The organism is Mycolicibacterium obuense (assembly GCF_055397605.1).
Genome location: NZ_AP043663.1, coordinates 224,034 through 281,704, shown reverse-complemented (window position 1 = coordinate 281,704; position 57,671 = coordinate 224,034). Strand labels below are relative to the sequence as shown.

36 protein-coding genes and 1 pseudogene (2 of these 37 cut by a window edge) are annotated in these 57,671 nt (G+C 69.3%); 16 read left to right on the top strand and 21 right to left on the bottom strand.

Going from position 1 to position 57,671, the window contains the following annotated elements; genetic code table 11:
* Positions 1-1,142, top strand: partial view of an acyl-CoA dehydrogenase family protein gene (locus ACZ50N_RS01315; RefSeq protein ID WP_046361591.1) — the 3' portion only. 595 nt of this gene lie to the left of the window's left edge; only the last 1,142 of its 1,737 coding nucleotides appear in the window; the start codon falls outside the window, past its left edge; its stop codon occupies positions 1,140-1,142.
* A 74-nt stretch (positions 1,143-1,216) separates the two neighbouring features.
* Entirely contained in the window at positions 1,217-1,378 is a 162-nt protein-coding gene (locus tag ACZ50N_RS01310; protein WP_164481766.1) for a hypothetical protein, read from the top strand.
* 2 nt (positions 1,379-1,380) lie between these two features.
* Here the strand turns inward: ACZ50N_RS01310 and ACZ50N_RS01305 are convergent, their stop codons facing one another.
* Complete coding sequence (locus tag ACZ50N_RS01305) at positions 1,381-1,878, bottom strand: flavin reductase family protein (RefSeq protein WP_046361603.1); 498 nt, start codon at positions 1,876-1,878, stop codon at positions 1,381-1,383.
* 85 nt (positions 1,879-1,963) lie between these two features.
* Here ACZ50N_RS01305 and ACZ50N_RS01300 point away from each other — a divergent pair, with 85 nt between their 5' ends.
* Positions 1,964-2,611 (top strand): GAP family protein, encoded by a 648-nt coding sequence (locus ACZ50N_RS01300; protein ID WP_046361592.1) that lies wholly within the window; start codon positions 1,964-1,966, stop codon positions 2,609-2,611.
* Here the strand turns inward: ACZ50N_RS01300 and pe are convergent.
* The 4 genes from pe to ACZ50N_RS01280 all read right to left on the bottom strand — a co-directional run bounded on the left by pe (position 2,608) and on the right by ACZ50N_RS01280 (position 10,029).
* Positions 2,608-3,726 carry an acyltransferase PE gene (gene pe / locus ACZ50N_RS01295; RefSeq protein ID WP_046361604.1) on the bottom strand — a complete coding sequence of 373 codons (1,119 nt, stop codon included), beginning with the start codon at positions 3,724-3,726 and terminating at the stop codon, positions 2,608-2,610. The genes ACZ50N_RS01300 and pe overlap by 4 nt on opposite strands.
* A 54-nt stretch (positions 3,727-3,780) precedes the next feature.
* On the bottom strand, positions 3,781-5,493 hold the full coding sequence (locus ACZ50N_RS01290) for an AMP-binding protein (protein WP_464474409.1): 1,713 nt from the start codon (positions 5,491-5,493) through the stop codon (positions 3,781-3,783).
* 78 nt (positions 5,494-5,571) lie between these two features.
* A complete protein-coding gene (locus ACZ50N_RS01285; RefSeq protein WP_464474408.1) occupies positions 5,572-8,571 on the bottom strand; it encodes an MMPL/RND family transporter in 3,000 nt (999 codons plus the stop codon).
* Between the two features lie 36 nt (positions 8,572-8,607).
* Positions 8,608-10,029 carry a condensation domain-containing protein gene (locus tag ACZ50N_RS01280; protein ID WP_464474407.1) on the bottom strand — a complete coding sequence of 474 codons (1,422 nt, stop codon included), beginning with the start codon at positions 10,027-10,029 and terminating at the stop codon, positions 8,608-8,610.
* Positions 10,030-10,300: 271 nt separating this feature from the next.
* Between ACZ50N_RS01280 and ACZ50N_RS01275 the strand changes: the two are divergent.
* The 3 genes and pseudogenes from ACZ50N_RS01275 to ACZ50N_RS01265 all read left to right on the top strand — a co-directional run bounded on the left by ACZ50N_RS01275 (position 10,301) and on the right by ACZ50N_RS01265 (position 22,569).
* Positions 10,301-21,200 (top strand): annotated as a pseudogene (locus tag ACZ50N_RS01275) (SDR family NAD(P)-dependent oxidoreductase).
* A gap of 70 nt (positions 21,201-21,270) precedes the next feature.
* Positions 21,271-21,765 carry a TspO/MBR family protein gene (locus tag ACZ50N_RS01270; RefSeq protein WP_048421717.1) on the top strand — a complete coding sequence of 165 codons (495 nt, stop codon included), beginning with the start codon at positions 21,271-21,273 and terminating at the stop codon, positions 21,763-21,765.
* Positions 21,766-21,777: 12 nt separating this feature from the next.
* On the top strand, positions 21,778-22,569 hold the full coding sequence (locus tag ACZ50N_RS01265) for an SDR family oxidoreductase (protein WP_048421718.1): 792 nt from the start codon (positions 21,778-21,780) through the stop codon (positions 22,567-22,569).
* A gap of 8 nt (positions 22,570-22,577) precedes the next feature.
* On the opposite strand, the gene ACZ50N_RS01260 is transcribed toward ACZ50N_RS01265, so the two are convergent.
* Entirely contained in the window at positions 22,578-23,666 is a 1,089-nt protein-coding gene (locus tag ACZ50N_RS01260; RefSeq protein ID WP_464474406.1) for an NAD(P)H-dependent amine dehydrogenase family protein, read from the bottom strand.
* 238 nt (positions 23,667-23,904) lie between these two features.
* Here ACZ50N_RS01260 and ACZ50N_RS01255 point away from each other — a divergent pair, with 238 nt between their 5' ends.
* The gene (locus ACZ50N_RS01255) at positions 23,905-25,740 is read left to right on the top strand and encodes an acyl-CoA dehydrogenase (protein ID WP_464469452.1); all 1,836 of its coding nucleotides are present in this window, start codon (positions 23,905-23,907) and stop codon (positions 25,738-25,740) included.
* 86 nt (positions 25,741-25,826) lie between these two features.
* Here ACZ50N_RS01255 and ACZ50N_RS01250 read toward each other — a convergent pair whose 3' ends face one another.
* A complete protein-coding gene (locus tag ACZ50N_RS01250; protein WP_464474405.1) occupies positions 25,827-26,750 on the bottom strand; it encodes a TIGR03564 family F420-dependent LLM class oxidoreductase in 924 nt (307 codons plus the stop codon).
* A gap of 137 nt (positions 26,751-26,887) precedes the next feature.
* Between ACZ50N_RS01250 and ACZ50N_RS01245 the strand changes: the two genes are divergently transcribed.
* The gene (locus tag ACZ50N_RS01245) at positions 26,888-27,859 is read left to right on the top strand and encodes a D-2-hydroxyacid dehydrogenase family protein (protein WP_464474404.1); all 972 of its coding nucleotides are present in this window, start codon (positions 26,888-26,890) and stop codon (positions 27,857-27,859) included.
* Here the strand turns inward: ACZ50N_RS01245 and ACZ50N_RS01240 are convergent.
* Positions 27,856-29,157, bottom strand: coding sequence for an acetyl-CoA C-acetyltransferase (locus ACZ50N_RS01240; RefSeq protein ID WP_133412833.1), 1,302 nt, complete (start codon positions 29,155-29,157; stop codon positions 27,856-27,858). The genes ACZ50N_RS01245 and ACZ50N_RS01240 overlap by 4 nt on opposite strands.
* Before the next feature lie 149 nt (positions 29,158-29,306).
* On the opposite strand from ACZ50N_RS01240, the gene ACZ50N_RS01235 reads away from it, so the two are divergent.
* A complete protein-coding gene (locus ACZ50N_RS01235; RefSeq protein ID WP_046365456.1) occupies positions 29,307-30,659 on the top strand; it encodes a 3-oxoacyl-ACP reductase in 1,353 nt (450 codons plus the stop codon).
* A complete protein-coding gene (locus ACZ50N_RS01230) occupies positions 30,656-31,507 on the top strand; it encodes a MaoC/PaaZ C-terminal domain-containing protein (RefSeq protein ID WP_046365457.1) in 852 nt (283 codons plus the stop codon). Before ACZ50N_RS01235 ends, ACZ50N_RS01230 begins: the two co-directional genes overlap by 4 nt.
* 5 nt (positions 31,508-31,512) lie before the next feature.
* Here ACZ50N_RS01230 and ACZ50N_RS01225 read toward each other — a convergent pair whose 3' ends face one another.
* A complete protein-coding gene (locus tag ACZ50N_RS01225) occupies positions 31,513-32,148 on the bottom strand; it encodes a TetR/AcrR family transcriptional regulator (protein WP_046365458.1) in 636 nt (211 codons plus the stop codon).
* Positions 32,149-32,213: 65 nt separating this feature from the next.
* Positions 32,214-33,416 carry a glycoside hydrolase family 3 N-terminal domain-containing protein gene (locus ACZ50N_RS01220; RefSeq protein ID WP_073683465.1) on the bottom strand — a complete coding sequence of 401 codons (1,203 nt, stop codon included), beginning with the start codon at positions 33,414-33,416 and terminating at the stop codon, positions 32,214-32,216.
* A gap of 127 nt (positions 33,417-33,543) precedes the next feature.
* Between ACZ50N_RS01220 and ACZ50N_RS01215 the strand changes: the two genes are divergently transcribed.
* From ACZ50N_RS01215 to ACZ50N_RS01205, 3 genes are read left to right on the top strand one after another with little or no spacing between them, the layout of a single operon-like run.
* Complete coding sequence (locus tag ACZ50N_RS01215; protein WP_073683466.1) at positions 33,544-33,717, top strand: DUF2613 domain-containing protein; 174 nt, start codon at positions 33,544-33,546, stop codon at positions 33,715-33,717.
* A gap of 16 nt (positions 33,718-33,733) precedes the next feature.
* Positions 33,734-37,909, top strand: a complete 4,176-nt coding sequence (locus ACZ50N_RS01210) for an alpha-(1->3)-arabinofuranosyltransferase (protein ID WP_464475744.1) — start codon at positions 33,734-33,736, stop codon at positions 37,907-37,909.
* 1 nt (position 37,910) lies between these two features.
* Positions 37,911-39,365: an AMP-binding protein gene (locus tag ACZ50N_RS01205; protein ID WP_464474403.1), complete on the top strand. Its 1,455-nt coding sequence runs from the start codon at positions 37,911-37,913 to the stop codon at positions 39,363-39,365.
* Here the strand turns inward: ACZ50N_RS01205 and ACZ50N_RS01200 are convergent.
* From ACZ50N_RS01200 to ACZ50N_RS01175, 6 genes are all read right to left on the bottom strand, one after another.
* The gene (locus ACZ50N_RS01200; RefSeq protein WP_073683469.1) at positions 39,340-40,512 is read right to left on the bottom strand and encodes an acyltransferase family protein; all 1,173 of its coding nucleotides are present in this window, start codon (positions 40,510-40,512) and stop codon (positions 39,340-39,342) included. The genes ACZ50N_RS01205 and ACZ50N_RS01200 overlap by 26 nt on opposite strands.
* A 150-nt stretch (positions 40,513-40,662) precedes the next feature.
* Positions 40,663-41,853 (bottom strand): cytochrome P450, encoded by a 1,191-nt coding sequence (locus ACZ50N_RS01195; RefSeq protein WP_464474402.1) that lies wholly within the window; start codon positions 41,851-41,853, stop codon positions 40,663-40,665.
* A 4-nt stretch (positions 41,854-41,857) separates the two neighbouring features.
* A complete protein-coding gene (gene mhpA / locus ACZ50N_RS01190; protein ID WP_464474401.1) occupies positions 41,858-43,414 on the bottom strand; it encodes a bifunctional 3-(3-hydroxy-phenyl)propionate/3-hydroxycinnamic acid hydroxylase MhpA in 1,557 nt (518 codons plus the stop codon).
* Positions 43,411-45,297: an acyl-CoA synthetase gene (locus ACZ50N_RS01185; RefSeq protein WP_464474400.1), complete on the bottom strand. Its 1,887-nt coding sequence runs from the start codon at positions 45,295-45,297 to the stop codon at positions 43,411-43,413. The genes mhpA and ACZ50N_RS01185 overlap by 4 nt, the downstream gene beginning before the upstream one ends.
* Positions 45,294-46,232, bottom strand: coding sequence for a fumarylacetoacetate hydrolase family protein (locus ACZ50N_RS01180; RefSeq protein WP_464474399.1), 939 nt, complete (start codon positions 46,230-46,232; stop codon positions 45,294-45,296). Before ACZ50N_RS01180 ends, ACZ50N_RS01185 begins: the two co-directional genes overlap by 4 nt.
* Positions 46,229-47,371: a VOC family protein gene (locus ACZ50N_RS01175; protein WP_464474398.1), complete on the bottom strand. Its 1,143-nt coding sequence runs from the start codon at positions 47,369-47,371 to the stop codon at positions 46,229-46,231. Before ACZ50N_RS01175 ends, ACZ50N_RS01180 begins: the two co-directional genes overlap by 4 nt.
* 239 nt (positions 47,372-47,610) lie before the next feature.
* Between ACZ50N_RS01175 and pgfA the strand changes: the two genes are divergently transcribed.
* Together pgfA and ACZ50N_RS01165 are read left to right on the top strand one after the other, a co-directional pair.
* A complete protein-coding gene (gene pgfA, locus ACZ50N_RS01170) occupies positions 47,611-48,816 on the top strand; it encodes a cell envelope lipid trafficking protein PgfA (RefSeq protein ID WP_046366128.1) in 1,206 nt (401 codons plus the stop codon).
* Positions 48,813-50,504 (top strand): MmpA family trehalose lipid delivery protein, encoded by a 1,692-nt coding sequence (locus tag ACZ50N_RS01165; protein WP_464475743.1) that lies wholly within the window; start codon positions 48,813-48,815, stop codon positions 50,502-50,504. Before pgfA ends, ACZ50N_RS01165 begins: the two co-directional genes overlap by 4 nt.
* On the opposite strand, the gene ACZ50N_RS01160 is transcribed toward ACZ50N_RS01165, so the two are convergent.
* The 4 genes from ACZ50N_RS01160 to ACZ50N_RS01145 form a co-directional block, all read right to left on the bottom strand.
* A complete protein-coding gene (locus tag ACZ50N_RS01160; protein WP_464474397.1) occupies positions 50,499-50,888 on the bottom strand; it encodes a TIGR03618 family F420-dependent PPOX class oxidoreductase in 390 nt (129 codons plus the stop codon). The two genes, ACZ50N_RS01165 and ACZ50N_RS01160, sit on opposite strands and share 6 nt — an antisense overlap.
* Positions 50,885-51,862 (bottom strand): pirin family protein, encoded by a 978-nt coding sequence (locus ACZ50N_RS01155; protein WP_464474396.1) that lies wholly within the window; start codon positions 51,860-51,862, stop codon positions 50,885-50,887. Before ACZ50N_RS01155 ends, ACZ50N_RS01160 begins: the two co-directional genes overlap by 4 nt.
* Positions 51,863-51,897: 35 nt before the next feature.
* Positions 51,898-52,611, bottom strand: coding sequence for a cutinase family protein (locus ACZ50N_RS01150; protein ID WP_464474395.1), 714 nt, complete (start codon positions 52,609-52,611; stop codon positions 51,898-51,900).
* A 137-nt stretch (positions 52,612-52,748) separates the two neighbouring features.
* Positions 52,749-53,312, bottom strand: a complete 564-nt coding sequence (locus ACZ50N_RS01145; RefSeq protein WP_464474394.1) for a TetR/AcrR family transcriptional regulator — start codon at positions 53,310-53,312, stop codon at positions 52,749-52,751.
* A gap of 214 nt (positions 53,313-53,526) precedes the next feature.
* Here ACZ50N_RS01145 and ACZ50N_RS01140 point away from each other — a divergent pair, with 214 nt between their 5' ends.
* Positions 53,527-56,316: an AAA family ATPase gene (locus ACZ50N_RS01140; protein WP_464474393.1), complete on the top strand. Its 2,790-nt coding sequence runs from the start codon at positions 53,527-53,529 to the stop codon at positions 56,314-56,316.
* 25 nt (positions 56,317-56,341) lie between these two features.
* On the opposite strand, the gene ACZ50N_RS01135 is transcribed toward ACZ50N_RS01140, so the two are convergent.
* On the bottom strand, positions 56,342-57,671 hold the 3' portion of the coding sequence (locus tag ACZ50N_RS01135; protein ID WP_464474392.1) for a thiamine pyrophosphate-dependent enzyme. 653 nt of this gene lie beyond the right edge of the window; the window shows 1,330 of its 1,983 coding nt (coding positions 654-1,983); its start codon lies beyond the right edge, outside the window — the gene reads right to left on this strand; its stop codon occupies positions 56,342-56,344.

Below are 57,671 nucleotides of genomic sequence, written 5' to 3'. Positions count from 1 at the left end.
CCGACGGCTACGTCTGGTTCGTCGCGGACAGCTCGCACGAGAACTACGAGCTGATCGGCAACGTCGTGCACGGTCAGATGTTCGTCAGCACCTTTGCGCTGCACGATTATCCGGTGTACGAGGAGGACATCCTGGTCACTGGGCCCGACGCGTTCTCCGCGGCCCTGAACACCGTCAACGTCGGCAAGTTCAATCTGTGCAGCGGGTCGATCGGCATGTGCGAGCACGCGTTCTACGAGGCGATCAATCACGCCAACAACCGCATCCTCTACGGCAATCCGGTCACGATCTTCCCGCACGTGCGGGCCAGCTTCGTCGACGCCTACGCCCGCATTCTCGCGATGAAGCTGTTCAGCGACCGCGCCATCGACTACTTCCGCAGCGCAGGCCCCGAGGACCGTCGCTATCTGTTGTTCAACCCGGTGACGAAGTCGAAGGTGACCTCCGAAGGCGAAAAGGTGGTCACGCTGTTGTGGGACATCCTGGCCGCCAAGGGTTTCGAGAAGAACACCTACTTCAGCCAGGTGGTCCGGTTGATCGGTGCGCTGCCGCGACTCGAGGGCACCGTGCACGTCAACGTCGCGCAGATCCTCAAGTTCATGCCGAACTACATGTTCAACCCGGCCTCCTACCCGCAGATCGGCACCCGCGACGACCCGGCCGACGATGTGTTCTTCTGGTCGCAGGGTCCGGCCCGCGGCGCCTCGAAGGTGCAGTTCGCCGACTGGGCGCCGGTCTACGAACGCCACCTCGGAATCGCGAACGTGGGCCGCTTCTACGAGCAGGTCGGCGCGTTCAAGGAGTTCCTGACCACCGCGGCGCCGGACGCGGCACAGCAGAGCGATCTGGATTTCGTGCTCGTCGTCGGCCACCTCTTCTCGCTGGTGGTCTACGGCCAGCTGATCCTCGAGCAGGCCGAGATCACCCACCTCGACGCCGACCTGACCGACCAAATCTTCGACGTGATGGTGCGCGACTTCTCCGCCTATGCGGTCGCACTGCACGGCAAGCCCAGCTCGACCGAGGCGCAGCAGGCGTGGGCGCTCTCGGCGATCCGCAAACCCGTCGCCGACTCCGAACGCTTCGACAAGGTGTGGCACGAGGTGGCCGCCTACGACGGCGCCTACCAGATGAACCCGTAAATCAACCGTGGCCGGTATCACACTCCGGGAGTACGCTCGCGGACAGCAGCCAATCTGCGTCGAAAGGCAGCGCCGTGTCTCTACATCAACCGTTGAGTGTCAACGACATTCGAACCGCAATCCGCGAGATCAGCAGCCGGGCGGAGCTCGCGCGCCGGGAGGGCAGGACGGCTGATGCCGCCGAGCTCGACCATCGGGTGCGCCACTACCGCGACGAGCTCGGCACCCGGCCCTAGACTCAGGCGCCCAACCGCCGGAACGTACTGCGGTGGAACACGATGGGCGCCACCTCCGGGTGCACCGTGATGCCGCTGACCCGCAGCACCACGATCGTGTGGTCGCCGGCAGGCACCTGCTGCTCGATGGAGCTCTCCAGCCACACGCTGGTGCCCTCGATGAACACCGCTCCACGGTCGGTCGACGCCGTCTCCAGACCGGCGAACCGGTCCCCCGTCTTGGCAGCAAGCGTCCGGGCCGCCGCGTCGTGAGCCTCACCGAGCACGCTGATGCCCAGGTAAGGGGCGTCGACGAGACGCGGCCACGTGGTCGAGGTGTTCTGAACGCAGAACGACACCAGCGGCGGGTCCAGGGAGACGGGGACAAACGTGCTGGCCGCCAGCCCCACCCGGGTGCCGTCGATTTCCGCTGCGATCGCGATGACGCCGGTCGGGAAATGCCCGAACGCCTCGCGTAGCGAGGTCGGGCTCAGGTCGACCTGCGCGTGTCTTCCGCTCATCACCACCCATCTTCACACGCGGTCGCGGGGCACCGCCACGATGAGAATCCCGCTGAGTACAACCCCCGGTAAGTTGACGCCCATCATGTGGATTCCGCTGCTGCTGATGGCTCTCGCGGTGAGCCTCGAGCCGTTCCGGATCGGCATGACGGTCGTAATGGTGAACCGCCCGCGACCTGCGTTGCAGCTGCTCGCGTTCCTGGCCGGCGGATTCCTGATGGGCACCGCGGTGGGGGTGGTGGTGCTGTTCGTGTTGCGGCCCGCACTGGACTCGGCGCGGTTCACCCTGCCGGTGGTGCAGATCGTCGTGGGCGCCGTTGTGCTCGCGAATGCGGCGCTGATCGCGGCCGGGGTGCTCGGGCGGATGCCGGCGACCGACGGGCCGATGCTGACGCGAATACGGCGCCTGCTCGGCGGTCGCTCGCTGTGGATCGCCGGCGGTGCCGGGCTGGGGATCGCGTTGCCGTCGGTCGACTATCTGGCCGCGCTGGCGCTGATCGTGGCGTCCGGCGCGGAAGCGTCCGTCCAAGTCGGCGCACTGATCCTGTTCAACGTGGTGGCGTTCGCCCTCGTCGAGGTCCCGCTGCTGGCCTACCTGATCGCCCCGGACCGCACGCGCGCCACGGTGATGTCGGTGCACGACCGCATCCGCGCCGGCGGCCGGCGGGCCGTCGCCACGCTGGTGGCCGCAGTCGGCGGCGTCCTCGTCGTGGTGGGACTGGCCGGCCTCTAGCCCTGGTGGTTCACCACGTACTGCAACCCGGCGAGGAGCTGGGACACCGGATCCGAACCGCCTCCGAACGCCGCCTGGGTCGCCGGAGCGGTCACCGCGGCCGGGTCGTATCCGTTCACCGGGTCCACGGTGATCGGCGCGGTCGCCGGATCGTCGTTGCGTGAGTACCCGGCGTCGACGTAGGGCTGCAGCACCTTGTCCAGTTCGATCAGCGTGTTCTTGTCCACGCCGAGGTACTTGAACGGCAGCACCAGCGGCAGGTGCTCCTCAGGGATCATGAACGTCGTCGTCTTCGCGCCCCGAGAGTTCACGGTCGTCCGGATGTTCTGCGGTGGCACGTTGCTCGGCGTGGTGAACGCGACCGCGGTGTGGCCGGTGGCCAGCCCGACGATCGCGTTGGCCACCGACATCCAGTTGTCCGGCCGGTCCGGCCAGTCCGCGATGCTGTCGTAGGCCGAGACGAATTGATAGGTGTCGTACTGGCTTTCCACCGGCGCCGGGATGCGGTAATCGAGCGACGGCACCACGCTGCCGACGGGGAAGTTCTGCGTCAGGAAGCTCTCGCCGAACGCGTGCTTGCCCACCGGATCGCCGTACATCGCGAAGCTCAGCTGATCCGGCGGCGGGGCGGCGGGATCGTAGGCGAGTTTGGCTTGGACGTCGTTGAGCACCATCGCACCCTCGGACAGCCCGATCGCTGTGCCGCGCCCGCCCTGGCGCACCGCGTTGACGACGTTGGGCGTGCCGATGTCGACCGACTCGCCGATGCTCGGGCCGTCGAGCCCGAGTCCCGGGACGAAGCGTTCCCCGAACGCGCCGATGCCGGGGAACAACCGCTCCAACGTGTGCCCCTGCACCTGACCGGCCGGGTAGTCGACGATCTGACGGTCCAGCCCGGGGAACCAGTCGGCGCCGGTGCGCATGATGTATTCGTCGTACGGGATGCCGAGCACGTGGGCGCCGCCGAGGGCATACGCCCGGCCCGGCGTCCCGAGCACGGGAGAGCCGGGAGGGGGCGGCGGTGGCGGCTCGTCCGCGTTCGCGATGCCCGGGCCCACGCCACCCACCACTGCGACCGTGATGAGTGCCGTCATCGACGCCAGCGCCCGGCGCATGATCATGCCCGGCGTCACTCCCGGACCCGCCCCGTCGTTGTCTCGTTGCGACACTCAGGCATCCAATCGTTCGAACTGGTCGGTTCGGTAGTGCTCCACGCAGGCCGCGCGGCGCACCTTGCCGCTCGTCGTCGTCGGTATCGAGCCGGGTGGCACCAACACGAGGTCTTCGACGCTGAGCCCGTGCACTGTCGAAATCGCGGAGGTCACACTGCTTTTCACGTGGTGCATGTCGGCCGGCTTCTTCAGTTCGATGACGGTGACCAGCTTCTCGGTGCTGTTCACCGGAACCGCGATCGCGGCGACCCGGCCACGGGTGATCTCCTGGACCGTCGCCTCGATGTCCTCCGGATAGTGGTTGCGGCCGCGGATGATCAGCAGATCCTTGATCCGGCCGACGATGAACAGCGCGCCGTCGTGGACGAAGCCGAGATCGCCGGTGCGCAGCCACGGTCCCGCGGGCGTGCCGGGTGAGGGCCCACTGACCACGGCGCCGAAGCACTGCTGCTCCTCGGCGGTGCGGCTCCAGTACCCGGCGGCGACGTTGTCGCCGCAGACCCAGATCTCGCCGACCACCTCGGGTGGGCACTCCACGCCGGTGTCGGTGTCGACGATGCGCAGAACCGGCGATTGGGGCAGCGCGTAGCGGACCAGCGCGGAGCCACCGGTGCGGCACCGCTGCACCCGGCCCGCGGAGAGTTCGTCGGTGTCGAACCGGTCCACCACCGCCGTGTCGTCCCACACTCCCGACGCGACGAACACCGTGGCTTCGGCCAGACCGTAGGAGGGCCGCAGCATGTCGTCACGAAAGTTGAAGTGCGCGAAGCGATCCGAGAAGCGGGCTAGCGTACCCGGGTCGACGCGTTCGGCTCCGTTGATGATTCCGGCGACGCTGCCGAGATCCAGACCGGCGAGCTGGGCGTCGGTGGTCTTGCGGGCGGCCAGCTCGAACGCGAAGTTCGGCGCCGCGGAGAACGCGTTCTTCGCGGTGGCCAATGCCCGAATCCAGCGGGACGGTTGTTCGAGGAAGGCCACGGGGCTGGTGAGATCCGCCGCGAAGCCGCCGAGGATGGGTGCGCAGACCCCCAGCACCAGGCCCATGTCGTGGTAGAACGGCAGCCACGACACGACCGTCAGGTCGGGCAGCTGCCGCCCGCCGAGGAGACTGCGCATCAATTGCTCGAAGTTCGACGACAGGTTGCGGTGCGAGATCATCACGCCGGTGGGCAGCCGCGTCGACCCCGAGCTGTATTGCAGATAGGCGGTTTCCGGCGTCGCGGCGGGCGGGGTGAACGCGGCGCCGTTGGCATTCGGGTCGATCGCGTCGACGTGGAGCACCGTCGGTGCGGTTTCCAGGCGCGACTCATCGATGTAGTCACGGACATCGGCGCTGACGGCCGAGGTCGTCAGCACCACCGCCGGTGTGGTGTCGGCGAACACCGCGCTGACCCGGTCGTGGCTGGAACCGCGATGCGGCAGCGGCAGCGGCACGGCGATGAGCCCGGCCTGCATCGCACCGAGGAACGCGAGGATGTACTCCAGACCCTGCGGCGCGAGGATCACCGCGCGATCGCCGACGGCGCCGTGCGCGGCGATCTCGGCGGCGACACTCATCGTGCGCCGCGACAGCTGCGACCAGGTCAGTGTCTGCGCGCGGCCCGCTGGATCGTCGCTGTAATCGGTGAAGGTGAACGCGGTGCCGTCCGGGCGCATCGCGGCCCGACCGTGCAGCATCGACAACACCGACGACGAACCTGTCTGCGTCATGATCCCAACTCCCGACCGCTGAGCACGCGTTGTCGTAGTGTCACACAGTCTTTCTGCCGGCGCGAAACCTCGGACACGTCAGCTCACCTCCACCACATCGTCGGCGGGCGCCGCCTTCTGAACCCGCGACGGCCACCAGTTGGCCCGCCCTACCAGCGCAGCGATGGCGGGCACCGTGATGGTGCGCACCACGAATGTGTCGAGCAGGATGCCCACGCCGATCACGAAGCCGCCCTGCACCACGATGCCGATCGACGAGAACAGCAACCCGCCCATCGATGCCGCGAAGATCAAGCCGGCCGCGGTGATCACGCCGCCCGTCGACCCCAGCGCCCGGATCACGCCGAAGCGCACGCTGTGCGGCGACTCGTCGCGCAACCTCGACACGAACAGCATGTTGTAGTCCGCGCCGACAGCGACCAACACGACGAAGGCCAACGGCGGAACGGTCCAGTGCAACGGTTGGTCGAGCAGGTACTGGAACGTCAGCACCCCGATCCCGATGGCGGCGAAGAACGAGAGCACCACGGAGGCGACCAGATACAGCGGCGCGACGAGAGAGCGCAGCAGCACCATCAGGGTCAGCAGGACGATCACCAGCGTCACCGCGATGATGAACCGGATGTCCTGCTGGTAGTAGTCGCGCGTGTCGCGAAGGGCGGCGGGGTAGCCGCCCATCGAGATCGTCGCGTCCGCCAGCGTGGTGTTGGGTTGCGCGCCGCGCGCGATGTCGTTGATCGCGTTGACCTGATCCATCGCCTCGGGGCTGAACGGATTGAGCTTGGTCTGAACCAGATAGCGCGCGGAGTGGCCGTCGGGCGAGATGAACGCCGCGGACGCCTTCTGGAACTCCGGTGCGGCCAGCACCTCCGCCGGGATGTTGAAGCCTGCCATCGACGAGGCCGCCGCATCCTTGCGCATCGTCAGCAGGAACGTCGACGCCTGGTCGAGGCCGGCGGCCAGCACCTGGATCTGCTCGACCAGCTGGTCAACGCCGCCCGCGACCTGCCGGCTGCCGTCTGCGAGCCGGTTGGCATTGCGCTGCAACTCGTTCACCCCGGAGCGCGCGCCCGCCGGACTGTCCAGACCGAGCTCGGAGATCGTCTTGGTCAGCTTGGTGAACATGCTGTTGAGCTGGTTCACCGTCGAGGTGAGGTTGCCCTTGTCGTCGACTCCCTGCAGCTGGCCGGCAAGCTGGTTGATCTCATCGACGCGGCCGTCGTTGCGCGCGGCGGCGAGCTTCTCGAACTGCGCGCGGGTGTCGACGCAGGACGGGTTGGCGTCGCACGTCGCGTTGCCCTGCAGCGCGGTCAGCACCGGCCCGATCCAGGCGAACATGTCTTTCACCGCGCGGAAATTCAGGCCCATCGACAGACCGAGCTTGTTCACGCTGTCGACCAGCTTCGCCGCGGTCGCGACGTCACGGACCAGCTTGTCGCCGCCGTACTGGACACGGATCGACGACATCGTGTCGAGCAAACCCTTGAGGCTCGGGGCGATGTCGTTGACCTGGGCCCGCACGTCGCCGAGGCTGTCGGCCAGTGTGTCCGCGCCGCCGGCGAGCCGGTTCAGGTCACCGCGGCGCTCCCCGATCTGCGCCGAGCCGGTGGCCAACCGATCACCGACGATCCCGGCCTGGAACGTGGCCCGGAACTCCGGCGGCACCTCACCGAGCGGGCGGGTGATGCCGCTGACCAGCCCCACGTCGGGAAGCTGCGCGATGCGCGACGCCATCTGCTCGAGGTCGGCGAGCGCAGCCGGCGAGCGCAGGTCGCGCGGCGATTGCACCAGCACGTACTGCGGGATCGACTGACTGATCGGGAAGTGACGCTCCAGCGCGGCGTAGCCGACCGAACTCGGCGCCGACGGCGAGACCGCCTTGCGGTCGTCGTAATTGAACGTTCCGAACGCCGCCGCGCCGGCGAGCAGGGCCAGCACCAGCACGCTGGCGATCAGGTGCGGAACCGGTCGGCGCACGATGCGGATTCCCGAACGCCGCCACATCTGCGCGGTCAGCTCCCGGCGCGGCCCGATCCAGCCGCGCGGCCCGGCGAGCACCATGATCGCCGGCAGCAGCGTGAGGCCGGCCAGGAACGCGACCGCCACGCCGATGGCCGCGGACACCCCGATCGTCTTGAAGACGCCCATGGTCGCGAAGCTCATCGCCAGGAACGTGATGCCGACGGTGGTCGCCGACGCGGTGATCACCTTGCCGATCGAGATCATCGCGCGGGTGACGGCGTCGGCGACGTCCGATCCCTCGCGGATGTAGTCGTGGTAGCGGCTGATCAGGAACACCGCGTAGTCGGTGCCGGCACCGGCCAGGATGGCGCTGAGGAACACGATCGACTGGTTGGACACCCCCGCGCCCGTCAGGTGCGAGTAGCCCGCGACCACTCCCTGGGCGATCAGCACCGACGCCCCGATCGTGATCAGTGGCAGCAGCATGGTGAGCGGGTTGCGGTAGACCACCAGCAGGACGGTCAGGACCAGGATCGCGATCGCGAGTTCGATCGGAAGCCGATCCTGCTGCCCCGCGACCGTCAGGTCGGCGACCGTCGCGGCGGGCCCGGTGACGTGCACGACCAGCGGGCTGCCGCGCGGCGGCGTGGCATGGGAGATGACGTCGGTGACGCGGTTGAACGACTCGTAGGCGCGCGGCGTGCCCAGCTCCCCGACCAGCGTCACGGGCAGCACCCAGGTGGTCTTGTCGTCACTGGTCAGGAACGTGCGCAGCTGCGGCGTGCTGATGAAATCCTGCACCGACACGACGTCGGTGACGTCGTCGCGCAGCGCGTCGACGACCTTGCGGTAGACCGCCTCGTCGTTGCGGGTGAGCCCGGATTCGTTGATGAACGCGACGACGAGCAGGTTGTCCGAACCCGGCTCCTTGAACGCCTCGGCCATCTTCGTCGCGGTGACACTCGACGGCGCATCCGCGGGAAGGATCTGCAGCGGATGCTTCTGAGCCATCTCGTTCAGAGACGGGAAACTCAGCGGCAGGGCGACGGCCAGTGCCACCCAGACGGCGATGACCGCCCACGGAAAGCGCACCACCAGACCGGCTAGCCGCCGCATGTCGACCTCACCCCCGAGCCCTCGCAGTACCTCACGCTAGGCGACGCGTCCCCACTGGCCACTGTCGGCGACACGCATCGTCACCGACTTCATCGCCGCCATGTAGCGGTCGACGGATTTGGCGGCGACAGAGTTGTCCGGGTGCATGATCGCCATGGCCGTGCCCTCGCCGTAGCGGAAGATGTAGATCGTCAGCTGGTAGGAGTACCGGCCGTCGGGGTAGATGCCGATGTTGTCGGCGAGCCCCATCTCACCGGCCGCGAGGATCGCGTTCATCGGGGCCGCGCCCCCGTGCAGGAAGTTCGTCACCGGGAAGTTCGCCTGCGGCCACCGCAGCCACGGTGCCAGTTCGAGCACCCGGTAGTAGGGCACCTTCGCCATGGCCAGCCCGGCGTCGAAGGTCGACTGGGCCGACCACGCCGCGTCGGCGAACGATGCCGCGCCGATCGGCACGACGATCGGGATCAGACCGGTGAACCAGCCCTGGGTCATGAAGTTGTCCGACGCGCTGCGCGAATCGCGGGGAGTCAGGCCGTAATAGGTCAGCGCCCCGCTCAGCTCGTGCTCGACCTGGGCCTGGCAGGCGAACAGCCCGCCGACGAACCGGGCTCCGGCGCCGGCACACGCGGCCTCGAAGCGCTCGGTCTGCGCGCTGTCCATCAACATCAGCGATGTCATCGTGCTGCGCGTCGCCTGCTGCGGGTCGCCGAGCGGCAGCGGAAACTCCGGGAAGCCGTCGGCGTTGTTCTCGGCGAAGTCGAGCCACGCCGTCACGCCGGGCGAGTCGGTGGTGAGTTGATCGGTGTACTCGCGTTCGCGCACGCAGAAGTCATCGAAACTGCCGGCGTCGGGTAGCTGCAGCGCTTCCCCACCCAGGCTCAGCGCCGAGTACATGCCGTTGGCTTCCATCATCGTGGTGCCGATCAACGTCGCGTCGCCGTGTACGTGGTCCATCGACGCGAAGAAGCTGAAGTGGTCCTCGCCCTGGATGACACCGAACGTGAAGCAGCCCCAATCCAGCGGGCTGGGGATGTCGACGACGTGCGCGTGAATTTGCTCGACGGTCATGTGGCCGTGCTCGACGGGGACGAATTCGATGTCGTCGGGGTTCTCCAGCGCGCGCCGCAGAAAATTGCCGTCCTCGGTGGGCTGGAACCAGCTGCGGAACGTGTCGTGGCGCCGCAGGTAGTTGTTCACCGCGTGATCCATCGCCGCGATGTCGCACTGGCCGGCGACGTCGCAGCTGGCGATAATCTGGCGCGAGAAGTTGAGGCCGGCAGCCTTGCGGTCGCAGTAGTTACGAAGATGTTGACCCTGCATGTAGCTGACCGGGACCGGGCTCAGCGGTGCCTGGCTCGCCTTGTCCTTGGCCGCTGCGGTCGGATGCCATGAGGTGACCTTGCCGGGACGCAACGACCACTCGTCAAGTGTGCCAACCGTTATCGTGCCGATGCGCAACGCGTGGTCCTCCCCACCATTGCTGCCGGCCCCGGGCGGAGGGGTTCCGACAGCCCGCACTTTCGCGGGATCAACATACCGAACGCGAACGTCCGTCGGGCCGTGGCGAGCACCGCCTCAGCAACATCACACCCGATTCTCGGCGCGTGCGATCCTGGGCGGCGCCCATGTGCCGGGCGCGACAGAGATGACATTCGAGTGACATTCTGCACGATGCTCGCGCTAATCTGACCGCCGAGTAAGTTTCACCGCGGATGAGGGGGTAAGCGGCATGGTCTCCGCTGCAGATCCGAACGAGCCGGCACCGCGGTTCGCCGTCGTGGGGTACGCAGCGCGGTTACCAGGATCGCCGGACGCCGACGCGTTCTGGGACCTGCTGCGCGAGGGCCGCGACGCCATTTCCGAGGTGCCGGCCGACCGCTGGAACGCCGAGGCCTTCTACGACGCCGAGCCGGGCGCGCCGGGCAAGGTCGCGACCCGGCGGGCCGGGTTCGTCGACGACGTCACCGGATTCGACGCGCCGTTCTTCGGCATGTCCACCCGTGAAGTGCGGCAGATGGACCCGCAGCACCGCCTGCTCCTGGAGACCTCGTGGCATGCGCTCGAGCACGCCGGCATCGCGCCGTCGACGCTGGCGGGCAGCGACACCGGCGTGTTCGTCGGCCTCGCGACCCACGACTACCTGGGCATCATGTCCGATCAACTGGACTATCCCGAGATCGAGGCCTACATGGCCATCGGGACGTCGAATGCCGCTGCGGCAGGGCGGATCAGCTACCGGCTGGGCCTGCAGGGACCGGCCGTGGCCGTCGACACCGCCTGCAGCTCGTCGCTGGTCGCGATCCACCAGGCCTGCCAGGCACTGCAGCTCGGCGAGTGCGACCTGGCGTTGGCCGGCGGTGCGAACGTGCTGCTGACGCCGGCCACGATGATCACGTTCTCCAACGCCCACATGCTGGCGCCCGACGGCCGGTGCAAGACCTTCGACGCGGCCGCCGACGGCTACGTGCGCGGAGAGGGCTGCGGCATCGTCGTCATCAAGCGGCTCGAGGACGCGGTGCGCGACGGCGACCACATCCGCGCGGTGATTCGCGGCAGCGCGATCAACCAGGACGGCGCATCGGGCGGTCTGACCGTGCCCAACGGCGTCGCCCAGCAGCGCGTGATCGGTGCCGCGCTGCGCCGCGCCGGCGTCGCCCCGCGCGACGTCGACTACCTCGAAGCCCACGGCACGGGCACCTCGCTCGGTGATCCGATCGAGGCGCAGGCCGCCGGCGCCGCACTCGGTGAGGGCCGCGAGGCGGACCGTCCCCTGCTGATCGGCTCCGCCAAGACCAACATCGGCCATCTCGAGGCCGCCGCGGGCATCGCGGGCGTCATCAAGGTGATCCTCGCCCTCGAACACGAAACCCTGCCCCGGCACCTCAACTTCGATAACCCGTCGCCGCACATTCCGTGGCATCGGCTCCCCGTGCGGGTGCTCACCGAGGCCCGGCCCTGGCACCGGGCAGACCGGCCGCGCATCGCCGGGGTGAGTTCGTTCGGCTTCGCCGGCACCAACGCCCACGTCATCCTCGAAGAGGCGCCCCTGCCCGCACCCGGCGACATCGGGCAGGCGGCGGAGGGTCCGCAGCTGCTGCCGCTGTCCGCCAAGACGCCCACCGCGCTGAGTGCGCTCGCCGGCGCGTACCGCGAGTGGTGGACCGCACACCCCGAGGCGACGCTGGCCGACGTCTGCTTCACCGCGGGAGTGGCCCGCGCGCACACCGAGCACCGGGCCGCCCTGGTGGCCGACACCCGCGACGGCGCGCTCGACCTGCTGGACGCCGTCGCCGACGACCGGCCCGCACCGGGACTGGTCCGTGGCGAGGCCCACGACGTCCCGAAGACGGCCTGGCTGTTCACCGGCCAGGGCAGTCAGTACCCGGGCATGGCGCGCGGACTGTACGACTCGGAACCGGTGTTCGCCGCGACGGTCGACGCGTGCGCCGACGCCGTCGCCGATCTGCTCGACACCCCACTTCTCGACGTCGTGTTCGAGACCGACAGTGCGGAGGCCCAGGACGCCCTGCGGCGGACGAGCTATGCCCAACCCGCACTGTTCGCAGTGGAAATGGGGCTGGCTCGACTCTGGCAGTCGTGGGGTCTGCAGCCCGATGTCGTGCTCGGCCACAGTGTCGGGCAGTACACCGCCGCCTGCGTGGCCGGCGTGTTCGACCTCGCTGCCGGCGCACGGCTGATGGCGTTGCGCGGCAAGCTCTTCGGCAGTCTGCCCGCCGGCGGTCGGATGGCGGCGATCTTCGCCCCCGCGGAGCGGGTCGAGGCCGTGGTCGACGACATTCCGACGCTCTCGGTGGCCGCCTACAACGGCGCCAACACCGTGCTGTCGGGCCCGGCCGCCGACCTCGAGAAAGCAGTGGCCGCGCTGGCCGCCGACAACATCCGCTGCGACTGGCTCGAGACCAGCCACGCCTTCCACTCCGCGCTGCTCGATCCGATCCTGGACGAATTCGAAGTCGCCGCAAACCAATTCACGTACGGCACACCACAGCGAATCCTCATCGACAACCGCACCGGAGCTGCGCTGGGCCGCAGCACGAGCCTCGACGGTGCCTACTGGCGTCGCCACGCCCGCCAGCCCGTCCAGTTCGCGGCCAGCATCCGCACCCTGGCCGAGATGAACTGCAAGGTGCTGGTGGAGATCGGACCCCGGCCCGTCCTGACCGCGGCCGCCCTGTCCGGCTGGCCGGACCCCGCCACCACGCCGCGGGTGATCGCGTCGCTGCGGCCCACGGTCGACGACCGCAGGCAGATCACCGAAGCGCTGGCCGATGCCTACGTGCTGGGCCACCACCCTGATTTCGGCGCAGTCTCCCCCGCGACCGCGCGCGTGCTGGACCTGCCCACCTACCCGTTCGAACATCGGCGGTACTGGTTCCGCGACGAGAACGAGCAGGCCGAGGCACCGAAGCAGGCAAGCGCGCGCACCGCCGCGGTGGCACTGCTCGAGGACGGCCGCATCGATGAACTCGCCACCCTGCTCGGCTCCTCCGCCGACGATCCGCTCGCCCGCGATCTCCTGAGCAGACTTGCTGCACAACACAATCAGCAGCGTGACGCCCAGTCGATCAGCGACGCCCGCTACGAGATCCGCTGGGATGCGCTCCCGGCCGCACGCCTCGACACCGGCGATCCGCTCTCGTGGCTCCTGGTCGGCGACGACACCGCCGCGATCCGTCCGCTGATCGACCTGCTCACCGGCCGCGGCCACCAGCACCGCGTCGTCGGGCTGCCGACCTCCGACGCCGAGGAAGCTGCGTTCGCCGCCACGATGCGCGCGGCCGCCGACGAGCCGAACCTGCGCATTCTGCATGTCGCCGCTCTCGACGCCGGTGAATCGTCGATGCGTTCCCTGCTGCGCATGCAGCACAGCGTGCTGCCGGGGACCCGGCGGCTGTTCCGCGCGGCCGCCGCGGCCGACGTGCGAGCGCCCGTCTGGGTGCTCACCCGCGGCGCGCAGCGCGTCGCCGACGGCGACGTGGTGGCACCGGATCAGAGCTGCCTGTGGGGCTTCGGCCGCGCCGCCGCGCTCGAAACCCCTGCGCTGTGGGGCGGCATCGCCGATCTGGGGACCGGCACCGCCGAGGAGTGGTCGGCGCTGATCGGTCAGCTCAGCCGGGCAGACATCGGCGTCCGCGAGGACCAACTCGCGATCCGCGCTGATGGCGTGCGCGTGCCCCGGTTGACCCGCCGCACCGGCCAACCGGTCACCGACGCACTCCCCATCCGTTCCGACGCAACGTATCTCGTCACCGGCGGGCTCGGCTCGATCGGCCTGGAGATCGCCACCTACCTTGCCTCCCGCGGTGCATGCCACCTGGTGCTCACCAGCCGGCGGATGCCCAGCGAGGCTGTCAGCGCGCGCATCGCCGCGCTCGCCGGCCAGTACGGTTGCCAGATCGAGGTCGTCACCGCCGACGTCGCCGACGCACACGCCGTCGCGAAACTGCTCGCACCCCATGCCGATCGCCCACCTCTGGCGGGCATCGTGCATGCGGCAGGCGAGATCGGGGCCAGCCCGATGAGCACCCAGGACGACACCGAGCTCGACCGCGTCTTCACCGGGAAGGTGTGGGGCGCCTGGAATCTGAGCGAAGCAGCCCGTGACCTGTCGCTCGACTTCTTCCTCAGCACATCGTCGATCGCCTCGGTATGGGGCAGCTTCGGGCAGACGGCCTACGGGGCGGCCAACGCCTTCCTCGACGGGCTGTCCTGGTCCCTGCGTGAGCGCGGCATCACCGCGACCGCGGTGAACTTCGGACCGTGGGCATCGGCGGGGATGGCCGATGCCCAGGCCCGGGCACGCCTGGAGGAGCGTGGCGTCCTGCCTCTGTCGCCCGCCGACGCGCTGGCCGGCCTCGCCGACGCGTTCGCCGCAAGTCTGGCGCAGGCCGTCGTGGCTCGCGTCGACTGGTCCCGCTTCCTTCCGCTGTACGAGCAGACCGGCCGGCGCGGCTTCCTCGCTGAACTCAATCAGGAGGTACCGCAGCAGGTCTCGTCGGTCTCCACGGGAGGGCCCACCGACCTGGTCAAGCGCCTCACCGACGCGCCGGTGCAGCAGCGCCGCAGGCTGCTGATCGGCTACCTGCGTGACGCGGTGGCCGAGGTGACCCGGGTGGACGTCGACGAGATCCGCGAGGACGCCGGCTTCTTCGACATCGGCATGGACTCCCTGATGGCGGTGGAGCTGCGCCGTCGCATCGAGACCGGGGTGGGTCGTGAGATCCCCGCGACGTTGGCCATGGATCACCCGCGCATCGATGCCGTCGCCGACTACCTGCTCGGCGACGTCCTCGGTCTCACCGACGCACCGGCGGCGCGCCCGGTCACGGTCGCGGCCGCCCGCGCCGACGAGCCGATCGCGATCGTCGCCGTGTCCTGCCGATTCCCCGGGGCTCCCAACCCGGAGGCCTTCTGGGAGGTGCTGGCCGGCGGAGTCGACGCGATCCGCGAGGTGCCCGAGGACCGCTTCGACATCGACGAGTTCTACGACCCCGACCCTGACGCCCCGGGCAAGATCTACACGCGGTTCGGCGGATTCCTCGACGGCATCGACGGATTCGACCCCGAGTTCTTCGGCATCTCCCCCCGCGAGGCCGTCTGGATCGAACCGCAGCAACGGTTGATGCTCGAAACCGTCTGGGAGGGTTTGGAACGCGCGGGGTTATCCCCCGCATCGTTGCGTGGCAGCCGCACCGGTGTGTTCACCGGCGTCGCCGCCAACGAGTACGCCCATCTGCTGTCCGCGGAATCGATCGACAAGATCCAGCCGCACTTCATCACCGGCAATGCGCTGAACGCGATCTCCGGCCGGGTGGCCTTCGCACTCGGCCTCGAAGGGCCCGCCGTCGCGGTCGACACCGCCTGCAGCTCCGCCCTGGTGGCCGTGCACCAGGCGTGCCAGGCCCTGCATTCCGGGGACTGCGACCTGGCCGTCGCCGGCGGCGTCAACGTGCTGCTGAGTCCGGTGACCACGGTGGCGGCCTCACGGGCCCGGATGCTCTCGCCGGTGGGCCGGTGCAAGACGTTCGACGCATCGGCCGACGGCTACGTGCGCAGCGAAGGCTGCGGGGTGCTAATACTCAAGCGGCTCAGTGACGCTCAGCGCGACGGCGATCCGATCGCCGCCGTCATCGCCGGTAGCGGAGTCAACCAGGACGGCGCGTCCAGCGGCCTGACCGTGCCCAATGGTGGTGCGCAGCAACGGTTGATCGGATCGGTGCTCGCACGTGCCGGGCTATCCGGCAGCGACGTCGACTACCTGGAAGCCCACGGCACCGGCACCCCGCTGGGCGACCCGATCGAGGTACAGGCCGCCGCGGCCGCCTACGGCGACTCCCGCACCGAGCCGCTGCTGATGGGCTCTGTGAAGACGAACATCGGCCATACCGAATCCGCCTCGGGCGCAGCAGGTCTGATCAAGGTCGTGTTGTCACTGCAGAACGAGATGCTGCCCAAGAGCCTGCACTTCGACACCCCGTCGCCGCACATCCCGTGGGACACGCTGCCCGTGCGGGTGCTCGGTGACGCGACGCCGTGGCAGACCACCGGCCGGCCGCGCCGGGCCGGGGTCAGTTCGTTCGGCTTCACCGGGACCAACGCCCATGTGCTCGTCGAAGAGGCGCCACAGGCGCCCGAGCCGGCTCCGGCCGCCGAACCCGCCGTGAGTGTGCTGCCGCTGTCCGCACGGTCACCCGAGGCCCTCGAGGCGCTGGCTGCGCGCTACGAGGCATGGGTGACCGCACACCCGGAGGCCGACATCGCCGACGTGTGCCGCACGGCCGGCACCGGGCGCTCCCACTTCGAGCACCGCGCGGCACTGGTGGTGGAGTCGACGGCCGATGCCCGCATCGGACTGGCCGACCTGGCGGCGAACCGGTTGCGGCCCGGCGTCGTTCGCGGTGAGCACACCCATCGCCCGACGACGGCGTGGCTGTTCACCGGCCAGGGCAGCCAGTATCCCGGCATGGCCCGCGAGCTGTACCAGACCCAGCCGGTGTTCGCCACGACCGTGGACGAATGCGCCACGGCGATCGGGGACCTGCTGCCCACCCCCCTGGTGGAGGTGCTGTTCGCCACCGACCGCGAGACCGGTGGCCAGGCCGGAAAACGACTGCGGCACACATCGTTCGCGCAGCCTGCGTTGTTCGCCATCGAGATGGGTCTGGCCCGGCTGTGGCAATCGTGGGGTATCGAGCCCGACGTCGTGCTGGGCCACAGCGTCGGGCAGTACGCGGCAGCGTGCGTGGCCGGGGTGTTCACCCTCGCCGACGGTGCCCGGCTGATGGCGGAGCGGGGCCGGTTGTTCGGCGAACTGCCCGAGGGCGGCCGGATGGTGGCTGTGTTCGCCGACGCCGGCCGGGTCGAACAGGCCGCCGGAGCGTATCCGCGGGTGTCGGTGGCGGCCTACAACGGCCCCAACACCGTACTGTCCGGGCCCGGCGAGGATCTGGAGCAGATCGTCGCCACCTTCACCGAGGACGGCATCCGGTGTACCTGGCTGGAGACCAGCCACGCGTTCCACTCGGAGCTGCTCGACCCGGTCCTCGACGAATTCCAGTCCTATGCGGCGCACCTCGACTTCGCCAGGCCGACCCTTCCGCTGGTGTGCAACCGCACCGGCGCCGTGCTCACCGGGCACGCCACGCTCGACGCCGAATACTGGCGCCGCCATTCCCGCCAGCCGGTGCAGTTCGCCGAGAGCGTGCGCACCGTGGCCGGGCTCGGGTGCTCGGTCCTGATGGAGATCGGCCCCCAGCCGGTCCTGACCGGTGCGGCCGTGCAGGTCTGGCCCGAACACGTTCCGGCGCCGCGCGCGATCGCCTCACTGCGCAAGGGTGTCGGCGACCAGCGGCAGATCGCCGATGCGCTGGCAGGGGCATACATCGCCGGCCACCGACCCGACTTCGCGGCGGTGGCCCGGCGCGAGGGGCGCGTACTGGAACTGCCCACCTACCCGTTCCAGCACCGACGGTTCTGGCCCAAGACCGCCGTCATCGCGATGGACGGCGGGGCCACCGCGGCGGGATCCGGCATTCTGGGCGCCGCCAAGGAATTGGCCTCCGGCGACACGATCTACACGAGCAGGCTGTCGGTCAAGACGCAGCCATGGCTGGCCGACCATGTCATCTACGGCACCGTCGTCGTCCCCGGTGCGACCTACGCGGCGATGGCACTCGCCGCCGTGGGGGCCCCGGCCCACGCCACCGATGTCTTCTTCTACGAGCCGATCATCCTGCCGGAGAAAGCGTCCCGTGAGGTGCAGCTCACACTGCACCCGGCGGCCGACGCCGGTCAGTGGTCGTTCCAGGTGCACAGCCGCGCCTACGGCGAGCAGGGTGCCGAGTGGGCACTCAACGCCGAGGGCACGGTCGTCGCCGAACGGGACGAGACGACATCCGAGAGCGGGCCAGTAGAAGATGCCTTGGAACGCCTCACCCGGATGCGGCCACAGGATCTGTTCGAGACCTTCGCCGATCTCGAGCTGGCGTGGGGGCCGAACTGGTCGGGTTCGTTGAAGTCGTTGTGGCTCGGGGACGGTGAGGCGATCGGCGACATCCTCGTCGGCGAAGAGCTGACCGAACACCTCGGCAGCGAGCCGATGCACCCGGTGCTGATGGACTTGTGCACCGGCGTCGCCTTCCCCGCGTTCCCGGCCGTGCTGGCCGCCGAACAGGGCGTCTCCGATCTCTACCTGCCGCTGCGGTACGGCCAGGTGTCCGTGCAGCAACCGATGCCCCGGCGGTTCTACTGCCGCGCGACGTGGCACCAGAGCGCCCTCGACAGCGAAACCCAGGTGTTCGACCTGGATTTCGTCGATCGGGACGGTAACCGCCTGGGCGGCATCCGGGAGTTCACGGTCAAGCGCGCGCCCCGGGAGGCCCTGCTGCGCGGGTTGGGCGGCGACACCGGCCGGCTGCTCTACATTGTGGGCTGGCACGAGGTTCCGCTCGCCGAGGCCGAGACCGAGGCGGTGCCGTCGAACGGCACCTGGCTGATCGCGAACTTCGCCGAGCTGGCTGCCCTCGTTCCCGGTGCCATCGCCTTCGACCGCGCCACCGACACGACCCCGCTCGGCCAGGTGCTGACCGAGGCGCAGCAGCGCGGTGTCGGCTTCTCCGGGGTCGTCTGGCGGGCGGCCGGGCAGCAGGAGGGCACGCCAGATGTTCGTCTGGAGCAGGAGATCGCCGAACTGCTCAGCGCGGTGCATGCCGTCCAGAGCGGCGAGGTGACGTTGCCCGGCGGACTGTGGATCGCGACCGAGCGGGCCGTGGCCTGCGAGTCCGGAGAACCGGTCGATCCGGTGCAGGCGGCGCTGTGGGGTTTCGGCCGCACCGCAGTCAACGAGGAACCGGCGTTGCGACCCCGGCTGGTCGACTGCGACGGTTCGGCCGAGGCCGTGGCAGTTCTCGCCCGTCTGGTGTCTGCGCCCGTCGACGAGCCGGAAATGGCTGTGCGACAGGGCAAGCTGCTGGCCTCGCGACTGCTCCCGTGGTCGCGCAGCGGACACTTGAGCGTTCCACGAGCGAGTGACTACGTGCTCGCGCCCACCGAACGCGGGGCGATCGACAACCTGCGGCTGACCGAGACCGAGGTCGAACCGCCCGCCGACGGCTATGTGCAGGTGCGGGTGGAGGCCGCGGGTCTGAACTTCCGCGACGTGCTCAACGTGCTCGGCCTCTATCCCGGCGATCCGGGCCCGATCGGCGGTGACTTCGCCGGCACCGTCACCCAGATCGGCGATGGCGTCACGGGGCTGACCGTCGGTCAGCGCGTCTACGGGTCCATGCAGGGAGCCTTCGCGAGCCGGTTTTAACGTGCCCGGCCAGTTCCTCGCGCCGATCCCCGACGGCATCAGCGCGGCGGACGCTGCGACCATCCCCGCGGCCGCGCTGACCGTCCGGCTGTCATTCGACTGGGCCCAGCTCACGCCGGGCGACAAGGTGCTCATCCACGCCGCGAGCGGCGGTGTGGGCCTGGCCGCGGTGCAGATGGCGCAGCGCTGCGGCGCAGAGGTGTTCGCCACCGCGAGCACGTTCAAGCGGGACACCCTGCGCCGCCTCGGCGTCAAATACGTCTACGACTCCCGCACAACGGAATTCGCCGACCAGATCCTGGCCGATACCAGTGGCGCCGGCGTCGACGTGGTGCTCAACAGCCTGACCGGCGAAGGTTTCATCGACGCGACGCTACGCGCCACAGCGCAGGGTGGTCGGTTCGCCGAGATCGCCAAGCGCGACATCTGGAGCACCGAGCAGATGACCGCCGCCCGCCCCGACATCGCCTACGAGATCGTCGCGCTGGACACCGTCATGTTCACCGAACCCGATCGCATCCGCGATCTGCTCACCGAGGTGTCGGCCGCACTGGCACAGGGCGAATGGACACCACTGCCCGCCGAGATCTACCCGCTGACCGAGGCCCGGTCGGCGTTCCGGCGGATGCAGCAGGCCCGCCACATCGGCAAGATCGTCGTGCAGATGCCCGCGCCGCTGCAGCCGCGCTCCGACCGGACCTATCTGATCACCGGCGGCCTCGGGGCGATCGGGCTGCACACCGCGGCACACCTCGCCCAGCTCGGCGCAGGGGACCTGGTGCTCACCAGCCGCCGGGCCCCGTCCACAGAGGCCCAGCAGCTCATCGACGACATCATCGAGAAGCACCGCTGCCGCGTGCACGTCGTCACCGCCGACGTCGGGGACTCCGACGACGTGCATCGACTGCTGGCGCACATCCGGGCCGAGTTGCCGCCGCTCGGTGGGGTCCTGCACCTGGCCGGGGTGCTCGACGACGCGCTGCTGTCCGGTCTGGATCTCGATCGATTCCGGACGACGCTGGCGCCCAAGGCGTTCGGCGCATCCCATTTGGATCGGCTGACCCGAGACGACGATCTCGAGTTCTTCATCGTGTCGTCGTCGGTGTCGAGCATCTTCGGCTCGCCGGGCCAGGCCAACTACGCAACCGCCAACGCGTTCCTGGACGGGCTGGTCGCGCAGCGCCGCGCCGCCGGCCTTCCGGCGACAGGCATCAACTTCGGCCCCTGGGGCCGGGGCGGGATGGCGTCATCGGAGGCCGCGAGTGCCAACATCAGCGCCCAGGGTTTGATCCCGCTGGAACCGTCGGCAGCGCTGGGCGCACTGGCCGAGGTGGTGGCCAACGGGACCGGACAGGCGACGGTGATCAAGGCCAACTGGGCTCGCGCGGCCAAGGTGTTGGGTGCGGCGCGCCCGCCGATCCTGGACCTGGTGCTGCCCCGCGACGGCGGTGAGGTCACCGGAGACAGTGAGCTGCTGCGGCAGCTGCAGGAGATCCCCGTCCCCGCGCGGGCCGGTTTCGTCACCGAGTTCCTGCAGCGCGAGGTGCAGAACTTCCTGCGCCTGGCGCAGCCGCCCGCGGCGTCGGCGCGGTTCCTGGACCTCGGCACGGATTCTCTGATGGCGATCGAGCTGCGGAACCGGCTGCACAGCCAGTTCGGCGGCGCGTTCACGATCAACGCCACCGCGGTGTTCGACTATCCGACGATCGGCGGGCTGGCCGAATACCTGGTGGGCCAGCTGCCCGACGCCGAACCGGCCGCAGCACCAGCCGCCGACGCGGAGCAGTCCGGGTAAATCGAACAGAATGGGGACGTCCTGACCGCGCCGGCCGGCGGCGCACACCCGCCCGGTAGGGTGGAGCGCCATGGTTGACAGTTATCAGCCCACACGCTCGAAAAACGTTATCGCGCTCGCGATCTCGGTTGCGGCCGTCGTCGTGGCGTCGACGCTGGGCGGTCTCGCGTCGGCCACCTCCGCCGAGGACTACGCCCGGCTCCAGCAGCCGGCGTGGGCGCCGCCGTCGTGGGTGTTCGGCCCGGTGTGGACATTGCTGTACACGATGATGGCTGTCGCGGCCTGGCTGGTGTGGCGCAGCGGGCCGTGGTCGCAGACCCGTCCCGCTCTGGTCGCCTACGCGGTTCAGCTGCTGCTCAACGCGGCGTGGACACCGCTGTTCTTCGGTCTGGGCTGGCGTGGCATCGCGTTCGCCGAACTGAGCGTGCTGGTGCTGGTCCTGATCGGCACCGTCGTGTTGTTCTTCCGCCGCAGCGCGCTCGCCGGCTGGCTCCTCGTTCCCTACCTGGCATGGTCGGCGTTCGCGCTGTGCCTCAATTTCGCTGTCTGGCAACTCAATTCCTAGAAGGAGCAACGCATGACCAGATCGGTCTTCATCACCGGCGGGGCGACCGGCATCGGTCGCGCCACCGCACTGCTCCTCGCCCAGCGCGGCTACTTCGTCGGCGCCTACGACATCGACGACGAGCGGCTCGCGATCCTCGACAACGACCTGAAGGCGGTGGGCGGCCGCGGTGTCGTCGGTCACCTCGACGTCACCGACGCCGAGGAGGTGGGTCGCCGGCTGGCCGAGTTCCACGAGACCGCCGGCGGCAGGCTCGACGTCCTGATCAACAATGCGGGGCTGCTCAATGCCGGCCGCTTCGAGGAGATTCCGCTCGAGGTGCACCACCGCGAGGTCGAGGTCAACGTCAAGGGTGTGGTCAACGGGCTGCATGCCGGCTTCCCGTACCTCAAGAGCACCCCCGGTGCCGTGGTGGTCAACCTGGGCTCGGCGTCGGCGATCTACGGGCAGGCCGAACTGGCCAACTACAGCGCCACCAAGTTCTTCGTCCGTGCGATGACCGAAGCGCTGAACCTGGAGTGGGGCCGCCACGACATCCGCGTGATCGACATGTGGCCGCTGTACGTGAACACCGCGATGACCAAAGACGTCAGCACCGGCACCACCACCTCACTCGGTATCCGGCTGACCGCGCAGGACATCGCCGGAGGAATCGCGGCGGCGATCGAGCCGACACTGCCTCGAAAGGTGTTGCGGCAGGTGCACTTCCCGGTCGGCACCCAGGCCAAGGCGTTGGCGGCCGGGGCGCGGTTCTCCCCCGCGTGGCTCACCCGCCTGGTCAACAAGCGTCTGGCCGGCCACTGATCGAAAGCTCAGGCCCAGCGGGTCGCCTCCACCTCCGGCGCGAGAGGCGGATGGAGCGGGACGTCGAGCCCGTCATGAATGCCCGGTTTCTGCGTGACGAGCCACCCGATCGCGCCCAGCAGACGGTTGGCCGCGGTGGTGTTGCCGCCGTCGGCGCGCGTGCCGCCGGGCACGTCAGCCCTCGTCACGATGGTCAGCTGCGGGTCGCCGTCGATGATCACGCGGTGATCGCCGACCCCCTGATCGGGCTGCGGCCACTCCGGCGCACAGGAGGGGTGGATACGAGTGATGTGTTCGACGATCACCCGCTGCTGCCCGCCGGCCCAGCCGATCACCCGCAGGAAGAACGCACCCTGACTGCCCTTCTCGAACCGGCCCATCACCGTGTCCACGGTGTCCTCCAGGGGTAGCCGCTCGACCTCCTCGGTGATCTCGTCGATCTCCAATCCAAGCCCACGGCCGATGAGCCGGATGTTGCCGCCCCAGACCATCGTCGGAATCGACGGCAGCAGCATCATCGGGGTCTCGTCCATCGGGCCGCCGAATCCGCACGACACCCGCACCGCGTACGGCTGGTCATAAGTCGAGTAGTCGAAGATCTCCTGGCAGGTGATCGTGCGGATGCGGGTGCACAGGCCGGCGGCCGTCACGGCCAGCGCATCATTGGCCCAGCCGGGGTCGACGCCGCTGACCAGCAGGGATGCCCCGCCTTCCTCGGCGGCGGCGGTCAGGCGCTGGACCCACTCCGGCGGGGCCGACGCCGGGTCGTAGAGCGAGTACAGCGACGGGGTGACCACATGGGCGCCGGCCCGCAGGCATCGTTCGATGTCGGCGACCGCGTCGTCGGGCCGGATGTCACCGGAGGCCATGTAGGCCACCGCGTCGGCAGCGGCGAGCACCGTCTCGACGTCGGTGGTCGCCTCGATCCCCGTCGGTGCGTCCAGACCGGCGAACGTCGCCGCATCCCGGCCGGCCTTGTCGTCCGACGACGTGAGCACCGCCGTCAACCGCAACCCGGGAAACGCGGTCAGCGAGCGGATCGCCGTCGCTCCCATGTTGCCCGTTCCCCATACCGCGACACCGATGCTGGACGCCATGGTTCACACCCTAGACAACCAAACGTGACAATCATCACAGGGTCGCATATCGCCTGCTCAGAGGCAGATTTCAGGCCGAAAACCGGGCCCGGCCAACTGCTGGGTTGGTCGCTGGGCAGAAATTGCTCACAGTGATCTTGCGTTGAAGTTACCGGACGGTATAGTAGCGCGCAGTTACTGGTGGGTAACTTAGCCGTGAGTACCCAACCGCATGTGGCGTTCTCGACGAGGAGGAAAAGTGGGCCACTACAAGAGCAATGTTCGTGACCAGGTGTTCAACCTGTTCGAGGTACTCGGACTCGACAAGGCGCTGGGCCAGGGCTCATACGCCGACCTCGACGTCGAGACCGCCGTCGACATGCTTGGCGAGATCGCCAAGCTCGCCGAGGGCCCGGTCGCAGCCTCCTTCGAGGAGGGTGACCGCAACCCGCCGGTGTTCGACCCCAAGACCCACACCGTGACGCTGCCCGAGGCCTTCAAGAAGTCGGTTCGCGCCGTCGTCGAGGGTGGCTGGGACAAGCTCTCGGTCAGCGAGGAGCTCGGCGGAACGCCGATGCCCAGCGCGCTGTCCTGGGCCCTGCAGGAGCACATCCTGGGCGCCAACCCCGCCGTCTACATGTACGCGATGGGCGCCGGATTCGCCGACATCTTCTACCACCTCGGCACCGAGGAGCAGAAGAAGTGGGCCATGCTGGCCGCCGAGCGTGGCTGGGGCTCGACCATGGTGCTGACCGAGCCGGATGCCGGTTCCGATGTCGGCGCCGGCCGCACCAAGGCCGTTCAGCAGGCCGATGGCACCTGGCACATCGACGGGGTGAAGCGCTTCATCACCTCGGCCGATTCGGACGACCTGTTCGAGAACATCATGCATCTGGTGCTGGCCCGCCCCGAGGGCGCCGGACCGGGCACCAAGGGTCTGTCGCTGTTCTTCGTGCCGAAGTTCCACTTCGACCCCGAGACCGGTGAGCCCGGCGAGCGCAACGGCGTCTTCGTCACCAACGTCGAGCACAAGATGGGCCTGAAGGTCTCGGCCACCTGTGAGCTCTCGCTCGGCCAGCACGGCACCCCCGCCGTCGGCTGGCTCGTCGGCGAGGTGCACGACGGCATCGCGCAGATGTTCGACGTCATCGAGCAGGCCCGAATGATGGTGGGCACCAAGGCCATCGCCACGCTGTCGACCGGTTACCTGAACGCGCTCGAGTACGCGAAGTCGCGCGTGCAGGGTGCCGACCTGACCCAGATGACGGACAAGACCGCGCCGCGCGTGACCATCACGCACCACCCGGACGTGCGTCGCTCGCTGATGACCCAGAAGGCCTACGCCGAGGGCCTGCGCGCGCTGTACCTGTTCACCGCCACCCACCAGGACGCCGAGGTGGCCAAGACCATCCACGGCATCGAGCCGGAGTTGGCCGTCAAGGTCAACGACCTCATGCTGCCGATCGTCAAGGGTGTCGGCTCGGAGCAGGCCTACGCCAAGCTCACCGAGTCGCTGCAGACCTTCGGTGGTTCGGGCTTCCTGCAGGACTACCCGGTCGAGCAGTACATCCGCGACGCCAAGATCGACTCGCTCTATGAAGGCACCACCGCCATCCAGGCGCAGGACTTCTTCTTCCGCAAGATCGTCCGCGACAAGGGTGTGGCGCTTGCGCACGTCGCCGGCCAGATCGAGCAGTTCGTGAAGTCGGAGACCGGCAACGGCCGCCTCAAGGCTGAGCGTGCGCTGCTGGCGACCGCGCTGGAGGACGTGCAGGGCATGGCCGCGTCGCTGACCGGCTACCTGATGGCCGCCCAGGACGACGCCGCGAGCATCTACAAGGTGGGCCTCGGCTCGGTGCGCTTCCTGATGAGCGTCGGCGACCTGATGATCGGCTGGCTGCTGCAGCGTCAGGCCGCGGTCGCGATCGAGAAGCTCGACGCCGGTGCCTCCGGTGACGAGCGCGCCTTCTACGAGGGCAAGCTCGCGGTGGCGTCGTTCTTCGCGAAGAACATGCTGCCGATGCTGACCAGCACCCGCGCGATCGTCGACAACCTCGACAACGAGATCATGGAGCTGGACGAAGCGGCCTTCTAGACCGCTTCACCCACGAGACGCCCCCGGACTCTTCCCGGGGGCGTCTTGCTTTGCGCGTGGGGCCCCGCGAAGCACGCCGGAAAAACTCAGCCCTCGGAGCGGAGGAAGGCGCGGGTGCGCGCTCGGCCATCCTCGGACGGGTCGAAGGTTGCCGCGACGAACTCGTCGACGCCGGCGGCCTCGAGCTCCGCGAGCCGGTCACGCACCGTCGCCTCGTCGCCGATGATCGCGGCGTCCTGCGGCCCTGCGTAGCCCTCGCGATCGAGCATCGCCCGGTAGGACGGCAACGAGCCGTAGATCGCGAACTGCTCGCCGGCTTGGGCGCGCAGCGCGTCCACGTCGTCGGTGACCGCGATCGGCAACGCCGCGACCACACGCACCGCATCCTCGGGCCGGCCGGCGTCGGCGGCCGCCTGGCGCAGCGTCGGGCTGACGTGCCCGCGCAGCGTCGCCGGTCCCGTCATCCAGGTGCACGTCCCCGACGTCCGCCGGCCCGCCAGCCGCAGCATCTGCGGCCCCAGCGCGGCGATGAACACCTCGGGCCGCGGCGCGCCGGGGATCACCAGATCCCCGCGCGTCGTCACGGTCTCACCCGACGCGGAGGCGTGCTCTCCGGCCAGAAGCGGCAGCAGCCCGTCGAGATACTCGTTCATCCGACGCACCGGCTTGTCCCACGGGATGCCCCACATGCCCTCGGTGACGGCCGCGTGGGTCATGCCGAGGCCGAGCGTGAAGCGGCCGCCGGAGGCGAGGCTCGTGGTCAGCGCGGCCTGCGCCATGTGCATGGGGTGCTGATTCTGGATCGGGATGACGCCGCTGGCCGCCCCGATCGTGTCGACCTCCCGCAGAGCGATGGCCAGGATGGTCAGGAGGTCGGGCTCGTGCGGCAACTGGCTCATCCAGATGCGGCCGAAACCCTCGTCGCGCAGCTGCGCGAGGTGAGCGATGGTGGCGTCGATCGGCGATCCGCTGCCGAGTCCGCTGAGCTGTCCGAACATGCTGATCTGCATGCTCAAAATGTAAGAGCCCCGTGTTGCCGTCGGGTCGGGGGGTCAGACGGCAACACGGAGCTATCAGGTGTATCGACGACTCGCGCCCGGGCGTTACAGCGCCGGGAAAAAACTTTTCGCGGGCTTATCGTCGCAGGATGAGCACCCCGGAGAGCAGCCCGCGGACCCGCATCGCCGTCCTCGACGACTACCAGGGCGTCGCGCTGAGCTCGGCCAACTGGTCACCGGTCACTGCACGCGCCGACGTCACCACCTTCTCCGATCACCTGTCCGACGAGGACGAGCTGGTGGCGCGGCTCGCACCGTTCGACGTGATCTTCGTGATGCGCGAACGCACACCGCTGCCGCGCACGGTCCTCGAGCGACTGCCCCGCCTGACGATGATCGCGTCGACCGGTCCGGCCAATGCGTCGATCGACATGGCGGCAGCCCAGGAGCTGGGCATTCACGTCAGCGATACCGGCGGCAGCGTGGCGTCGACCGTGGAACTGACCTGGGCGCTGATCCTCGCGACGTCGCGGCACCTGGTCGCAGAGAGCCGGTCGATCGCCGACGGCGGGTGGCAGACGACGGTCGGAACCGAGCTCGATCGCCGGGTGCTGGGCGTGCTCGGCCTAGGGCGGATCGGGTCCCGGGTCGCCCGCATCGGGGCGGCCTTCGGCATGGACGTGGTGGCGTGGAGTCAGAACCTCACCGCCGACGCCGCGGCCGCGGCAGGCGTGCGCTACCTGCCGCGCAACCAGTTCTTCGCCGCCGCCGACGTACTGACCGTGCATCTGCGGCTCAGCGAACGCTCCCGCGGGCTGATCGGCGCCGCTGAACTGGCCGCGATGAAGCCGACTGCCCTGCTGATCAACACCTCGCGCGGACCGATCGTCGACGAAGCAGCACTGATCGACGCGCTGGGCTCGGGTGTCATCGCCGGCGCCGGTCTCGACGTCTTCGACACCGAGCCGCTGCCCGCGGGACACCCGCTACGCACGATGCCCACCGTGACGGCCACGCCGCACATCGGCTACGTGGCCGACCGGCCCTACCGCATCTTCTTCCGCGACGCCGTCGCCGCGATCGCCGAGTGGCTCGACGGCCGCGCATCCAGCCCCGGCTAGGCCTCCAGGATCGCCGTCACACCCTGGCCGCCCGCGGCACACACCGAGATCAGGCCACGGACCGGTTCGCCCGTCTCCTTCTTTTTCTCCGCGAGCTGCTTGGCGAGCTGCGCCACGATGCGCCCACCGGTCGCCGCGAACGGATGCCCGGCCGCCAACGAGGAGCCGTTGACGTTGAGCTTCGAGCGGTCGATGGAGCCCAGCGCAGCGTCCAGGCCGAGCCGCTCCTTGCAGTACTCCTCCGACTCCCAGGCCGCCAGCGTGGCCAGCACCACCGACGCGAACGCCTCGTGGATCTCGTAGAAGTCGAAGTCCTGCAGCGTCAGCCCGTTACGGGCCAGCAGCTTCGGCACCGCGTACGTCGGGGCCATCAGCAGGCCGTCGCGGCCGTTGACGTAGTCGACCGCGGCCGTCTGGCCGTCGACGAAGTAGGCCAGCACCGGGATGTTCCGCGCCGCGGCCCAGTCCTCCGACGCCAGCAGCGCCACCGACGCGCCGTCGGTCAGCGGGGTGGAGTTGCCGGCCGTCATCGTCGCGTCGCCGTTGCGAACGCCGAAGACGGGCTTGAGCTTGGCGAGCTTCTCGGGTGACGAGTCGGGCCGCAGGTTGTTGTCTCGGTAGAGCCCGAGGAACGGGCTGACCAGGTCGTCGAAGAAGCCGCGATCGTAGGCGGCCGCCATGTTGCGGTGGCTCGCAGCGGCCAGCTCGTCCTGGTCGACGCGCTTGACGCCCATCTCCTTGGCGGTCACCGCGGCGTGCTCACCCATCGACATGCCGGTGCGCGGCTCACTGTTGACGGGGATCTCGATGCCCACCGCGGCGGGCAGCTTGCCCACCAGCTTGAGGCGGTCGACGTTCGACTTGGCCCGGCGCAGGCTCAGCAGCACCGAGCGCAGGTCGTCGCCGAGGGCGATCGGTGCGTCGGAAGCGGTGTCCACACCGCCCGCGGCAGCCACCTCGTAGCGGCCGGCCGCGACGCCGTCCGCGGCGGCGATCGCGGCCTGCAGGCCGGTGCCGCAGGCCTGCTGCAGGTCGAACGCGGGCGTGTAGGAGGACAGCGAGCTGCCCAGCACGCATTCGCGCATCAGGTTGAAGTCGCGGCTGTGCTTGAGCACCGCGCCGCCGATCACTGCGTCCAGTGCCTGGCCCTTGAGGTCGAACCGCTCGGCCAGGCCGTCGAGGACGGCGGTGAACATGTCCTGGTTGGACGCGTTCGCGTACGCGCCGTCCGAGCGCGCGAACGGGATTCGGTTGCCTCCGAGGATGGCTACCCGTCGGGTTGTCTTGCTGTCGGCCACGTTGCCTCCCGGCGTCGCGAGGATGTTAGGTGTCGAGGGTCATACTACCCACCGTTCTTACTCTGGAGTAAGTTCGTGATGGATACGACAGTGCTGGGTAATCCCCACCCGTCGAACGACATGTACCCGCATTCTCGAAAGGTTGCGCCGTGGCTTCCGATCTTCTTTCCCAAGTCGTCAACTCCGGACCGGGGTCCTTCCTGGCCAAGCAACTGGGCGTGCCGCAGCCCGAACCGCTGCGCCGCTACAAGGCCGGCGAGCCGCCGCTGGCGGGCGCTCTGCTGATCGGCGGGGAGGGCCGCGTGGTCGAGCCGCTGCGCGCCGCGCTGGCCGAGGACTACGACCTCGTGGTGAACAATCTCGGCGGTCGCTGGGCGGACAAATTCGGCGGTCTGGTCTTCGACGCCACCGGCATCACCCAGCCGGAAGGACTCAAGGCCCTCTACGAGTTCTTCACCCCGCTGCTTCGGAACCTGGGTCACTCGGGCCGGGTCGTCGTCATCGGCACGACTCCGGAAGAGATCAGCGACGTGCACGAGCGGACCTGCCAGCGCGCGCTGGAGGGTTTCACCCGTTCGCTGGGCAAGGAGCTGCGCAACGGCGCCACCATCGGCCTGGTCTACCTGCACCCGGACGCCAAGCCCGCGGCCACCGGCCTCGAGTCGACGCTGCGCTTCCTGCTGTCGGGGAAGTCGGCCTACGTGGACGCACAGGTGTTCCGGGTCGGCGCGGCCGACGCCACCCCGCCCGCCGACTGGGACAAGCCGCTCGACGGCAAGGTCGCGGTGGTCACCGGTGCCGCCCGCGGAATCGGCGCGACGATCGCCGAGGTGTTCGCGCGGGACGGGGCGAAGGTCATCGCCGTGGACATCGAGGGGGCTGCCGAGCCACTCGCTGAACTGGCCACCAAGATCGGCGGCACGGCGCTGACGCTCGACGTCACCGCCGCCGACGCCGTGGACCGCATCACCGAGCACGTCAAGGAGCACTACGGCGGCACGCTCGACATCCTGGTCAACAACGCCGGTATCACCCGGGACAAGCTGCTGGCCAACATGGACGAGGGCCGGTGGGACTCGGTGATCGCGGTGAATCTGCTTGCCCCGCTTCGCCTGGCCGAGGGCTTGGTCGGCAACGGCACGATCGGCGAGGGCGGCCGCGTCGTCGGGCTCTCCTCGATGGCCGGCATCGCAGGCAACCGCGGGCAGACGAACTACGCCGCCACCAAGGCCGGCATGATCGGCCTGACCGACGCGCTGGCCCCGCAGTTCGGCGAGAAGAACATCACGATCAACGCGATCGCGCCCGGGTTCATTGAGACCAAGATGACCGACGCGATCCCGCTGGCCACCCGTGAGGTGGGACGCAGGCTCAACTCGCTGTTCCAGGGTGGTCAGCCCGTGGACGTCGCCGAAGCCATCGCCTATTTCGCGAGCCCGGCGTCGAATGCCGTGACGGGCAACACGATCCGCGTGTGCGGCCAAGCACTGCTGGGCGCATGAGCGAGGGCGGGCAGCCTTCGGGGCTGCGCAACCTGGTTCTGGCCGCCGCGGGCGCGCTGCCGTTCGTCCCGCGCGGGAACACTCTGCCCGAGCGTCGGCTGACGGTCGACGAGGTGAGCATCGACCCCGCTCACGTGTCGGCCTACGCGAACGTCACCGGGCTGCGGTTCGCTAACACGGTGCCGCTGACCTATCCGTTCGCGCTGACGTTCCCGACGGTGATGGCACTGATCACCGGATTCGACTTCCCGTTCGCCGCCATGGGTTCGGTGCACGTGGAGAACCACATCACGCAGTACCGCCCGATCGCGGTGACCGACACCGTGTCGGCGGCGGTGCACGCCGAGAACATGCGGGAGCATCGGCGCGGGCTGCTGGTCGACGTGATCACCGACGTCAAGGTCGGCAACGAGACGGCCTGGCATCAAGTGACCACGTTCCTGCACCAGCAGCGCACCAGCCTGTCCGACGAGCCGAAGCCGCCGCCGGCCAAGCAGCCGAAGTTGGGTCCCCCCAACGCGGTGCTGTCGATGACGCCCGGTCAGATCCGGCACTACGCGTCGGTGGGCGGGGATCACAATCCGATCCACACCAACGCCGTCGCGGCCAAACTGTTCGGCTTCCCGACCGTCATCGCACACGGAATGTTCAGCGCCGCAGCAGTTCTGGCGAACATCGAGGGCCAGCTCCCCGACGCGGTCAACTATTCGGTGAAGTTCGCCAAACCCGTCGTGCTGCCGGCCAAGGCCGGGCTGTACGTGGACCGGCACGGCGACGGGTGGGAGTTGACGCTGCGGCATCTGACCAAGGGGCATCCGCACCTGACGGGCACGGTCACGCCGGCCTGACGGGGTCAGGCCTGCGAGACAGCTTCGGAGTCGGATGGCGCCTCCGACGGTGCCGGGGCACCCTTGAGGCCCAGCCAGAACAGGTCGATCATCAGTGCCGCGGCCTCGTCGACGTCGGCGTCGCCGGTGCTCACCCGCGAGGCCACGGCCTCGCCGGCACCCACGAGCGCGACGGCCATCATGTCGAAATCGGTGTCGGGCCCGGGGAATCGGGTGCCGGAGCGCAACAGCCGGCCGACCAGTTCGATGATCCGCTCGCGCCCCTCGCGCACGGTGTGGGCGAAGCGCTGCGAACTGGTCGCCTGGGTGTAGAGCACCATCCACGACGAGCGGTTCTCGTCGATGTACTTGAGGAACGCCAGCACCGCGCTGCGGAGCAGCTCCTTGGGCGGATCGGTGAAGTCGATCTTGTCGCGCACCTCGTCGACGAACCGGCCTAGCTCGCGATCCAGGCACGCACCGAACAGCTCCTCCTTGGAGCCGTAGTACAGGTACAGCATGGGCTTGCTGATCTGCGCCTCGGCGGCGATCGCGTCCATCGACGTCTCGTGGTATCCGTTCACCGAGAAGATCTGCACGGCCGCATCGAGCATCTGCTGCTCGCGGACGGCGCGGGGCAAGCGCTTGGTACCACCTGCCATGACGCGCCTTTCTCCGAATTTCCGCCGACGTGCTTACCAACACAGGGTAAGCACTGGCTGACGAATCAGCCGCCGCAGCGCGGTGAAGGCCCCTTCATCGCGGCCAGTCTGGTGACCGACGCGTCGACCGCCTGCTGGGACAGTTCCCCTGCCGCGACGGCCTTCTCCAGCCGGTCGAGCACGGCGGGCACCTCGCCCGTGGTGATCCACAGGGCCACGTCCGCGCCGGCCTGCAGAGACCGCAACACGGCGTCGGCGACACCGAACCGGTCGGAGATGGCCTTCATGCTGGACAGGTCGTCGGTGAAGACCACGCCACCGAACGGCGGACCGCCGTAGTCACCCGAGCGCAGCAGGGCGTAGGCGGCAGGGCTCAGGCTGGCCGGTTCGCTGCCCGTCAGGCCCGGCACCTCCATGTGGCCGACCATCACGGCAACCGGGCCCTGTGTCGTCAACGTCCGATAGGGCACCAGGTCGTTGGCCTGCAGATCCGCCAGCGGCGGCGTGACCACGCTGCCCGCGTGCGAGTCACCGGAGCCGTGGCCGTGGCCCGGGAAGTGCTTGAGCACCGGCAGCAATCCCGCGTCGCGCAACCCGCGCGCGTAGGCGCCGGCGTAGTCGGTGACGGTCGCGGGGTCCGCGCCGAAGGAGCGGTCGCCGATCACGGTGTCATCGGGGGCGTCGGTGACGTCGACGACGGGCGCGAAGTCGACGGTGAAGCCCAGCCCGCGCATCTTGCGTCCGCGGTCGAGGGCGATCTGGTAGACCTGCTCGGGCGTCTCGGTCGCGGCCAGCGTCCGCGGGGCGGGCTGACTGCCGATCACCTTGGCGAGCCGGGACACCCGGCCGCCCTCCTCGTCCACGCTGACCGCCAAAGGCAGCGGTCCGGCGTTGGCGGCGATGTCGGCGAGTGAGCCGTCGGAGAGCATCGACAGATCGGTCCAGCTGCCGACCATGATGCCGCCGACGTGTTGGCTGTCGACCACGGCGCGGGCGTCGGCCGCGCCGGTCACGCCGACCATCAGCAGCTGGGCCAGCTTGTCGCGGACCGACATGGTGGCGACCGCCGCGGCGGGATCACCACACGCCAGCGCGGGTGCCTGCGGCGCCGGCGCGGTGCCGGGCATCGGACCGGCGGCCTGGGCGATGGTCGCGGCGGTGGGGGAATCAGACGGCGGGTTGGGGTCCGAGGAGGCGCACCCGGCCAGCAGCACCGACGTCGCGAGCATCCCGGTCACGGCCCTGAACGCGCTTCTCGAAACAACCATGGGACTCGACCCTAACCGCAAGGTGCGCCCCAGCCATAGTCTGAGGGGCAACACTTGCGAGGAGGAGCCTGTCGGGTGCTCATCGTGCCCCCGGAGCTGTAGAGCTGCCCGTGCTAGTTTGTGGCCCATGGATCGGTTCGTGGTACCTGCGGCGGCGAGCGTCGTCGTCGGCCTGCTGTTGGGCGCGGCGGCCGTGTTCGGGGTCACGCTGATGGTCCAGCAGGACACCAGGCCCCCTCTGCAGGCGGGCGATCCTGCGTCCTCGGTGCTCAACAGGGTCGAGTACGGCGACCGTAGCTGAGCCGACAACCCAGCCGCTGTCGCGGCGCTGGTTGTGGGTGGCCGCTGTCGCGGCGCTGGTCCTGACGTTCGCCCAGTCCCCCGGCCAGGTCTCTCCGGACACCAAGCTCGATCTCACCGCCAATCCGCTGCGTTTCCTGACGCGGGCGTTCACGCTGTGGAACAGCGAGCTGCCTTTCGGGCAGGCACAGAACCAGGCGTACGGCTATCTGTTCCCGCACGGCACGTTCTTCCTCGCCGGCGACCTGCTCGGGGTGCCGGGGTGGATCACCCAGCGGCTGTGGTGGGCGCTGCTGCTGGTCGCCGGGTTCTGGGGGCTGCTGCGCGTCGCCGAAGCCCTGGGGATCGGCACGACGACCTCACGGGTGATCGCCGCGCTGGCGTTCGCGCTGTCGCCGCGGGTGCTGACGACGATCGGGGCGATCTCGTCGGAAACGCTGCCGATGATGCTGGCGCCGTGGGTGCTGCTGCCGATCATCCTTGCTCTTCAAGGCGATCCGCGGGTGCGTCTGTTGGCGGCCCGCTCGGCGCTGGCGGTCGCGTTGATGGGCGCGGTCAACGCGGTCGCGACGTTGACCGCGTGCCTGTGCGCCGTGGTGTGGCTGGCGTGCCATCGGCCGGGGCCGACGTGGCGGCGATTCGTGGCGTGGTGGCTGCCGTGCGTGGCGCTCGCGGTGGCGTGGTGGGTGGTCGCGCTGTTGCAGCTGGGCCGCATCAGCCCGCCGTTCCTCGACTTCATCGAGTCGTCGGGGGTGACGACCCAGTGGATGTCGCTGACCGAGATGCTGCGCGGCACGGGCGCGTGGACCCCGTACGTGGCGCCGACCGCGACCGCGGGGTCGACGCTGGTGACGGGTTCGGCGGCGGTGCTGGCGACGACTCTGGTCGCGGCGGCTGGCCTGGCGGGCCTGGCGTTGCGCAGCATGCCGGCCAGGGGGCGGCTGGTGACCATGTTGCTGGTCGGCGTGGTCCTGCTGGCCGCCGGGTATTCGGGCGGGCTCGGTTCGCCGATCGCACTGCAGGTGCAGGCGTTCCTCGACGGCGACGGCACCCCGCTGCGCAACCTGCACAAGCTCGAGCCATTGCTGCGGCTGCCCCTCGCGCTCGGGATCGCACACCTGCTGGGGCGGATTCCGCTGCCGGGCAGCGTGCCGCGGCCGGTGTGGCGGCGCGCGTTCGCCCACCCGGAGGACGACAAGCGGGTCGCCGTCGGTGTCGCGGTGCTGGCGGCGCTGGTCGCGGCGACGTCGCTGGCGTGGACGGGTCGGCTGACGCCGGCGGGGACCTTCGACGCCATCCCTCAGTACTGGCACGACACGGCGGCATGGCTAGACGACCACGACGCCGGGGGCCGAGTCCTGGTCGCCCCGGGCGCGCCGTTCGCCACGCAGGTGTGGGGCAACAGCCACGACGAGCCGCTGCAGGTGCTCGGCGACAGCGCGTGGGGGGTGCGCGACTCCATCCCGCTGACACCGCCGGAGACGATCCGGGCACTCGATTCGGTGCAGCGACTCTTCGCCGCCGGCCGGCCGTCGGCGGGCCTCGCCGACACCCTTGCCCGACAGGGCATTTCGTATGTGGTGGTACGCAACGACCTGGATCAGGACAGCCGGTCGGCGCGCCCGATCCTGGTGCACCGCGCCATCGACGGCTCCCCTGGGTTGACCAAGGTCGCCGAGTTCGGCGACCCGGTGGGTCCGGGCACCCTGGAGGGCTTCATCACCGACAGCGGGTTGCGGCCCCGCTATCCGGCCGTCGAGATCTACCGCGTCGCGGGGCCGCCGGACGCGATGGCACCCTACGTCGTCGACGCCGACGCCATGCCGCGCGTCGACGGTGCCCCGGAATCACTACTGCGCCTCGACGAGCGACGTCGCCTGACCGGCCGGCCCCCGCTCGGGCCGGCCCTGCTGACCCAGGATGCGCTGCGCGCCGGGTTGACGGCCCCGCTCGTCACGGTCACCGACACTCCGATGGCGCGGGAGACCGACTACGGGCGGGTCGACGACCACAGCTCGGCGGTCCGCGCCCCCGGCGATGCCCGGAACACCTTCAATCGGGTGCCCGATTACCCGTCGCGGGGCGCCACGCCTGTCGAGGGGGCGTGGGCCGGCGGCCGGATCACGGTGTCGAGCGCGGCCTCGGATTCCACTGCGCTACCCAATGTCTCACCGGCCACGGCACCGCCCGCGGCGATCGACGGCGACTCGTCGACCAGCTGGGTGTCCAATTCGCTGCAGAGCGCGATCGGGCAGTGGCTGCAGATCGACTTCGACCATCCGGTCACCAACGCGACCCTGACGTTGACCCCGAGCGCCACCGCGCTGGGCGCGCAGGTCCGCCGGGTCGAGGTGTCGACGGTGACCGGCACCAGCACCGTGCGGTTCGACGAGCCGGGCAAGCCCCTGACCGTCGCGCTGCCGTACGGCGAATCGCCGTGGGTGCGGATCACCGCCGTCGCCACCGACGACGGGTCCCCTGGCGTGCAGTTCGGCATCACCGACCTGTCGGTCACCCAGTACGACGCGAATGGCTTCGCCCATCCGGTCAACCTGCGCCACACCGTCGAGGTGCCCGGTCCACCGGCTGGTTCCGCTGTGGCGCAATGGGATCTGGGTACGGAACTGCTGGGCCGTCTAGGCTGCGCCGCGACCGGCACCGGCCTGCGGTGCGCAGCCGCGATGGCGCTGGCCTCCGAGGAGCCGGTCAACCTGAGCCGCACGCTCACGGTGCCGAGCCCGACAGAGGTCACGCCGACGGTATGGGTGCGGGCCCGCCAGGGTCCGAAACTCGCCGACCTGATCGCCGAGCCGGACACCACCCGCGCCGGGGGCGACTCCGACCTGATCGACGTACAGGGTTCGGCGTACGCGGCCACCGACGGTGATCCCACTACCTCCTGGACAGCACCTCAGCGGGTGACCCAACCCCGCTCCCCCGCCACCCTGGTGCTGAAACTGCCCTCAGCACAGCCCGTTTCGTCTCTGCGGGTGACGCCGAGCGAATCGACGCTGCCGGCGCACCCGACGTTGATCGCCGTCGACCTGGGCGGCGGACCCGAAGTGCGTCGCCTCACCGACGGCACCGAGACGCTGCGGCTGAAAACTCAGGTGACCGATACGATCACGATCTCCCTTCTCGACTGGCACGACGTGATCGACCGCACCGCACTGGGCTTCGATCAGCTCAAGCCGCCGGGTCTGGCGGAGGTCGTCGCCCTGGATCCGCGGGGCCGGCCGATCGGTGCCGCCGATGCGACCGCCAACCGCAGCCGCGCCGTGACGCTCGGGTGCGGCCAGGGCCCGATCATCGCCGTCGCCGGACAGTTCATCCAGACTTCCGTCCGCACCACCGTCGGCGCCCTGCTCACGGACGCCCCCATACCGGCGCAGCCCTGTCGCACCGAACCCATCGCGCTACCCGCCGGACAGCAGGAGCTGGTGATCAGCCCCGGTCCCGCTCTCGTCGTCGACGGCGTCGCGCTCGCTACGCCGCAATCCGGCGAGATACGCTCCGCGGCAGAGCAATCCGTCGACACCGAGCACTGGGCCAACGATCGCCGGCAGGTAGGCGTCGCGCCGTCGGACCGGGAACGGGTCCTCGTGGTGCCCGAGAGCATCAACCCCGGCTGGTCGGCTCGCGGACCGGACGGAACGACGCTGCGCGCCATCACCGTCAACGGATGGCAGCAGGGCTGGCTACTGCCGCCGGGCGCCGGCGGTGCGGTGACGCTGGAGTTCACCGCCAACACCCCGTACCGGGCCGGTCTGGTCGGCGGGCTGGCGTTGCTGCCGCTCCTGGCCGCGCTGGCTCTCGTCCCGGTGCGTCGACGCAGGGCACCGGGCCCGCCCGCGCAACCGTGGTCACCGGGCCTGGTCGCCGTCGGGATCGGCGCCACGGTGGCCGCGACGGTGATCGCAGGTCCTGTCGGCGCCGTTGTGATGGCGGGCGCGTTCACCGCGCGCTTCCTGCTGCGAGGCCGAGAGTCATTCTGGGACAAGGTCACCGTCGCGGCGGCCGCCGGCGGCCTGACGCTGGCGGGCGCGGTGCTCAGCACGCACCCGTGGCGCTCGGTCGACGGGTACGTCGGCCACTCGCCGTGGGTGCAGTTCCTGGCGTTGCTCTCCGTCGTGGCCGTCGCGGTCTCCGCGGTTCCCCGCCCCGGGGACACGTCCGCCCCGCACAATGCCTGACATGAGCTCTGCCGTCCCCCCGATCAGTACCCAGGTCTCGGCGCTCGCCGCCCAGGAACCGGATGCGCCCGCCGTGACATGCGCCGGGGTCACCATCTCCCGGGCCGACCTCGACGCGGCCACCAACCGGCTGGCGCGCGGTCTGGCATCGATGGGTGTCGGCATCGGCGACTACGTGACGATCGTGCTGCCGAACTCGCTGGATTGGGTCTATGCGGTGCTGGCCTGCTGGAAGCTGGGCGCGGTACCTCAACCGCTGTCGGCTCGGCTACCCGACGCCGAGCTGGCTGCGCTGCTGCAACTGCGCCGCCCGGCCGTGCTGATCGGCCGACCCGACCCGACCGGCGTCACGATCGACACGACGATCGATGTTGCGCAGGGCTTTTCGGATGCACCTCTGCCGGAGGCGGTGTCACCGGTGTGGAAGTCGATGGCCTCGGGCGGCAGCACCGGACGACCCAAGCTGATCGAGTCCGGCGGCGACAGCCGCATTCCCGCGGCGATCGGCACCCCGCTGGGGGCCGAGCCCGGCGATGTCTCGCTGATCTCGGTGCCGCTCAGCCACAACACCGGGTTCACGACCTTCGCGGTGGGCCTCCTGCAGGGACACCACCTGGTCGTCATGCCGCGGTTCGAGCCCGGGGAATTCCTGCGACTGGTCACCGAGCACCGGGTGACCTTCCTGACCACGGTGCCGACCATCATGCAGCGTCTGCTACCGGTGTACCGGGAGAACCCCGATGCCTACGACCTGTCGTCGATCCGCCGGTTCTGGCATCTCGCGGCGCCGTGCCCGCCGGCGGTCAAGCGCGCGTGGATCGATCTGTTGGGGCCGCAGGCGGTCTGGGAGCTGTACGGGGGCACCGAGTTACAGGCGCTGACGTTCATCGACGGTGAGCAGTGGTTGCAGCATCCGGGCTCGGTCGGGGTGGTGGTCGCCGGGGCGATGCGGGTGCTCGACGACGACGGCAACGACTGCCCGCCCGGGGTGCCCGGCGAGATCTACCTGCGCCGCAACCCGGGTTCGGCGCCCACCTACCGGTATGTGGGTAGCACCGCCAAGAGTCGCGACGGCTGGGAGTCGCTGGGCGATCTGGGCTACTTCGACACCGACGGTTTCCTCTACCTCACCGACCGTCGCGTCGACATGTTCACCGTCGGCGGCCGCAATGTCTACCCGGCGGAGATCGAGTCGGCGTTGGCCGAGCATCCCGGCGTGCTGTCCAGCCTCGCGGTCGGCGTCCCGGACGAGGATCTGGGTCAGGTGCCCTACGTTCTGGTGCAGGCGCCGGGGCTGAACGCCGACGAGGTCACGGCGTTTCTCACCGAGCGGCTCGCGCCCTACAAGATGCCGCGCACCATCGAGTTCGTGGATCGGCCGCTGCGCGACGATGCGGGCAAGGCACGCAGGTCGGCGGTGCGAGACGAGGTCATCTCGCGACGGCAGGCTCGGTGACGTCGTCGACCGCGCTGTCCAGCGGCGTGGGGTCGTTGCGCCGCTCCCAGCGTCGCAACGCATTGCGGCACGGTGATTCGACCAGGGCGTAGCTGACGGCGGCGATCGCGAACCCGAAGCCCACGGTCAGCAGCAGCACCGGCAGGAAGTGTCCGTTGAACGCGAACTCACCCAGCATCGGGAACACCATCGCCAGCGCAGCCAGGTGCCACACGAACAAGCCGTAGGACCAGCGGCCCAACGTGACCATGACCGGATGCCCCAGCAGCCGGTGTGGGGTGTCGGGACGATCGAGCACCAGCGGCGCCAGCAGCGCGCCCGCGACGATCGCGCCCATCGCCGTTTTCATCGTCACCTGACCGATCGTTCCGAACTGCAGACCCTCCCTGCCGGCCAGCGGCGAGGCCGCCACCAGGAACGCGGCCACCGCGATGCCGCCCGTCAGCACCCGGTGTCGCGCCACGCGGTGCGCCAGGCCCACCGGCGAGACGGTCAGCTCGGCGAGCACCATCCCCGCGGCGAACCAGGAGAAGAACGCCGGCGGCCAGTTCCACAGGTTGTGTCCGGAGTCGGGATCGAACGGGATGCGCACCCAGAACAGGCTCGCGACGGCGGCGGCGACGATGACCGGGATGCGGGCGCGCACCGGGACCCGGCGCACCAGAAGAGCCAGGAACGGCAGCGCGATGTAGAACGCGACCTCCACCGACAGGCTCCACATCTGGGTCAGACCGGCTGTCAGCGTCAGCGGCACGTAGATCTGGGTCAGCGTCAGATTGGACAGCCACACCGTGGCATCGGCCTTGGCGTCCGGCAGCAGGGTGAGGATCACCACGACGGCGACGAGGTAGCCCGGCATGATCCGGACGAAGCGGGATCGCAGGTAGTGGGCGGTGGCCGGGCGTTTTCGCAGCCCGCGGGCGGCGGCAGCGTGGCCGCGCCACAGCAGGAAGCCCGACAGCGCGAAGAACACGGCGACCGCCAGGTCGAAACGGCCGAGCAGCCGGCCCGTGACGCCGGTCGTGTGCCCGGTCTGGAACGCCACGTGGGTGACGACGACGCCGATGGCCGCGCAGGCGCGCAGACCTTCGACGGCGGGCAGGAAGCTGCGCCTGCCGCCGACTTCTGCCGACTGCGGGGACGTCACGGCGACCAGTCTGCCGGACCCGACGGTGGCGCCGGCATCGGACGTGGCAGCAGTCAGGATGCACCTCTGCTGGGTGTTGTGCGCGAGATTGCGTTCAGGGTCGCGCGGACAACCCTGAACGCAATCTCGGCTGCAGCATCCGACAGCGGGTCAGGCGGGGACGAGCCGCACCGGCAGGTGCTCGTGGCGGTGGATGATGTTGTTGACCGCCCAGGTGGGTTCGCCGACGAGTTCGATGCGCTCCACACGGTCGATCAGCGCCTGCAGCATCGCAGTGGTCTCCAGCCGGGCGAGTCCCTGACCGGCACAGGCATGCGCGCCGTTGCCGAACCCGACGTGGCGGCCGGCGTCGTTGCGGATGTCGAACGCATCGGGGGTATCCCATTCGCGTTCGTCACGGTTGGCCGAGGCGTACAGCACCAGCACGCGAGCGCCTCCCGGGACCCTGACGCCACTGATGTCTCTCTCGCTCAATGCTTTTCTCGTGAATGCCCGCAGCGGCGATTCGAAGCGCACCACCTCGTTGACCGCATTGGCCAACCGCTGCGGTTCTTCTCTGAGCAGCTGCCACTGCTCGGGATGGGTGGCAAACAGGTGCAGCGCGCTGGAGATCGCGCTGACCGTGGTGTCGAGCGACGGCGCGATGTAGTCGATGAGCAGCGGCGGCACCTCGTCGGCGCTCAGCGTGCCTTCGTCGACAGCGGCCAGCAGTTCGTGGGCCATGCTGCCGGGCAGCACGTTGCGTTCCCGCACCACTCGACGAGCGAAGCGCAGCATCTGCAGGCTACGCGGCAGCGCTTTGAGCGCCTGGACATTGGCCGGGCCGAGGATGTCGAACGTCGCTGCACCCCAGTCGAGTAGATGCGCACGCTCCTCACGGGGCCATCCCACCAGATCGGGTACGACGGCCAGCGGGAGCGCGGTGGCCAGATCGTCGACGCCGTCCACGGTGCCCCGCCGCACCGCGTCGTCGACGAGGGCTCGGGCCTGAGCCTCGACGTCGTCACCGAGCGCGCGCAGCGCCCTCGGCAACAACCGGTGGGCAACGAGCTTGCGGCGCCGGTCGTGCTCGGCGCCGTCGCTGTTGAGCGTCGTGCCGCGGGAGAGCCGATTGGTCAGCGGATTGGCCGCGACGCCGTGACCGGACAGGTAGGCGCCGTCGTCGCGTAACGTGGCCTTGCATTCGGCGTAGCGGGGCAGGGCGTAGAGACGCTGGCGCGGCAGCCAGACCACCGGCCCCAGCTCGCGCAGGGCGCGATAGTGCGGGTAGGGGTCGAGAATGGCGGCGCGCGTGTAGATGTCGGGTCGATAGACCGGCACCGCCGAGCGGCGACGGAACACGTTGTCAGTCCTCTCCGTGGTGGGCGTGGGCTGGGAGGAACAGTGGGAGCGCCCGGCACGCCGTGTCCAGGTCACGGCTCGCGGTCATCACGGTGCGGTCGGGACGGACCACCGCCGCCGTGACGTGGTGGCCGGCGAACCACCGGGCGAGCTCCGATCCCGGCTCCGCGTACACCGTGCGCGCGCCCCGGGCCGCTGCCATCTCCCGTTGCGCCGGAGTCGGCGCCACGGTGGAGAGCAGCCCGAAGCCGGAGCCGAGTTCGTCATCGAGGCGTACCCCGTTGTCCAGCAACGCGTTCGGACAGAGATGACCCGCAATGCCACGGGTGCGGAGGGTGCGCTGCACCAGCGCCGACGAGTGCAACGCCGGGGTCTGTGAATCGGTGACCTTCGATCGAAGGCCGGGTATCAGCGGCAGTCGCGGCAGCACAAGGGCCCGCACGGCGGCACCGACGCGACCGCCGGCGGTCATGGCGCGCCCGACGTTGAGGGCCAATCCGATCATCTGGTGCGCGTGTGGGCGGCGCTCGGCTTCGTAGCTGTCGAGGACCGTGGGTGGCAGGTCACCGCGCTGTACGCCGGCGATCTTCCATGCCAGGTTCATCGCGTCGCGCAGCCCGGCGCCCATCCCCTGACCGATGAACGGTGGGGTCAGATGGGCGGCATCACCGAGGAGGAAGACGTTGCCGCGCCGCCATCTATTGGCGAGCTGGGCGCGGAATGTGTACTCCGCGACACGGATGACCTGCAGCTCGGTGTCGGGGACGCCGCGGGTCCACGGCGCGATCAATGGGCGTACCGCGGCCAGGGTCGCGTAGTCGTCCACCGATTCGTGGTCGAGAAGCCGGAACTCCCAGCGATATCGGGTGGCGCCGATCCTCATGTACGTGCCGGCGCGATCGCTGTCGCAGACCTGGTGCACTCCCTCCCACTGGTGCAGGTCTGCCTCGGTCGCGATGTCGATCACCAGCCAGCGCTGTTCGAACTTCAGATTCCGCATCTGAGTACCGAGTGCCGCGCGAACCAGACTGTTGGCTCCGTCGCAGCCGAGCACGAAGTCGGCGGTGATCACCGACTCCGCACCGGACATCCGGTCGCGGACCCGCAGACGCGCCGGACGTGCATCGACAGCCACCTCGAGCACCTCCGTGTCGCCCCGGAAGCACGCACGCGGATGACGCGCCAGATTCGCCCTGAGCACCTCTTCGAGCTCAGGTTGATCGAACATGCTGGCGGCGGGAAAACCGTTGCTGGTCAATGCCGTATCTCGACGGAACTCGGCCATCACCGCCATGGTGCGGTCGACCAGCCGCAGCCCGTGGGCCGGGCGGGAGATACCGGCGAACTCCTCGGCCACCCCGAGCCGGGCCAGGATGCGGTAGACCTCGTCGTCGAGGTGGACCGCACGCGGCTGCGGATACACCTGTGCCCATCGGTCCAGCACGAGGGTGTCGACACCGTACTGGGCGAGCAGGGTGGCGGCGGTGATCCCGGTGGGGCCGCCGCCGACGACGACCACGGCGACGTGCTCGGGGGTCGTGCCGTCCTTCGTGCCCGTCATTGCTCGTCGATCTCGTAGTTCACCGAGAACGACTTCACCAGCCGTTCCACCGCGGTGCGGTCGGCGGTCGGATCGAGAGTGATCGAGACGGTGGGAGCCCCGGCGGCGACGCGGCCGGTGACTCGCATCACCCCGGCCTGTCCGGCGAGCGCCTCCGTGAGTGCATGCTCGGCAGCTGCGGCACGTAGCGGCACCTTGTAGGGCTTGCCGACATCGGTCATGGGTATCGCGTCGATGATGGTGACACTTTTGGGTTTTGCGGCGCCTTCGCTGATCGTCCCGGCGGCGAACGAGACCAACTCATCCGCGGTGACGGCAGCGCCCGGCCGTACGGTCACGAACCCGACGGGAAGCTCACCGGAGTGAGTATCGGGGCGCGCCACCGCGGCGGCGGCGGTGACGTCCGGATGAGCCAGCAATGCGTCTTCGATCACGGCGGGATCGATGTTGTGGCCGCCACGGATGATGAGGTCTTTGGCTCGCCCCGCGAGGTGGACGAAACCGTCGTTGTCGACGTACCCGAGGTCACCGGTGTCGAGCCAGCCGTCGCGCAACGCACCGCGCCCGTCGAGCACGTAACCGTTCTCGCCGCGCGCGGTGACGTACCCCGGGAAGACCGTCGGCCCGCTGATGGCCAGGGTGCCGATCTGGCCCGCCGGCAGGTCCGTCCAGGTGCCGTCCTCACTGACCGCGACGGCCTTCACCTGCTGGTAGGGCATCCGTTGGCCCACCGATCCGGGTCGGGGGTGATCGGCGAAGCTGCGCGCGCTGGCGCAGGTGGCTTCGGTGAGGCCGTAGCCCTCGACCAAGGCGACGCCGGTGGCATCGAGGAAATCCTGACGCACGGTGTCGGGCAGCGCCGAGGCGCCCGAGACCGCGGAGGTCAGCGTCGAGATGTCGGCGTCGACCGGGATCTGGGACAACACGGCATAGACGGTCGGTACGGCGCTCATCGCCGCCAACCGGTGATGCTCCACGATCCGCCAAAAATTCTGGTACAGGCCCACATCGCGATATCCCTGCGGGCCGGCCCACACCACGGGTTGACCTCGCAGCAACGGCGCCAGCAGGGTGACGATCAGCGCGTTGACATGAAACAGCGGCAGCCCCGCGAAAACCACGGCATCGTCGGGAAGGTCGGCGCTGACGGCCACCATCCACGCGTCGGCGACTTCGTTGCCGTTGGTGTGTGCCGCCAATTTCGGCATGCCGGTGGTTCCGCCGGTGTGAAACAACGCGGCGAGGTCGCCCGGCTCGGCGAGTCCGTCCGACAGCGGTGTGCTGTCCTGGGTTTCGACCAGCGTGGACAAATAATGCACCTGGGCGCCCGCCACCTCCGGCGGTGGCGCAGGCGTGTGGTCGGCGAGCGTGGGGCGCACCAGGACCACGGTGTCGATCAGGCCCGCGTGGGACAGCGCCGCCGCGCGTTCGACACCAGCCGGATCGAGTTCCGGGGCAGCGGTGATCAACACGCGCGCACCAGAGAGTCTGGCCAGCTCGAGGATGTGGTCGGCCGACAACGAGCCGTTGATCGGTACGGCGATGCCGGCGGTCTGCGCGGCGAGCGTCGCGGTGATCAGCTCGTCGCAGTTGGGGCTGATCAGCAACACCGCATCACGTCGCCCAACACCGAAGCTGCGCAACGCTTTTGCCGCCTTCGTGACGTCGGCGGCGAGCTCCCCGAACGTTCGGCTCGCGAATCTCCGATAGTCGGTCCCGTCCGGAAGGACGATGACCGCGGTTCGGTCGGACCACAACCGCGCCGCGCGCAGGACGACGTCATAGGTGGACGCGGGGAGCCCGCGACTCTCCAGCGGCGTCTCCTCGACCGCAGGCAGATCACTCGGCGATTGCGCTGCGGGCCAGAGCGATTCAACGGTCATGCGTGCCGTACCGTCAGTCGTTGGGCGCCCAGGTCGATCTGTCCGTCGTCCGTGCCCACCGACGCCACGACGACGTCACCGTGCTGGAGGTACTTCGGATTCTTGGCCTGCCGGGAGAAGAACGCCTTCCACTTCACCGCAGGCGGTAGCAGGTTGCCGATCATCTCGATCGGCTTGGGCGGCGCCGTCAACGCAGTACCGGCCGGGGTACCGGTGAGCACCAGGTCACCGGCGGACAGATCCTGGAACCGCGTCAGGGACTGCAACGCCTGCAAGGGCCGATACAGCATGTCGCCCTCGACGAGGGAGTTCTGGCGTTCCTCGCCACCCACGGACAACCGCAACCGCAGATCACCGAAACGGGCGAGCTCGGCGGCATCGAGAAGTACCAGCGCCGGCCCGACGGGCGTGAACGTCGGGTACGACTTCGCCTCGTAGAACTGGGTTTGCGGTAGCTGGATGTCACGAGCGGACACGTCGTTGGTGATCGTCAGACCCGCGATGATGCCGGGCAGATCGTTCTCCGTCACCGTTGATCCGGCCGGGACGTCGCGACCGATGACCACACCGATTTCGACCTCGTAATCCAGCAGCCCGACGTGCGCGGGGCGCACGATCTCGCCGAACGGGCCGGTGATCGACGCCGACGACTTGCGAAAGAACGTCAGCGGCACCGTCTTCGGGTCCATGCCGGAATCGCGGACGTGAGACTCGAAGTTCGTCATCTGCGCGATCACCCGACACGGCGCCGTCACCGGGGACAGCAGCGCGAGGTCGTCGACAGGCACGGTGTCGCCACCAGCGGCAGCCGCGTCGATAGCGGCTCGGTCCGCCAACAGTTCGGCCGTGGTGGTCGCCGACGTGGCGATACGGGCGGCGCCGGCGGGGGTCTGGACCCACCAACCCTCGGAGGTACGCAGGACGGAAGTGCTCATGAGATCGCTACTTTCAGCAGGCCGACGAGACGGTTGAGATCGAATTCGTTGTCACCGCGCAGCGCGGTGACCATGGACGTCAATTGATGGCGGGCGGCGCGGGGGCTGGCGTCGAGGAAGTCCTTCGTCGCGGGCGGTCCCCACTGCGCCAACCCCGACGCGGTGAACGGGGCCCACCCGGGTTCGAGCGTGTTGTCGAACATGTCACCGTCGGCGTAGTGCTCGACCAGGAATCCATCCGGGTCGCGCCAGTAGTCGAACAACTGGCTGCCCTGGATGTGACGGCCGATGCCCCAGGACCGGAAGTATCCGCGCTCGCGCAGGTACTCCCCGCCCGCGGACAGTGCGTCCAGGTCGCTGACCTCGTACGCCGAATGCACGTACTGGTTGGCCGGCCCCAGCGCCAAGGCGAGAGTGTGGTGATCGGCAGGGGTGGCGCCGCGGTCGCACCGGATGAAACTCATCGCCGGACCACGTGCTCGTTGACCCGGGAAGAACAGGAAGTCGCTGACGATCATCCCGAAGGTGTCGAGATACCAGTTCAACGTCTTCAGATAGGTCGTGGACTGCAGCACCACATGGCCCAGTCGCTGTACGCGGGTCGGCACCCGCGGCGGACGCACGGTCGCGTTGATCCGGGGGCGGGCGGGTCCGTTGTTGAGGATCTGTGGCGGTTGAGCGGGCTGCTCGGGCAGCTCGAGCGTTCCCGCGACCACCTTGACTGCCATCCCACTCGGGTCGGTCAGCGCCACGGCCACTCCGCCGATCGTGTCCGGCAGCCGATGCACCGGGGCGCCCGTCTTGTCGGCCAGCCGCAGCACGTCGACCTCGTCGGCCGCCCGCAACGCCAGCCCCGCGAAACGAGTGCGCTGCCCCCGCCGCACGATCACACACGGCGAGCCGGCTGTGGTGCCGCGTAGGTGCAGCTCCTGCGGATCGCGCAGAGCGATGCCGAACCCGAACGCCCGCGCGAACGCCTCCGCGCGCACCAGGTCGGGCTTGTCGAACTCCAGCCACGCGATGTCGGCGACCCGGATGACCGGATTCCGCGAACGGCCAGAATGCTCGCCGCGCAGGGCGCCCTTCTCACTGTGCAAGTCACTGTGCACGTCCTTGTGGACGTCGGTGGTCACCGCCATGGTGCTGCCCTCCTCCACGAGTAGTTGATGAAATCGTCACATACGCGCACATCCTCAGTCAAGCGTTTCTGACGAAATCATCAGAAATGAGATCATTGGCTGCCGAGCCCCCTGGATCGGGCAGCGCGAAGGCTCGCGTCGAGGTGCGCCTGCGCCCGATCTCCTCGTCGCCGAGGCGGCCTTAACTTGTGCTGTTAGGGTTCGATCGGGTTTTGCCGCGCGCGAAGGGAGACACGGTATTGAACCGCGCAGTTGCGCTGAGGTTTGCCGCGTGCGGACTCATGGGCCTGGGCGCCGCGCTGCTCATCGCAGCGCTGCTCCTCACCACCTACACCAAGGGCAAGATCTCCAAGATCCCCCTGGACATCGACACCACGCTGGTCAGCGACGGCACCGGTGACGTCTTCGATCCGGCCTCGCTGAGCACCCAGAAGTTCGTCATCAACAAAGACACCCCGCTGGTGATGCAGCAGCAGATCAGCGTGGAATCGCCCGCCAACGCCGACGTCGTCACCCTCCAGGTCGGCGACTCGCTCCGCCGCTCGGACCAGCAGGGCGACCGCGGTCTGCTCCTGGCGATGATCGACACCGTGACACTCGACCGTGCGACAGCCGAGGCGGTCTCCAGCGAGTCCAACCCCGGCGGCGCCGTGCAGAAACCGCGCTCCATCGAGGACGAGAACCCGCCCACCAACATCGCGCTGCCGCACGAGGGCCTGGCCTACCGCTTCCCGTTCGACACGGAGAAGAAGACCTACCCCTACTTCGACCCGATCGCGCAGAAGGCCTACGACGCCAACTACGCCGGCGAAGAGGACGTCAACGGGCTGACCACCTACAAGTTCACGCAGAACGTCGGCTTCGACAACGACGGCAAGCTCGTCGAGCCCGTCAAGTACGCCTCGCTGTACGACGACGACGCCGACAGCCAGGTCACCGCCCGCGCCGCCCTGTGGGGGCTCGAGGGCGACCCCGAGGAACTGATCACGATGACCCGGTACTACGCCGCCCAGCGCACGTTCTGGGTCGACCCGGTGTCCGGCACCATCGTCAAGGAAAGCGACCGGGGCTACCACTACTACGCGCGCGAGGCCCTCAAGCCGGAGGTGACCTTCGCCGACTACACGGTGACCACCAACGACGAATCGGTGGAGAGCCAGGTCGCCGCCGCCTCCGACGAGCGCGACCGGGTGGCGCTGTGGGGCCGCATCCTGCCGATCACGTTCACCGCACTGGGCATCGTCGCCCTGCTCGGCGGCGCACTGCTCGGTTCGTTCAGCCTGCGCGCCGAGTCGACGCTGATCGACCCGGGCCTCGATGACACCAGCAGCCGTTTCTACGGCGGCCGCGGTGACGAGGGTGAGCCGGTGCCCGGCGCGGAGGCCAAGACCGAGAAACTGCCCGCGCAGCGGCCCACCGATCTGCCGCCGGACCGACCGGTCTGATCTCCCGCGTCCGTTCGCTGGCAGCCCCGGTCTATGCGCTGGTGCTCACGCTGGCGGTCACCGCACCGCTGCTCGGGCCGGGCTATCTGCTGCTGCGCGACGCGGTGTCGACGCCGCGCTCCTATCTCACCGATGCCGCGCTCGGCCTGACGCAGGCCGCGCCGCGTGCCCTGCCGCAGGACGTCGCGGTCGCGGTCGCCTCGTCCGTGGTGGACGGCGGCGTGCTGGTCAAGGGAGTGCTGATCCTCGGCCTCTGGCTGGCCGGCTGGGGCGCCGCGCACCTCGTGACGTCAGTGCTTCCCGAGGCCGGACTGCCCGGCCAGTGCGTGGCGGCCACCGTCGCGCTGTGGAACCCGTATGTCGCCGAACGACTTCTGCAGGGGCACTGGAGCCTGCTGGTCGGCTACGGCGCGCTCCCGTGGGTGGCGGCGGCCGTGCTCTCGCTGCGGTCAGCGGGGTCGGGTGTGGGGGCGTTGGCCTTCTGGCTCGCGGTGGCCGGGCTGACACCGACGGGCCTGATGATGGCGGCCGCGATCGCGCTGGCCTGTGTCGCCGCCCCCGGCGCGGGCCGGCCCCGGTGGTTCTGCGCCGCGCTGACCCTGGCCGGGTCGACGACGGCGGCGCTGCCATGGCTGGTCGCATCGGCGCTCGGGTGGTCTCCCGGCGTCGATCAGGCCCCCGCCGTCGCCGCGTTCGCCGCGCGCGCGGAGCCCGGCCTGGGCACGCTGGGGAGCCTCGCCGGCCTGGCCGGCATCTGGAACGCCGACGCCGCGCCGGCGACGCGCACCACCCTGTTCGCCGTCGTCGCGACGGCAGTGCTGCTGGCGGTCGTCGCGGCGGGGCTGCCGGTCCTGTTCCGGCGCCAGGCCGCCAGGCCGCTGCTGGTGGTCGCCCTGGCCGCCGCGCTGATACCCGCGCTGATGGCGACGGGACCCGGTCTGACGGCCGTCGAGGCGCTGCTGGACGCGGCGCCCGGGCTGGGAGTGATCCGGGACGGGCAGAAGTGGGTGGCGCTGGCAATGCCGGCCTATGCGCTGGCCGGCGCAGCCGCCACGATCACGCTGCGCCCACGGGTGCCGGCGCTCGCCACCGCCGCGGTGTGCTGCGCGGCGATCATCGCCACCCTGCCCGATCTGGCGTGGGGCGTCGGCGGGCGGGTGCATCCGGTGCAGTACCCGCCGGCGTGGCGGGAGGCCGCCGCGATCATCAACGCCGACCCGGCCCCGGTGGCCGTGCTCCCCGTCGACAGCATGCGTCGATTCCCCTGGGCCGGAACAGCTCCGGTGTTGGATCCGCTGCCACGATGGCTGCGCGCCGAGGTGCTGACCACGGGCGACCTGTCGATCGGTGGCCGTGTGGTGCCGGGCGAGGGCGCCCAGGCCCGGGACGTTCAGGCGCTGCTGCTGGCCGGGGCGGACCAGGCCAGACTTGCTGACGCCGGGGTGGGCTGGGTGGTCGGGGAGGGCGCCGAGGGCGCAGGGGGCGCAGAGGGTGATGGCGCGACTCTCCGTCTGCCCGTGGCGTTCCGGTCCGACGAGCTGACGGTCTATCGGGTGGGCGGATCGTCGTCGGCGTCGTCGCACCGCGGTGTCGCGCTCGCCGCTCACGGCGTCTGGCTGGCGCAGCTGATCGGCGGCCTGATCGCGATGGCGATGCGCCGCAGGCGAACTCGACCGGCTGGCTCATGACGCTTCGTGCAGTGAGTCGATTCGGATCGTGAGGACGAGCCGCTCGTGAACCGCTCCACCGAGCGCGGCGAACGACGTGCCCAGGTATTTGTTCGCGAGGTGGTCGAAATGGGTCATGTCGTGGTCGTCGGTGGTCGCCACCACGGTGGCCCGGGCGGCGAAGTAGTGCCGGGGGTTGCGGGGGTCTGCGACAGCCAGGCTCACTCGCGGGTCCCGGCTGAGGTTGCGTGCCTTCAGTGTTGCCGCGGGAATGTTGATCAGCGCGTGGTCGCCGTCGGTGTCCACCCAGGTCATGGTGGTGTGCGGCGAGCCGTCACCCATGATGGTGGTGACGAAGACGTGTGTCTTCTGCCGTAGCAGATCGTGAAAATCGGCTGTTGTCATGACGACTGCCTCGTGGCCGGCGCGTGCCCGGCGGGGATGGTGCCGAATCTGCCCGCCTGGTAGTCCGCCTGCGCCTGATGCACCTCGGCGAGTGTGTTCATGACGAAGGGGCCGACATGGACCACCGGTTCTCGGATCGGCCGGCCGCCGAGCAGGAGCACCTCCAGGTTCGGCTCCGCGGCCGGCTGGCGGGTCGCGGCGGCCAGCGTGACGGCGTCTCCCGCGCCGAAGACCACGAGCTGACCCTGGTGGATGGGTTGCGCGGCGGGCCCGACGGTGCCGTTGCCCGCGAGAACGTATGCCAGGCAGTTGAAGTCGGGCTGCCAGGGGAGCGTCAGGCGCGCCCCTGGGCTGACCGTCGTGTGCACGTAGGTGATCGGCGTGTACGTCATGCCAGGACCCGTGTGGCCGCCGATGTCTCCGGCGATCACCCGCAGCAGCGCGCCACCATCGGCCGAGGACAGCAGCCGTGCCTGCTGGGCGCGGATGTCCTGGTACCGCGGACTGACGAACTTGCTGGCGCGCGGCAGATTGACCCACAGCTGCACGCCGTGGAACAGCCCACCGGAGACGACGAGATGCTCGGGAGGCTGCTCGATGTGCAGGATTCCACTACCGGCGGTCATCCACTGGGTGTCGCCGTCGGTGATCGTGCCGCCGCCGCCATGAGAGTCGGTGTGCTCGAATGTCCCGTCGATGATGTAGGTGACGGTCTCGAACCCGCGGTGGGGATGCCATGGAGTGCCCTTGGGTTCACCTGCGCCCCAATCGATGGCCCCGATCTCGTCCATGTGGATGAACGGATCCAAGGTCGTCGGCGACACCCAGGCGAAAGCGCGCCGCACCGGGAACCCGTCGCCCTCGAATGCGGTCGGCGCGGCGGTCACGGATTCCACCGGACGTTGCGCGGCAACGACCGGATCGGGGACGGGAACCCGGGGCAAAGTGAGCGTGTCGGCAGTGATGGCGGGCATGGCGTGGCCTCCTTGTCGATCGACGGATATGACGGTTACTGCTCGCCGCCCGGCAGGCGGTCGACGGCGAAAGTCGCGCCCTCGTCGGCCATGCCGTTGACGATGTAGGCACTGTGGGCGCCGCGGTCGCGCCCGCCCGGTTCGCAGATCGGATCCCCCGGCGCGCACAGGGCGATGGTCCTGTCGACGAATGCGGGGCCAATCTCGATGGGAGGCGCGCCCTGGTGGAGCAGCCCCACGATGTCGGGTGACGGCTCGCCGAAGAGAACAACGGCGGCGACGTTGCGAGCGACGTCCGAGGGCAGCGGGTCCAGCGGGTAACCGGCGGGGGCGGTCGCACTGGTGAGATAACCGGCCACAGCCGCACCCTGCGAGTAGCCGCCGAGGACGACCTCGGTGGCCGGACACGCCGCTTCGAGATCGCGCAGATGCGTGCTGGCATCGAGCACGCCCTCGACCGCACGACCGAACTGCAGGGACGCGGGGTAGTCGACGGCGTAGACGCTGACGTCGCGGCGGGGAAGCTTGTCGCGCAACGCAGCGACGAACGGCTCGCCGACCTTGCCCACACCCGGACTCTCGAAGGTGCCCCGGGCGAAGACGACCTCGACATCGGCGCACGCGCCCGCGGTGACTGCCGCCGGCTCCCCGTGTGCCTGACCGGAGCTGGCACCGACGAACAGCGCGGCGATCGCAGCGCCGACGGCCATCGCGTAGAGCGGTGGGCGTACCGGGTGTGCTGGCGTCATGGTGACCGGCCCTTCGAGATCGAGCAAGCTTGTCCGGTAACCAGATTCGTCGCAGTGTCACGACCTTCGCATCGGTGAAAGTCCCTTAGTCAATCACCTGGCGGCGCTGCCGACGTCCCTGCACGGCGTGCAGATCCTCAGCAGCGCACGCCCTGGAACACGATCGTCAGAACGCCGTCGATGTAGCCCGGTTCGAGTGGCATCCCGTGGATCAGCCGGTATTCGACGACGCCGTAGAGCAGGTCTCGCATGGTCTGCCAGTCGGCGTCGATGCGCATCTCCCCGCGCTGCTGCGCGAGGGCGGTGCGGGCGCGGAAGTCCTCGATGTTGGGTTCGACGATCTGAGCGAAGACGGCGCGTAGCAGGTCGGAGTCGGACTGCCCGGCGGCGATCAGACATCGGTAGGCCGGCCCGAATCCTGTGGTCGTGATTAACTCGAGGATCGCCGTCAGCTGCGTCCGTAGGTCGGCGACGATGTCTCCGGTGTCGGGAATGGCGACGACGGTGCCCAGGCTCTCGGTGGCAGCCTCGAGGATCACCGCACCTTTGGACGGCCACCAGCGATAGATCGTCTGCTTGCTGACTCCCGCCTGTCTGGCGATGGCTTCGATCGAGATGCCGTCGTATCCCAGTTCGCCGATCATCGAGATGGCGGCGTCGAGGATGGCTCGACGCGACTGCTCGTTGCGGCTGGCTGGCATGTGCAACACCGTAGACGAGGACTGGTCGACAACGTTGCGATACGGTGCGGTCCGTATTGACGAAGATCGCACGGTCTCCTATCGTCGGACGCAGGGCGCGGCGCTGCGCCTTGTCCGTCGCAATGTTCGGCCGCAGCGGGCCAACTCCGTCCGAGCTGCCGATCGTCGTACACATCGGCTCGTATCAGCCTGCGCTGCTGGGGGTTTCATTCCGATGACGATGGTGGAGCAGCCCCGGGCAGCGCTGGCGGACGGGGACACGGCAGCGCAGCGCGCAGTCGGCCTGCTCGGTCGACGCGCAGAACTCGCGGCGGTGAGCCGGCTCCTGAACGAGGCGTCGCAGGGCCGCAGCGGAGTGCTCGTGGTGCGCGGAGAAGCGGGAATCGGCAAGTCTGCGTTGCTCCAGCACGCCCGTGACACCGCGGTCACGCTGGACATTCGGGTCGAATCGGCGCTCGGGGTAGAAGCCGAGCAGCAGTTCGCGTTCGCTGGCTTGCATCAGCTGTGCGCCCCGCTGCTGTTCCGCACTGACAGGCTTCCAGCTCCCCAGCAGACCGCTCTGGAGGTCGCGCTGGGCTGCGTAGTGGGCGCCGCACCCGACAGGTTCCTGGTCGGGCTCGCCGTCCTCAATCTTCTCGCCGAGGAGGCGCCGCTGCTGTGCCTGATCGACGATGCACAGTGGTTGGACGAGGCATCGGCAGAGGTTTTGTCGTTCGTCGCGCGGCGGGTGGCGGCCGAGCGGCTGGTGATGGTTTTCGCGATGCGCGACCCGTGCGCCGATGGCCTGGACACGTTGGCCGGCCTACCGGAGATGCGCCTGACGGGACTGGGGGACGCGGATTCCCGGGCGTTGCTGACCACGGCCGCTCGCGCACCGCTCGATCACGGAATCCGAGATCGCATCGTCGCCGAGGCACGGGGCAACCCGTTGGCGCTGCTGGAGCTGCCGAGCAGCGCGGCCGTGGCCGGCGGGTACGAACCCACCGGCGCCATGAGCGTCCCGCACCGTGTGGAGGACACCTTCCGCCGGCGCTCCAAAAGCCTTCCGGCGCAGACACAACAGTTGATGGTGGTCGCCGCAGCCGAGCCGACGGGTGATCCGGATCTACTCTTCCGCGCGACGGATCACCTGGGGATCGGTCGCGACGCGGCAGCACCCGCAGAGGCTGCCGGACTGCTCGAGATCGACCTCCGAGTCCGGTTCCGCCATCCGCTGGTGCGCTCAGCTGTCTACCACGCCGCGGCGCCGCCGGAGCGTCGGCGGGCCCACGACGCGCTCGCCGTCGCCACCGATGCACGCACACACCCCGATCGCAGCGCATGGCATCGCGGACAGTCGATGTTGGGGCCGGACGAACACGCGGCCGCCGATCTCGAGCGGTGTGCCAACCGTGCGCTCGCGCGCGGCGGGTTTGCCGCCGCGGCAGCGTTTCTCCGGCTCGCCACCGAGCTGACACCGGACCCCGCCCACCGGGCCCGACGCGCACTGGACGCCGCCAACGCCAAGTACTGCGCCGGTGCACCCGAGGTCGCGCTCGGCATGCTGGAACACGTCGACGCTCACGAGCTCAACGAGCTCCAACGCGCTCGTCGGGAACTGCTGCGGGCTCAGATCACCTTCCACCTCGGCCATGGCAGTGACGTTCCGGGGATCCTGCTCGGTGCCGCACGCATCCTGGCTCCGCTGGACCCCCCACTCGCTCGCGAGACCTATCTGCAGGCGTTCGACGCGGCGACGATCACCGGCAGCGATGCTCTCGAGCCTGCGTTGGCCGAGCTCGCCGACGCGGTCCGTACGGCAGCGGTGCCGCACGGACCGGCCGACCTGCTGCTCGCGGGGCTGGTGGCCGTCCGCGTGGACGGTTACGAATCTGGTGCCCCGATCCTGAGGAGGGCGCTGGATGCGTTCCGTGACCACGTGTTCCCCGTCGAGACCGCCCGAGTCGGAGACGCCGGCAACTGGCTGTGGCTGGCCACCCGGACGGCGATCGCCTTGTTCGAGGACGAGCTGTCGATCGTCCTGGCCGACCGCTACGTTCAGCAGGCGCGCCGATCAGGGGCTCTGGCAACGCTTCCCGCCGCACTCGTCGTGGCGGCGTTCGCCCGTGTCTACACCGGCGAGCTGACCCGTGCCGTCGAGTTGGCCGACGAGGCAGCTGCCGTATCCCAGATATCCGGTGCCATGCCCCTCACCTACGCCGACACCTACCTGGAGGCATGGCGCGGGATAGATTCGGAAGCCACCGCCCGCTATCAATCCCGCGAATGGCAGCAGCCGGATCGCCTACGAGGTATCGAAGCCACGGTACCCACCCTGGCCATGGCTGTTCTGCACAACGGACGCGGTAACTACCCAGCTGCCCAGCAGGCAGCCGCACAGGCTTGCGATACCTACGAGCTGTCGATCCGAGGAATGGGTTTGTTCGAATTGGTCGAGGCGGCCTCGCGCGCCGGCGATCCGCAAACCGCCTCTGATGCAATGGAAGAACTGGACATCAGGGCGCGCGCCAGCGGCACCGAGTGGGCGCTCGGCGTCGCAGCGCGCTCGCGCGCCCTCACGTGTACCGGCCCCGATGCAGAAGTGCATTACCGCGAAGCGATCGAGCGACTGGGAAACTGCCGGATGGGCGTTTTCCTCGCGCGAACCCACCTCGTCTTCGGCGAATGGCTCCGCCGCGAAGGCCGCCGTCATCAGGCACGCGAGCACCTACGCACCGCGCACGCCTTCCTCTCCGACATGGGCGCAGAGCCGTTCGCCCTCCGTGCCGCACGCGAGCTGAAAGCCACCGGTGAGCACCCCCGTAAGCGCAGCGCCCAGCCGACCGATGCACTCACCGCTCAGGAACTGACCATCGCACGCTTGGTCGCGACCGGAGCGACCTCCCGCGAGGTCGGGGCCCAACTGTTCCTGAGCCCTCGCACGATCGAAGCCCACCTGCGCAACATCTTTCGAAAACTCGGCATCACCTCGCGCCGGCAGCTGAAGGAGTTGCCCCTGCAGTGAACCCGACCATCGCCGTCGCCGCGAGTCAGTGCGACCGGGGGTCGGTCATGATCTCCACCATGGCCGGCCCGCGGTGGCCGAGGGCTTCGGTGATGGCGCCGGCGACGTCCTCCCCATCGGCGACTCGTCTGCCGTAGGCGCCGCAGTCACTCGCCAGCGCAGCGAAATTCGGATTCAGCAGCGAAGTCTGCCAGACGGCGTACTCGGCGCCGCGCTGCTCGTCGCTGATCTTCGCGAGCTCCCCGTTGTTGAGCAGGATGTGCGTGATGTTCATGTCGTACTTCACGGCTGTCGTGATCTCGGCGAGGTACTGGCCGAAACCACCGTCGCCGGTGATGGCGACGACAGGGCGTTCCGGCGACGCCGCCCACGCCCCCATCGCGGCCGGAAAACCGAAGCCGATCGACCCGAGATAGCCCGACATCAGAACCGCCTGTGACGTCGGCTCGAAGTATCGTCCGAACGCGTAGGCGTGATTGCCGACATCGACTGTCACCACCGCGTTTTCGGGCGCCAGCCGACTCAGCTCGTGGAACACCCTCGCAGCAGACACTCGCCCGTCTCCTGTGATCACCGAGATGCGTCGCGCCTTCTCCGCACGCCACACCGTCCAGCGCTCCGCGATCTCGGGGCGTTGGTCGACGATCGCCGCGTGGGTGCGCAGATCAGCGCTCAGCGCGTCGGCGGTGACCCCGACATCACCGAGCACCGGCACCGTGACGGGCCGGAACCGGCCGAGCATCAAAGGATCGGTGTCCACCTGCACGGTCGTCTTGTACGGCGAGATACCGCTGTGGTTGGAAAACGATGCGCCGAACACCAGCAGGAGATCGGCCTTGTTCATCATCCAGGAGGCGACAGGGGTTCCGGACCGGCCGAGGACACCGCACGCCAGCGGATGCTCGTCGGAGAGTTGCCCCTTGGCCTTGAACGTGGTCAGCACCGGAGCGTTCAAGCGCTGAGCGAGTGAGAGGACCGAGGCCATATCGGCTTTCGCCCCAGCGCCGACGACGATGACCGGGCGGGTGGCGGCTGCGATGTGGTCGAGCGCCGCCGCGAGCACAGGTGCGGGCGGACGGACGCGCAGATCGGGCATGCGCCCGGTGGGGCCCGAGGCCGGAAGACCCGCAGCGGGGAGGACCTGCACCTCGTCGGGCAGCACGAGATGACCCACCCCGCGGCCGAGGATCGCGTGCTTGAGCGCCATCGTCATCAACTCGGCATGGTCGGATCCCGAGCGGACCATCGCCGAGTAGGTTGCGACGTCGGCGAACGCAGCGAGCAGGTCGATGTCCTGGAAGGCACCTTTGCCGGCGACCGACGAGTCCACGTTCCCCGACAGGGCCAGGACGGGG

Bases quoted from the DNA above. Each gene is read 5' to 3' on its own strand.
- ACZ50N_RS01305 (WP_046361603.1), bottom strand. From the start codon at position 1,878: ATGAGCGGAAGACACGCGCAGGTCGACCTGAGCCCGACCTCGCTACGC.
- ACZ50N_RS01300 (WP_046361592.1), top strand. From the start codon at position 1,964: ATGTGGATTCCGCTGCTGCTGATGGCTCTCGCGGTGAGCCTCGAGCCG.
- pe (WP_046361604.1), bottom strand. From the start codon at position 3,726: ATGCGCCGGGCGCTGGCGTCGATGACGGCACTCATCACGGTCGCAGTG.
- ACZ50N_RS01290 (WP_464474409.1), bottom strand. From the start codon at position 5,493: ATGACGCAGACAGGTTCGTCGTCGGTGTTGTCGATGCTGCACGGTCGG.
- ACZ50N_RS01285 (WP_464474408.1), bottom strand. From the start codon at position 8,571: ATGCGGCGGCTAGCCGGTCTGGTGGTGCGCTTTCCGTGGGCGGTCATC.
- ACZ50N_RS01270 (WP_048421717.1), top strand. From the start codon at position 21,271: ATGGTTGACAGTTATCAGCCCACACGCTCGAAAAACGTTATCGCGCTC.
- ACZ50N_RS01265 (WP_048421718.1), top strand. From the start codon at position 21,778: ATGACCAGATCGGTCTTCATCACCGGCGGGGCGACCGGCATCGGTCGC.
- ACZ50N_RS01260 (WP_464474406.1), bottom strand. From the start codon at position 23,666: ATGGCGTCCAGCATCGGTGTCGCGGTATGGGGAACGGGCAACATGGGA.
- ACZ50N_RS01250 (WP_464474405.1), bottom strand. From the start codon at position 26,750: ATGCAGATCAGCATGTTCGGACAGCTCAGCGGACTCGGCAGCGGATCG.
- ACZ50N_RS01245 (WP_464474404.1), top strand. From the start codon at position 26,888: ATGAGCACCCCGGAGAGCAGCCCGCGGACCCGCATCGCCGTCCTCGAC.
- ACZ50N_RS01230 (WP_046365457.1), top strand. From the start codon at position 30,656: ATGAGCGAGGGCGGGCAGCCTTCGGGGCTGCGCAACCTGGTTCTGGCC.
- ACZ50N_RS01225 (WP_046365458.1), bottom strand. From the start codon at position 32,148: ATGGCAGGTGGTACCAAGCGCTTGCCCCGCGCCGTCCGCGAGCAGCAG.
- ACZ50N_RS01220 (WP_073683465.1), bottom strand. From the start codon at position 33,416: ATGGTTGTTTCGAGAAGCGCGTTCAGGGCCGTGACCGGGATGCTCGCG.
- ACZ50N_RS01215 (WP_073683466.1), top strand. From the start codon at position 33,544: ATGGATCGGTTCGTGGTACCTGCGGCGGCGAGCGTCGTCGTCGGCCTG.
- ACZ50N_RS01205 (WP_464474403.1), top strand. From the start codon at position 37,911: ATGAGCTCTGCCGTCCCCCCGATCAGTACCCAGGTCTCGGCGCTCGCC.
- mhpA (WP_464474401.1), bottom strand. From the start codon at position 43,414: ATGACGGGCACGAAGGACGGCACGACCCCCGAGCACGTCGCCGTGGTC.
- ACZ50N_RS01185 (WP_464474400.1), bottom strand. From the start codon at position 45,297: ATGACCGTTGAATCGCTCTGGCCCGCAGCGCAATCGCCGAGTGATCTG.
- ACZ50N_RS01180 (WP_464474399.1), bottom strand. From the start codon at position 46,232: ATGAGCACTTCCGTCCTGCGTACCTCCGAGGGTTGGTGGGTCCAGACC.
- ACZ50N_RS01175 (WP_464474398.1), bottom strand. From the start codon at position 47,371: ATGGCGGTGACCACCGACGTCCACAAGGACGTGCACAGTGACTTGCAC.
- ACZ50N_RS01160 (WP_464474397.1), bottom strand. From the start codon at position 50,888: ATGACAACAGCCGATTTTCACGATCTGCTACGGCAGAAGACACACGTC.
- ACZ50N_RS01155 (WP_464474396.1), bottom strand. From the start codon at position 51,862: ATGCCCGCCATCACTGCCGACACGCTCACTTTGCCCCGGGTTCCCGTC.
- ACZ50N_RS01150 (WP_464474395.1), bottom strand. From the start codon at position 52,611: ATGACGCCAGCACACCCGGTACGCCCACCGCTCTACGCGATGGCCGTC.
- ACZ50N_RS01145 (WP_464474394.1), bottom strand. From the start codon at position 53,312: ATGCCAGCCAGCCGCAACGAGCAGTCGCGTCGAGCCATCCTCGACGCC.
- ACZ50N_RS01140 (WP_464474393.1), top strand. From the start codon at position 53,527: ATGACGATGGTGGAGCAGCCCCGGGCAGCGCTGGCGGACGGGGACACG.